We start from the raw sequence: 57,130 nt of genomic DNA, 5'->3' as shown, positions 1-57,130 counted from the left end.
GCCGCGGCGGCAACCGGCGCCAGACCCACCACCACGGCGAGGATCGTCAGTGTTGCCAAGAGAGAGCGAATCAGAGATGCAGAAAAGTTCACGCACTTAGACTAAACGGTGGTGCGCTAGAATACATCGCCATGGGTCTGTATTTTCGCAAACGACAAAAAATGGGCAAGAACAGCTGGATCAACCTCTCCGGTTCCGGAGCGTCCGGCTCCACCAAAATTGGTCCCGTGACCATCAACAGCCGCGGCGGCTACTACGTCAACCTGCCAGGTGGCCTCAATTTTCGGGGGCGGTGGCGCTAAAGCGCCACCGCCAGCCACAAGGGCGCCAGCTACAAGGATCACCGCGGCAGGCTGAAGCGCCCGTCGTCGTCCTGCTCCGCGAGGCCATCCTCGAGCAGGGAGTACAGCGCTCGGGAGCGCTGCGCGGCGTCGGGCCATATCGCGTCGATGTCGGCCTGGGCCACCGGTGCCTCCGCCGCGCGCAGCACCGCCATGATCTTGCCGCGCACCTGCCGGTCCGTGCCCTCGATTTTCTGCCCCCGCCGCTTCGCCTGCGCCGCCTCGTCCGCCGACGGTTGCGGACACCCCGCCCGCTGCCACGCGCAGGAAGCCTTTAGCGGGCAGACCCCGCAGTCTGGGTTCTTCGCCGTGCACACCAGCGCGCCCAGCTCCATCAACGCCGCGGATAAACGGGGGCCGCGAGCCCCGGCGGCGTCGAGAAGCGGCGCCACCTGCGCCAGCTCCTTGCGTGACGCCGCAGGCTGCAGGAACACGCCCGTCACCGCGCGGGCGTGGACCCGGCGCACGTTCGTATCCACCACCGGCACGTTGCGGCCGAAGGCGAAGCACGCCACCGCTCGCGCCGTGTAGTCGCCGATGCCCGGCAGCGCCAGGAGCTCATCGACGTCGTCGGGCACCACCCCGCCATGTTCGTCGCGGATGGCCTGCGCCGCCGCATGCAGACGCAGCGCGCGCCGCGGGTAGCCCAGCCGATCCCACGCCCGCAGCACGCTGGCCTTATCCGCCGCCGCGAAGTCCGCGGGCGTGGGCCAGCGCCGCATCCACTCCTCCCACTGCGGCGCCACGCGCGCCACTGGTGTCTGTTGGCTCATGACCTCCGAGAGGAGGACGCCCCACGCGGAGGTGCCGGGGCGTCGCCAGGGGAGATCGCGTTCGTTGGCATCGAACCAGGACAATATTGCGCGGATATCAGCGGTAGACAGTGGGGAATTCATAGTCGGGGCATAAGTATAGGTGCTTATACTAAAGCCCATGACTTCTATTGATTCCGCAACTACACCACAGCACGTTTGGGACGCGTTGAAGGAAGGCAACGCCCGCTTCGCCGCGGACAACCCGCAGCGCCCCAACACCGATACCCAGCGCCGCAGCCTGCTCGTCGAGGGCCAGGACCCGCGCGTGGTGGTGCTGTCGTGCTCGGATTCGCGGGTGCCGGCGGAGCTCGTGTTTGACCTCGGGCTTGGCGATGCCTTCGTGATCCGCACCGCCGGTCAGGTGCTGGACAATGCGGTGCTGGCGTCGGTGGAATTCGCGGTGGAGAACTTAGGCGCCAGCCTGCTCGTGGTCATGGGCCACGAGTCCTGCGGCGCGGTGAAGGCCACCGCTGGCGTGCTCGGCGGCGCGGACGTGCCGCAGGGCTACCAGCGCACCATCGTGGAGCAGGTGGCGCTGTCTACGAAGCTGGCGCAGCGCGCGGGAAGCGCGGAAAGCGCGGACGTCGAGCGCGAGCACGTGGTGCAGATCGTGGAGCTGTTGCGGGCCCGCTCGCCGAAGCTGCAGGAAAAGCTTGCCGACGGCTCGATGGGCATCGTCGGCCTGCGCTACCTGCTCGGCGACGGCAAAGTAGAAGAGATCGTCCTGGATGGCGTGGCCTAGTACAGGGCTACGCCTGCCGCTAGGTAGTTAAGACACGCGGGCGCCGCTTGCCAAGTTGGGGTGAGGGCGCCCTTTAACATAAGGATTGTGTCTAAACAGTCTCCTCGCCGCTTGCCCCGCGAGATCTACGTGCGCCGCCGCGTGGCCGCGCTGGTGATCTTGCTTGTTGTCATTGCCCTGCTCATCTGGGGTTTGACGGCGGCGTTCGGTGGCAAGGGCGGCGACCAGGCGGAAGGAACTAACGCTACCGACACCGCGGCCACCGCGGAGTTGACCACCCCTGCGTCTGACTCCCCGGCCACGGACGCTCCAGCTACTGAGTCCGCGCCTGCGACCGAGAATACCGAGAATACCGAGAACACTGAGTCCACGTCCGCCGCCAAGCCCTCGCCGTACGAAGACGCGGACAAAAAGAAGCACTCCAAGGACAAGAAGTCCTGCAAGCTCGAGGACCTGAAGATCACCGCATCCAGCGATGAGTCCACCTACAAGAAGGGTCAGCAGCCCACCTTTTACATGACGGTGGACAATCCCACGTCCTCTGATTGCGAGATTGACCTGGACAAGGACGAGCTGCGTTTCGAGGTCTACGACCTGTCCACCAATAAGCGCGTGTGGTCCGATACGGACTGCTACCCGTCGGTGCTCACGGGTGAGGAGAAGTTCGAAGCGGGCAAGAAACGCCACTTCGAGGCCGTGTGGTCCCGCATGGGCTCCGCCCCGGAGCAGTGCCGTGACCGCAAGCCTGCACCCGCGGGTGGCTACTTCCTGCACACGGTCATCGGCAACAACCCGTCGCCCGCGCTGACGTTTAACCTGCGCTAGGACCGAGCTTTCGTCAGTCCTCGAGCAGCGCGATGGCCTCGCTGAGAGTTGCGGCCTGGCGCACCCTGAGCCCCGGTATAGAGACCTTTTCTCCGGCCGGGGCGATGGCGTTTTTGTATCCCAGCCGCGCGGCTTCGCTGAGGCGGCGTTCCAGATTGGGCACGCGGCGCAGCTCGCCGGCCAGGCCGACCTCGCCGATGACCACGGTCTTCGGCGGCAACGAGTGCTCGTGCAGCGAGGACCAGGTAGCCAGCGCCACCGCCAGATCCGTGGCGGTCTCGTTGATGCGCATGCCGCCAACCGTGGCCACGTAGGCATCCTTGTCATTGGTGCGCTGGCCCGCACGCGCCTGCAGGACCGCGAGCACCATGGGCACGCGGTTGTGGTCTAAGCCTGTGACGACGCGGCGCGGGTTCTTGGCCACCGGATCTACCGTCAACGCCTGTACCTCCGCGACGATGGGGCGCACGCCGTCCATGGCCACCGTCACCGCGGAACCGTCCGGGGTATTCCCGCGGTGCGACAGGAACAGCCCCGACGGGTCCGGAACCTCCTTGATGCCCGCGGCGGTCTGCTCGAAGCAGCCCACCTCGTCCGTGGCGCCGAAGCGGTTTTTGATGCCGCGCAACATGCGCAGACTGGACTGCCTATCGCCTTCAAAATTCAAGACAACGTCCACGAGGTGCTCCAGTACCCGCGGGCCCGCCACATTGCCGTCCTTGGTCACGTGTCCCACGAGCAGGATGGGGATGCCGGTGGTCTTGGCCAGCGTGGTCAGCGCGGCGGTCACCGCCCGGGACTGGGCCACGCCGCCGGCCACGCCCTCCACGCCCGCGGCGTGCATGGTCTGCACAGAGTCCACGATGAGCAGCGAAGGCTTGAGCTGTTCCACGTGCCCGAACACCACGTCCAGGTTGGACTCGGCAGCCAGAAACAGCGTCTCATGCAGCGCGTCTGTGCGTTCGGCGCGGGCGCGCACCTGCCCCGCGGACTCCTCCGCAGTGACGTACAAGGCGCGCCGCGGCGCGCCTTGTACGTCCTTTTCCTGCGCCCACCGCGAGGCCACCTCCAGGAGCAGAGTGGACTTGCCCACGCCCGGCTCGCCCGCCATGAGCACCACGGAACCTGGCACGATGCCGCGTCCCAGCACCCGGTCCAGTTCCCCAATGCCGGAACGCAGCGCGGCGGACGCCGTGGCTTTCACCGCCGTGATCGGCTGCGCCGGGGCGGTGGGGGTGAGCCCCTTGACCAGCTGGCCGCCCACCGCGGCCGCGGCCACCCCGGCCCCGCCTTTGCCGTCGAAGGCGCTCGGCGCGGACTCCACGAGCGTGCCCCACGAGCCACACTCGGGGCAACGACCCAACCACTTGGGAGATACGTAGTCACACTCAGAACAGGTGTGCACGGGACGGGACTTTTTAGCCATACCCAGAACTCTACAACCCGCCCTAGACATCACTGCGTCGAACGCCGAACGCCCCCGCAACCGTGAGGCAGCGGGGGCGTCGGACAGCTATGAAAATCAGGGCGCTTTAGTGGTGCGCGGAAGGAGCCTTGGTGGTGTAGCCTTCGGTGGACTTGGCGTCGCGGTTCTCCTCGCCAGCAGTCAGCTGCGGCGCGATGATAGAGGCGTTGAGCTCCACCTTGCCGTTGTCGAAGGTGAAGCTCACCGGGCGGGAGCCGCCGTAGGCGAAGTCATCGTTCTGAAGGGTGGTGGTCACGTACTGGATGCAGCCGGAGCCCTCGCCTTCCTTAGCCTGCGGGTAGGACTCCAGGCCCTTCTTGGAATCGCCCACCACGCGGCAGTCGCGGCCGATCTCCTTGACGGAGCCCATCTGCACCGGCTTGCCGTCGACCTCAACGGAGGACAGCTTGTGCTTTTCCTCCTTATAAGCCTGGTTCACGGCGGTGAACTTCAGAGCCGCGTCATTGGTCTCCGGGTCCACGACGATGGTGACGTCCCGAACGGCCATGTTTCCGTCCTCGGTCACACCGCTCTCGCCGTCAACAGCCGCGACCTGGGACGAGGTCTGGGTGATCTGGCCACCGGAGCAGGATGCGAGGGTGAGTGCAGACATGGCAGCAACAGATACAATTCCGCCACGGCGGACAGCCGTAAACAGGGACTTCACTTCGAGCGTCCTCCATCAGATTTGGATATAAGCGTTATCAGCCCCTTACCTTAGTATCTTTTCGCCCCGAGTACACAGTTAATAGGGGAGGGCATTCGTCACATAGGGGCAATAAGCGGGGGTAGTCGCCGGTTGTTCAGGGGACGTCGACCGTCCAAGGTGGGGCTCTGGTAAAATCGTTGCCCTAAGTCTGCCTTGCGCGCGAGAGCGTCGCAGGAGCGCGGGGTGGGGACATCCCGCGCCGCCAGGTGGAAGCGACACGGGACACAATAGGGAGTGGCAATGGAATTTAAGGTCGGCGAAGTCGTGGTCTACCCGCACCACGGCGCGGCACGGATTGAGGCTATCGAAACCCGCGAGATGGGCGGCGAGACCCTGGAATACCTCGTCCTGGCTATCAACCAGTCCGACCTCGTGGTCCGCGTGCCCTCCAAGAACGCCGAACGCGTCGGCGTGCGTGACGTCGTGGGTAAGGAGGGCCTGGAGAAGGTCTTCTCCGTCTTGCGTGAGGAAGACGTCGAAGAGGCCGGCAACTGGTCCCGCCGCTACAAGGCCAATCAGGAGCGCCTGGCATCCGGTGACATCAACAAGGTGGCCGAGGTTGTCCGTGACCTCTGGCGCCGCGATCAGGACCGCGGCCTGTCCGCGGGCGAAAAGCGCATGCTTACCAAGGCGCGCAGCATCCTCGTCGGCGAGCTCGCCCTGGCGGGCCCGCTGGATGAGAAGAAGGCCGACACCATGCTCGAGGAAATCGACGCCACCATCGAGCGTCACCGCGCCGCCGGCCTGGTAGATGACAAGTCCGTGACCACCGACGTTGACGTGGACGTGGACCTGGACGACCTGAGCTTCGACGACGAAGACTAAACGGCCATGCCCGCTCCCGCCCGTCGCGTCATTGGCATCGTCGCCGCCGCAGGCCAAGGCACCCGCCTTGGCGCCGCGGTGCCGAAGGCCTACGTCCCCCTGCGTGAGCGCCCCCTCGTGGTCCGCTCCGTGCGCGCGATGCTCAACTCCGCCATCGTGGATGAGGTCATCGTGCTCATCTCCCCGGAGATGGAGTCCTACGCCCGCGAGCTGCTGACCAAGCACGGGCTTGTCGACGCCGAGATCCCCGTTCGCTTGGTCCATGGTGGCGGCGAACGCGCGGACTCGGTCTGGTGCGGGCTCCAAGCTATTGCCGACGACGACGCGGTGGTGCTCATCCACGACGCCGCCCGCGCGCTCACCCCGCCCGGCATGATTGCCCGCGTGACGCGACGCGTGCTTGAGGGTGCGGACGCAGTCATTCCCGTGCTGCCGGTCAGTGACACCATCAAGGTCGTGGCCGCTAGCAGCGACGATCGCGGGGAAGGGACACCGCTGACCGTTGCCTCCACCCCGGATCGCTCCCAGCTGCGCGCCGTGCAGACCCCGCAGGGCTTCGACCTGCGCCAGTTGCGCGCCGCCAACGAGAAGTACTTCGCCCTGCCCGACCCGGAGTTCGTGGCCACGGACGACGCCTCGCTCATGGAGTGGTTCGGCGTCACCGTCGAGTGCGTCACGGGCGACCCCATGGCGCTCAAAATCACCACCCCGCTAGATCTGAAGCTGGCACAATCAATCGTGGACGAAGCCGAACCAACAATTTTTGAGGTACCTAGTGACAACTCCCGCCCCCAGCCCCAATAACTTGCCCATCATCCCGCGCGTTGGGATTGCCACCGACGCCCACCAGATCGAGGCGGGCAAACCCTGCTGGATCGCGGGCATCTTGTTCGAGGGCCAGGATGGTTGCGAGGGACACTCGGACGGCGACCTCGTTGCCCACGCCATCGTGGACGCCCTGCTGTCCGCCTCCGGGCTGGGTGACCTGGGTTCCTTCGTGGGCGTCGATAAGCCCGAGTACAAAAACGTCAGCGGCGAGCGCCTGCTCGTGGACGTGTGCGCCCTCTTGGAAGACAATGGCTTTATCATCGGCAACGTTGCCGTCCAGCTCATCGGCCAGACCCCAAAGATGGGGCCGCGCCGCGAAGAAGCCCAGCGTGTACTTTCCGGCCACCTCGGCGCGCCCGTGTCTGTGTCCGCCACCACCACCGACCACATGGGTTTCACCGGCCGCGGCGAGGGCCGGGCGTCGGTAGCAACCGCCGTGGTGTGGAAGAACCAACAGTAGGATGAACAGCGTGACTCTAGCTATTTACGACACCGCCACCCGATCCGTCCGCGACTTCGAACCGCTGCGCCCCGGCCACGCCTCGGTGTACCTGTGCGGCGCGACCCCGCAGGCCAAGCCACACATCGGCCACCTGCGTTCCGGAGTGGCCTTTGACGTGCTGCGCCGCTGGCTCGCGGCCTCGGGCTTTGACGTGGCCTTCGTGCGGAACGTCACCGACATTGATGACAAGATCCTCACCAAGGCCGCCGAGAACAACCGTCCATGGTGGGAGTGGGTATCCACCTACGAGCGCGAGTTCACCAAGGCCTACAACCTCCTCGGCGTGCTGCCACCGTCCGTGGAACCCCGCGCCACCGGGCACGTCACCCAAATGGTGGAGTACATGCAGCGGCTTATCGACGCCGGCTTTGCCTACGCCGCCGAGGGCTCCGTCTACTTCGACGTGGCCGCCTGGTCCGCCGCCGCGGGCAGCGACTACGGCGCGCTGTCCGGCAACAAGGTGGAGGAGATGGAACAGGGCGAGGGTGCCATCAGTGGCAAGCGTGGCCCGCAGGACTTCGCGCTGTGGAAGGCCGCCAAGCCCGGCGAGCCCTCCTGGCCCACCCCGTGGGGCGCCGGCCGCCCCGGCTGGCACCTTGAGTGCTCCGCCATGAGTACCTTCTACCTGGGCGGCGAGTTCGACATTCACTGCGGCGGCCTGGACCTGCAGTTCCCGCACCACGAAAACGAGATGGCGCAGTCGCACGCGGCCGGCGACGGCTTCGCGCGCTACTGGATGCACAACCACTGGGTCACCATGGTCGGCGAGAAGATGTCCAAATCCTTGGGCAACGTGCTCGCCGTGGAAAACATGCTGGAACTGGTGCGGCCGGTGGAGCTGCGCTACTACCTGGGGTCCGCGCACTACCGCAGCGTGCTCGAGTACTCCGAGGACGCGCTCACCGAGGCCGCGGCGGGCTACCGCCGCATCGAGGACTTCGTGCAGCGCGCCACCAAGCACGGCGAGGTTCCAGTAGGGGAGTGGACGCCCGAGTTCGCGGCGGCGATGGATGACGACATCGCGGTGCCCAAGGCGCTCGCGGAAGTCCACAACACGGTCCGCGCGGGCAACAAGGCATTGGCCGCGGGCGAGGTGGATGCGGCGCTGGAGATAGCGGCGTCGATACGCGCGATGGCGGGCGTGCTGGGCGTGGATCCCCTGGACGAACAGTGGGCCACGGAATCGTCCGATTCGGCAATGGTGACCGCGCTGGATAAGCTGGTGCAGACAGAACTCGAGCTGCGTACCTCCGCGCGCGCTTCCAAGGACTTCGCCACCGCCGACGCGGTGCGCGACCGCCTGGCCGCGGCGGGCATCACCGTCACCGACACCGCTGACGGACCCACCTGGCAGCTCAACACCTAGGTTAGGACAATTCATATGGCACGCACTCACGGACGAGGCGGCGCTGGGCCGCGTAAGACAAACAAGAAGGGCCAGGTCAAGGGCTCTGGCGGCGTGCGCCGCCGCGGCCTGGAAGGCAAGGGTGCGACGCCGAAGGCCGAGGACCGCGTCTACCACAAGGCGCACAAGCGCAAGCTGGAACGCCAGCGTCGTGACTCCGGCCGCCATGAGCAGGACAAGGCGGAACTGGTCGTCGGCCGTAACCCGGTGGTGGAATGCCTTCACGCGAAGGTGCCGGCTACGTCGCTGTATCTCGTGCAGGGCACGCGTTCCGACGAGCGCCTCACCGAGGCCGTCGCCATCGCTAACGGGCGAAACATTCCGATTGTGGAGGTCCCGCGCCACGAGATGGACCTGATGACCGGCAACGGCATGCACCAGGGCATCGGCCTGCAGATCCCACCGTTCAAGTACGCGGACGTGGAAGACCTTGTGGGTGACGTTGCTGCCACGGGCGAGAACGGCATGTTTGTGGTGCTGGACAACATCACCGACCCGCGCAACCTGGGCGCGGTCATCCGTAGCGTGGCGGCTTTTGGTGGCCACGGCGTGGTCATCCCGGAGCGCCGTTCGGCCTCGGTGACCGCGGTGGCGTGGCGCACCTCGGCGGGCACGGCGGCGCGCCTGCCCGTGGCGCGCGCAACCAATCTGACCCGTACGCTGAAGATGTTCCAGCAGAATGGCTACCAGGTCGTTGGCCTGGACGCTGGTGGTGAGCACACACTGGATACCTACGACGGCGGCGCGGACAAGGTGGTCATCGTCATTGGTTCTGAGGGCAAGGGCATCTCGCGCTTGGTCCGCGAGACCTGCGACGTCATCATGTCCATCCCGATGACCGCATGGGTGGAGTCCCTGAACGCTTCCGTCGCGGCTGGCGCGGTGCTCAGCGAGTTTGCGCGCCAGCGCCGCCTGGCCGACTAATACCGCTTTGTGCTACTGATGGCGAGGTTTGCTTACAGTTTTTCTGTACACAAACCTCGCCATCAGTAGCTTTTCGGATCATTAAGCGCAGAGCACCTAGAAGCCGAAGAAACCACGCACCGCGTCCGCCGCCACAAAAGACGCAGTGTTCGCGCCCAGCCGCGGGCTCACCTCGTTGCCGCTCGGGATGACGTGGCCCATACCGTCTACGGACCACAGCTCCACCGGCTGTGCACCCTCCCAGCGCACGCGCTCCACGTCCGCATAAGGCCGCGACACCGCACCCGTGGCACAACCATTGGCCTGCGCGAACCACTCCGCCGACTCGCGCGCCGACAGCACACTGCCGCGCGACTTCGCCGCGGACAGCGCCGCCTCCCCGCCGCTGATCGGCGCAATCCGATCCCCAGTGCCGTGCAGGAACATCACGGGCGTTGGCTCGTAGACGTCAAGCGGATTCGTCGTGGCCAGGTTGTCCCGCGTGGGCATGGTCGCCGCAAACATGCAAGCCCCGTGCAACAGACCGGGGGCGTCGATAAGCAGGCGCATCACCATGTGACCGCCGTTAGAGTACCCGCACGCGAACACCGGGCCGCCGTAGCGCCCGACCAACTCGCGCGTGAAATCGACGTCGTCCACGCCCATCTCGCGGGTCTTCTCCGGTAGCCTGGCGCGCCCGTCGTTGAAGTGGTTGTGCACGCCGCTGGGGTAGATGACGCGCGTGCCCGGGAGTCCATCGAACGTGCCGGCGGTAAAGCGCCGAATCACATTGCCCGACTGCAGCGAGCCATGGAAAAACAACAACGTCCGCTCCACCGGGCCCTCGGGTTCCACCAGGACGTACTGGCGTTCGAGGCCGTCGTGGAGCAGACGCTCGCGGGTCACCGTTACACTCACGGCGACCAAGTCTAGTCGGCGGGGTGCGGGCAATCATGATGCCCCGCGCGCGCCCGCTTGGCGACGGCCGCCTCATCCCGCTGCGCCTTCTTCCCACGCGCGGAGCCCACCGCGCGGCACACCAAGTAGATGACAAAGGAGATGGTGGTGACAAACACCGACACCGGCAGCCCCGGTGCCAGCGATAGCACGAAGCCACCCACCGCCGCCACCAGTGCAAAAACGGTGGACCAGGCCACCGCGCGCAGCGGCGAGGAAGTAATCTGCACAGCGGCCGCGCCGGGCGTGATGAGCAGCGCCATGACCAACGGCGCGCCCACGATCTGCACCGACTGCGCGGCGGTCAGGCCGACGAGCACCGCGAAGCCCACGGACAGCGCGGACACCGGCACATCCGCGGCTTTGGCGAGCACCGGGTCGGCGGAGGCGAAGAGCAGCGGGCGCCAGAATAGCGCGACCAGCCCCACGACCACCGCGGTGGTCGCCGCCAACAGCCCCAGCGACGCCGTGGACACTCCCACAATCTGGCCGGTAAGCAGTGACATCGCGGTGGAGGAATTGCCGGGGTAGAGGTGGATGAACAGCACCGAGAGGCCCAGGCCGAAACTCATGACCACGCCGATGGCGGAGTCCTGCTGGCCGCGCAGGCCCAGCACCGCCAGTAGCACCGCCGCGACAATGGAGCCGACGATCGCGCCGAAGCCAATATTGAGACCGAAAAACAGCGCCGCGGCCGCGCCCATGAGCGCCAGCTCCGAGGTGGCGTGGACCGAAAAAGACATCTGGCGTAGCACAATGAGCGAGGTCATGACGCCGGACAAGAGCCCCAGGAGCACGCAGGCCAGCAGCGAATCCTGCACGAAATCCACCGCCAATAGATACTGGGTGTCTTCCAGAAATTGCGCGAAGGTCATACGACCACCAGCCTTCCGTTGACGCGCGCGACCTCGACGTGGGCGCCGTAGAGCTCCGACAGGACGTCGGAACGCATGACCTCGTCCACCGTGCCGATGGTGTGGCCGTTCGGCGCGAGGTAGACCACGCGGTCGACCACATCGAGCACCGGGTTGATGCCGTGGGTGACAAAAATGACGGACGTTCCCTGCGCTTTCCGACGCTCGTCTAAACGGTGCACCGTCTCCTGTTGCCGGGCCAGGTCCAGGCTGAGCAGCGGCTCGTCGGCGAGGATGAGATCGGGGTCGGCGGCGAAAGCCTGCGCCTGACGCACCAGCTGTTGCTGGCCGCCGGAGAGTTGGCCGACGCGGCGGTCGGCCAGGCCCTCCGCGCCGACTGCGGTGAGCGCGTCCAGCACCCGCTGACTGGATGCGCTGCGGCGGCGCAGCACGCCGTGGGCCAACGACAAAGAAACCAAGTCTCGTGCGCGCAGCGGCAAGTCCGCGGGGAACATGCGCTGCTGCGGGATGAAGCCCAGCCGGGCGTTGACGTCCACGGACCCGGAGGTGAGCTCGCGGGTGCCAAGGATCGTGCCCAGCAGCGTTGATTTGCCGACGCCGTTGGGGCCTAAGATAGCGATGAATTCGCCGCGGTCCACCCCGAGGTCCAGGTCGGACCAGAGGGGTGCTACCGCGGCGGAATGGAACTGGATGAGCACTGTGCTGATTATGCCAGGCCTTCCAGGCTGGTGACTACCTCGTCGAAGTAGTCCAGGAAGTTGGTGCCGTCCGGCGGGGTCTCGCCGATTTTCATGACCTTGACGTTGTTTTCTTCGGCAGCCTTGCGGATGCGCTCGGTGAGGTCGGTCTTGGTCTGCGGGTTGTAGATCAGCACGTCGACGTCGCCGTGCTTGATGGCCTCGAGGAAAGCGTTGAGGTCCGCCGCGGTGGGTTCGCCGTGGCTCAAGGTCGCGGAACGGTAGCCCTTCGGGGTTTTGTCCTCCATGTCGGAGTGCTCCAGGATGTAGTCCGCGATGGGTTCGGTCTGCGCATAAGTCTTCTTGGGCAGAGCGTGGGTGCGCTCGTGGAGGGCGTCCATCCTCTTGGTGAAGTCCTCGGCGTTGGCGTCGTCGCCCACCTTCTTTGCGATGTCCTCGGCCACCTGGCTCAGCGCGTCGGTGTCGTACCAGACGTGCTCGTTGCCGTCGATGGATTCCACTGCACCCTCGCCGCCGTGCTCGTGATCGTGGCCCTCATACTCGTGGTCGTGTGAATGAGTCGTCAGCGGCAGCGCGTGGATGACGTTGTCCTTGTTTTCCAAGGAGTCGTAAAGCCAAGCGTCGTATCCGCCTCCGCCGACCACCACGATGTCGGCTTCGGTGGCGCGGGCGATGTCCGCGGCCGAAGGCTCGAAGTGGTGTGGGTCGGCGTCGTTGCCCTCGACTACTGCGGTGATCTCCACCGTGTCTTCCGCTGGGGTGCCTGCCACCACGGCCTCCGCTACATTTCCCCAGATGGAGGTTGAGGCGACGATTTCGATAGTGTCCTCGCCGCTCTTCGTCTCGGCGTTGTCACTCGTGTCGCCAGTGCCACACGAGGTCAAGGCGAGGGAAGATGCGAGTAAAATAGTCGCCCCGCCAGTTCGGGCGGTGCGGCGCGGATTCATGAGTGAAGCGAAAGTCATAATGGAGAATCTAAGCCCTGTTGAAAACAATTGTCAACTGAAAATCTATTGAAAACGCAGCCCAGCCCGGGGTACGCGGCCCGGGCTCGCGGGCTGCTCTAGACTAAGCCGTATGGATACCTCCGGACGTCGGCGCAAAACCCTGGCCTCACTGGCCGCTGAGCTCGGCGTCTCCCGCACCACCGTCTCCAACGCGTACAACCGCCCGGACCAGCTCGCTCCCGCCACTCGCGAGCGCATCCTCGCCGCCGCCGCCAAGCGCGGCTACCCCGGCCCCGATCCCACCGCCCGCAGCCTGCGGACCCGCCGCGCCGGGGCCATCGGGGTGCTGCTGACTGAGCGGCTCACCTACGCCTTCGAGGACAAGGCCTCGGTGGACTTCCTCGCGGGCATGGCCGAGGCGTCCTATGGCACCAATGCCTCGCTCACGCTTATCCCGGCCGGGCCGGACACCGCGCATGAAGAACATCGCGCCGCGCAGCTTCTGGGTCGCGCCGCCGTGGACGGCTTCGTTGTCTACTCGGTGGCCAAGAACGATCCTTATCTCCTCGCTGCCCAGCAGCGCGGTGTGCCTGTGGTGGTGTGCGACCAGCCCACGGACACCGGGCTCCCCTTCGTAGGCATCGATGATTATGCGGCGATCGCCCCCGCCGCCCAGGCCTTGGTGGACGCCGGGCATCGTCGCATCGGCATCCTGGCCATCCGCCTGCTTCACGAGCGTGCCGACGGCGCGGTGGCGATCGCGGACATCGACAACGCGGCCATGCACGTCCAACGCGCCCGCATCACCGGCGCCCTCGACGTCTTCGCCCAGGCGGGCATTTCGCGCGAGGAGATTCCCGTACACACCCGGCACATCAACGATCGCTCCAATGGCCGTGACGCCGCCGAGCAGCTGCTGCGCGCGCACCCGGATCTCACCGCCGTGTTGTGCACCACGGACTCCATGGCACTCGCAGTATTGGATTACGCTGCAGAGCAGGGGATTTCCGTACCAGAACAGCTGTCAGTGACGGGGTTCGATGGCGTGGACACGGCGCTGGCGCGTGGGTTGAGCACCGTCGTCCAACCCAACAAGGCCAAAGGTGCCGCGGCCGGGCAGTTGCTCCAGGAGCTTATCGACGCCCCCGACACCGCCCGGCGCCACGAGGATCGCGGCAACCCGACGCGCAAGATTCTCAGCACCACGTTCCACGCGGGCGCGACTATCGCCCCAGCCGTGCCAACCGGGCAGTAGCCAAAGCGCCGAAGAAATCCGCCACGGCCTGCCGGTCCGTGATGCGCAGACGCGCAGCGGTGGCGCCGTCGCCCACTTTCACGCCGAGGTCCGCGTCGCCGGTCAGCACCCTGAAGCCGGTCTCGTCGGTGGTGTCGTCACCCAAGAAAACCACGGCGTCGGCGGCGAAGTCCGCGCGCTCTGCAGTGATCCACTTACCCTTGTTGACCTCCGCGGCGGAGTACTCCACAATGTTTTTGCCCACCACCACGTCGGGGAAACCCTCCGCATCCAGCGCCGCCGCCTGGCGCAGTGCCTCCGCCGCGAGCTCCGGGTCATGCTGCGCCAGCGCCACCGTGTGGAAGACCCGCTGGTAGGGCTTGACCTCGATGGCGGTGTGAGGATAGGTGCGATGCAGCGCCTCCAGCTGCGCGCCGATGGACTCCAGGTGCTCGCGCATGGTGGGGGTGAGTTCGATTCCACCCGCAGAGGATTCCGCGCCGTGCGAGCCGGCAAAGATGACGTTCTCGCTCATCGGGCAGACCTTCTTCAGCCCCTCCAGGTGGCGGCCGGACAGCACCGCGACGGCGGTGTCCGGCGCAGTGGCCAGCCGCTCGAGCGCAGTCACCGCGTCCGGGTGCGGGGCGACGGCGTAGATGTCCGTGGCGAAATCCGCGAGGGTGCCGTCGAAGTCGCTGACCACCAGCAGGCGAGGCGCGGCCGCCAAGCGCTCAATCGCGGCGGAAATCTCGGAAGGGGAAGCGTATGCCAGTTCAGTGCCGTCCATAATGTCCGAGTCTAACTGCTCTGCCGCTACTTGGCGGGGGCATCCCCGGCGTCCAAGGAGGTCAGGCGGAGCGCGGGGCTGTCCACGCGATCGTCGACAAGCGTGAGCGCCAGTTGCTCCGAGGTGCCGAAGGAGATCTCGAACTCGTGGCCCTCCGCCAACAACGCGCTGAGCTGGCCGTGTGCCCACGCCGACGCACCGGTGCAATCCTCGGAAGGTGAGTCCATGCGGACGTTGTCCAACCGCAGGCGGTTCGCCTCCCGGATGGAGGTCTGCTCGCCGTCTTCGCCTTCTTCTGCGTGGTGATAGCTCACCAAAGCCTGGAAGCGGGCGCAGCCGGTAGAACCAGTGGCAGAGCGCTCGCCAAAGGTGACCTCAGGGAGTTTGGTCACGGAGGCTGGCAGGGACGTGGGGGCCTCCGGATCTGTGAAGATGCCCGTGACCTGCCAATTGCGCTGCGCGATCCGCATGGGAGGCTCCGCCGAGTTCTTCGAGCATGCCGTGGTGAGGCCGCCGACCATCAGCAGTGCGGTGGCCGCGGCGCAGGCCTTAAGCGTGGTGCGCACGGGACTCCTCAAGGCAGTGTAGGAAAGCGTCAGCCCACAGGTTCACGTCGTGCTCGGTCACCTGCTGGTGCAGCTGGTGCATGCGCTCGGTCATCATCTCGGGGGAGGACTGGAGCGACTGGATGGTGTTGAGCAGCGAGCGCTTCACCGACTCCATATCAAAGGGGTTGCACAGGCTGGCCTGGGTCAACTCCGCCGCGGCGCCCGCAAACTCGGAGAGTACGAGCGCGCCGGTGCCGTCGTCGTGGCAGGCCACGTACTCTTTGGCCACCAGGTTCATGCCGTCTTTGAACGGGGTGACGGCCATGATGTCCGCCATGCGGAAGTAGTAGCGCAGCTCGTCTTTCGGCAGTGAGCGGTGCAGGTAGTGCACCACCGGGTGCGCGATGGTGCCAAAACGGCCGTTGATGCGGCCAACGGCTTCCTCTACCTTCGAGCGCGCCACACGGTACTGCTCGATGCGCTCGCGGGACGGGGTAGCAACCTGGACAAACGTGACGTCGGCAGGCTCCACCGCCCCGGTCTCCAGCAGCTCCTCAAACGCCAGCAGCCGCTGCAGGATGCCCTTGGTGTAGTCCAGGCGATCGATGCCCAAAATGATCGTGGACGGGTCCCCGAGCTCCCCGCGCATCTGCGCGATCTTCTCCGCGTCTGTGTCATCGAACGTCCCCATGGAGGCGACGTCGATGGAAATGGGGAACGCGCCCACGCCTACTTCGCGGCCGTCGTTGGTGGTGATCTTTGCGCCGATCTCGCGGGTGGCAGCGTTTCCTTCTACCTCGAGGCCCATGCTGCGGGCCAGGTCCAGGAAGTTGGTGGCGTTGGATTCCAAATGGAAGCCGATGAGATCCGCGCCCAACAGACCGCGCACTGTCTCATCACGCCACGGCAACTGGCGGAAGAGATCCGCGTTGGGGAAGGGGATATGCAAGAAAAAGCCGATGGTGAGATCCGGGCGCATCTGGCGCAAAATGCCCGGCAGCAGCTGCAGTTGGTAGTCCTGCACCCACACCGTGGCGCCCTCGGCGGCCACCTCCGCCACCTCCGCGGCGAATTTGAGGTTGACCTCGCGGTACGTATCCCACCAATCCCGGTTGTACACCGGTGTGACAATCAAATCGTGATAGAGCGGCCACAAAGTGGCGTTGGAAAAGCCTTCGTAGAACTCCTGGAAGTCCGTGGCGCCCAGCTTGACCGGGTGCAGAAGCACGCCCTTATCCGTGCGGAAAGCCTCCGGGGCCTCATCGATGATGCCGGGCCAGCCTACCCAGCACCCCTGGTGGCTCTCCAGCACCGGAGATAGCGCGGCTACGAGACCGCCGGGAGACGGCACCCACTCGCGCTGCCCGTCGGTGGTGGTGGTCAGGTCCACGGGCAGGCGGTTGGCCACCACCACAAAGCTGTTGGAACCGCTCGCCGTCATGGGTGTTTAAGCCTTCTTCGTGGTTTTCTTGGTCGACTTCTTGGCGGCCTTCTTAGTCGTCTTCTTGGTCGACTTCTTGGTGGTCTTCTTCGTCGTCTTCTTCGTTGACTTCTTGGTGGTCTTCTTCGTTGTCTTCTTCGTTGACTTCTTGGTGGTCTTCTTCGTCGGCTTCTCCGCAGGCTCAGCCTGCTCCTCCTGCTCGGCCAGCACCTTCTTGTGCACCAGGCCCTCGGGCTCCACACCCAGCATGGACATCAGCGTGACGCCATCCATGAAGTCCTCCGCGTACGTGGCAACGATGCGGCGGGCCGCCAGGGCGGTCTCCTCCTCAATAAAGTTGGGTTGCTCAGCGTTCGGGTGAGTATCGGTTACCTTTGGCGGCACGAAATCCTCCTGGGGATGTCACGGATAATAAAAAGCTTGGCGCTATACAACTGGCTCATTCTACGCTATCGATCTGTGCTTTTCTCTTCCGGGTTTGCCTCGGCCTCTCCTTGCAGGACGCTATAGCGTGTCGACGTCCGCGGTGGGCGTTGCGGTCGCATGGCGCGCGGTGCAAACGGTGACATGGGAACGCGCGGGATGCGTGTATGACGCGCCAGCTGCGCGGCCTTGGCAAAGGAATAACGTCCAGCGCGTTTGAAAGCGCTGTAGGGCCGGAAGTACTGCGGGCGGCGCAGCCGCCGGGCCACGCGTTCACCGAAGACCACGCCGGCCGCCAAGCCGCCGGAGATCGCAATCGCCATGGCCAGGTTGGTAAATCCTGTGATCATCTGCTCGTTGAGAGAGGCGTACATGCCGCGGTACAACGTTAGGCCGGGCAGCATTGGGGTGTAGCCTACGATGCCGGTAATCAGCGGCGGGATCATGTAGCGGCGCGACAGCAAACCACCGGCCAGGCCCACAGCCACTGCCGATAGTGCTGAGGCGGATACCGGACCCACGCCGAACGGGATCAGGATGAGGTAGTAAAACAGCATGCCGGCGCCGGCCGTGAGCGCGGAGACGAAGGTCTCGCGCCATCCGGCGTGGCAGGCGACCGCAAAGCCCGCGGAACCGATGGCGCCGCACAGCACCAATAGCGGGACCTCGTGGTACACCGGTGGAGCGATGATTTCCAGCGGCGGTAGCTCAATCCCCGCGAATTGGGCGAATTGGATGCCCAAGCCGACGCCGCCGATGATGCCGCCGGTCATCATCATGGCCTCGAAGAATTTGGCCACCGACGTTACCGGCGAGTGCGTGATGCCGTCCACGAGGCACTGCACCAGAGTGAGGCCGGCGACGAGGACGATGATTCCCATACCGATGACCTGACTGGGGGAGAAAGTAATGCCGTTCTGCGCGGCGAAGTGGTACAGACCCGCGACAGGGACCACAGCGAGGAAGCCACCGACGACGTTCTGATAAAACGGCGGTAGGCGCTTCGAGCCGAGCCAATCGTTGACGCCGATGATGAGCATGGATACGAAGAAGGAAATGACGCCCACCAGTAGGTCGCCGCCCAACATTACGGAGATGAAACCACCCATCACGCCCCAACCCAACAAGGTGACCCACCATGGATGCGGCGGCTTTTGCCGGGTGATGTCCTCCAAGATTCTCTCCGCCATCGCGGGTGGGGTGGCACCGGAGTGGATGGAGCGGATCAGCTGGTCCACGGCGGAGAGCTTGGCAAAGTCTACGGCCACTCCGGAGGCCACGTGGAAGACTGTGACGGGTCGTTTGTCCTCGCCGGTGCCGACGCTCGTGTGGATAGTGATGGTATTCATCACGATGTCCACGTGGCAGTAGTGCAAGCCGTAGGCGGACATCACCGCATGGACCTGGGCGCGCGTATCGGAGTTCGATTGCCCGGAGGACAGCAGTAGGTCTGCGACGCGTGCGGCGATGTCCATGACGCCGGCGACCTGAACAGGGTTGGTGAGGTCAATCGGTGCCAGCGGTGACGGCGGCGGCGCGGCCTTGACGGCATCAATCGTCGCAAAGTGGCCCTGCGCGCCCAGCAACGCCGAAAGCTTCCCCAACACTGAACTCACGGTATGCGTTTCCTCAATCCTCAATGCGTATTGTCCGCCGGGGTGCTTCCCGACGCCCCCTTAGCCTACTGGCAGGTTTCCTCCCTGTGCGACGGTCGGGTACTATGTGGTTTTCGTGGCGCAGCAAAACTGGCGTCACGCTGCTGGAGTGGCGCAATTGGTAGCGCAACGCACTTGTAATGCGTAGGTTGCGAGTTCAAGTCTCGTCTCCAGCTCTCTCGCCCCTGGTAGAAGTCGTAATTTCTGCCAGGGGCATTGCACTGTTTGCTACGTAACCCACGGCCGCCGACTTAGAGATGTTTTCGACCTCATCCGTTGTACTAATCCGGGAATGCTTGACTGGGTAAAAGGGATATCCCGAGTCTCTCGGTGGCCACAACCGTAGGGGGGGGGTATTGCTGCATGGCCGTTGAACGCCGTTGAACGCCGTTGAACGCAGTGGTGCGGTGGGTAGTTTCAGGAAAGACATCAGGATATGAGCTGACAACCGTGATGCTGCCCATGCTGTGGCTTACCGTGGCGGCCCGCTCGCCTGGTCTTATGGCGAAAACCGCACGAGGCGTGGACAATCGGATGTATGGCTATGAACTTTGCAGAACAGATCATTGAAACGTTAGAAAAGCAGGGCGTTAAGCGGATTTACGGCTTGGTGGGGGACTCGTTGAACCCCATCGTTGATGCCGTGCGTGATTCTTCCATCGAGTGGGTGCACGTGCGCAACGAGGAGGCGGCCGCGTTCGCGGCCGGCGCGGAGTCGTTGTTGACCGGCGAGTTGGCGGTATGCGCGGCGTCGTGTGGCCCGGGCAATACCCACCTTATTCAGGGCCTGTTTGATTCCCACCGCAACGGCGCGAAGGTGCTGGCGCTGGCCAGCCATATCCCCTCGCAGAAGATCGGCTCCAGCTTCTTCCAGGAGACACACCCGCAGGAGCTCTTTAAGGAGTGCTCCGGTTACTGCGAGATGGTCAATTCCGCTGACCAGGGCGGCACCATTTTGCACCACGCCATCCAGTCCACCATGGCCGGAAACGGTGTCTCAGTCCTGGCGCTGCCGGGCGATATTACCGAGCACGAGGCGGAAGATGACATCTTCGCCGGTTCCGTGATTTCCTCCGGCCGCCCGGTGGTATACCCGGACGCCCAGGAGGCGGCCGCGTTGGCGAAGGCCATCGACGACGCCGACACCGTCACTCTCTTCGTCGGCGGCGGTGCGCGTGACGCCCGCGACCAGGTGCTGGCGCTGGCAGAGAAGATTAAGGCCCCCGTCGGCCACGCGCTGGGCGGCAAGATGTACATCCAGTATGACAACCCTTACGACGTTGGCATGTCGGGATTGCTAGGTTACGGCGCGGCGCACGACGCCATGCAGGAGGCGGACTTGCTCATCCTGCTGGGCACGGACTTCCCGTACACAGAGTTCCTGCCCAAGAAGAACGTGGCGCAGGTGGACATCAACGGCGCACACTTGGGGCGTCGCACCCGCGTGACCTACCCGGTGGTGGGCGACGTCGGCGCGACGATCGACAACATCCTGCCGCACATCGCAGAGAAGCAGGATCGCTCCTTCCTAGACAAGATGCTCAAGGAGCATCACCGGAAGCTGGACCATGTGATCGAGGCGTACACCTCCGACGTGGGCAACCACACCCCAATCCACCCAGAGTACGTGGCCAATATCATCGACGAGGAAGCGGCCGAGGACGCGGTGTTTACCGTGGATACCGGCATGAACAACGTGTGGGGCGCGCGCTACATTACGCCGAACGGCAAGCGCGAGCAGATCGGTTCCTTCCGCCACGGCACGATGGCCAACGCTCTTCCACATGCCATCGGTGCGCAGTACGCGGACCGCAACCGCCAGGTGGTTTCCTTCATTGGCGACGGCGGCCTATCCATGCTGATGGGCGAGCTCATTACGGTGCGCCAGCACGAGTTGCCGCTGAAGATGTTCGTGTTTAATAACTCCTCGCTGGGTATGGTCAAGCTGGAGATGCTGGTCAAGGGGATGCCGGAGTATCAGACGGACCACGACCTCGTGGACTACGCGCACATCGCCGAGGGTGTGGGCATTAAGTCTGTGGTCGTCGAGGATCCACAGAACGCGCGCGAGGTCATCCAAGAGGTGATGGCCTACGACGGGCCGGTGCTGGTGGATATCCGCACGGATGCCAATGCGTTGTCCATCCCGCCGACCATCACGTGGGCGCAGATTATGGGCTTTTCCAAGGCCGCCACGCGCACCGTCTTTGGCGGCGGCGTGGGACACATGGTGGACATGGCCGCGTCCAACCTGCGCAATATTCCGCGTCCGTAAGGACCAGCAGGGCGTCCAGTAACCTTTCAGGAACCGTTCAGTGTGCTCGGAAACCGGCGTGGCATACTGCATCTATTGAAGGTCCATTGAATGTATTTTGAAGCTAGCTGGAAGTAGAAGTGATGGAAGACAACAACACTGGCCAACTCGTCAAAGTCCTCGTCGTCGATGACGAGCCCAACATCGTGGAATTGCTCACGGTGAGCTTGAAGTTCCAAGACTTCGACGTACGCACTGCCAACTCCGGCGCTGACGCACTGCGCATCGCCCGCGAGTTCCAGCCCGACGCCTACATCTTGGACGTCATGATGCCCGGAATGGACGGTTTCGAGCTGCTGGGCAAGCTCCGCGCAGAGGGCCTCGACGGCCCGGTGCTGTACCTGACCGCCAAGGACAGCGTGGATCAGCGCATCCACGGTCTGACCATCGGCGCAGATGATTACGTCACCAAGCCGTTTAGCCTGGAAGAAGTCATTACCCGACTGCGCGTTATCCTGCGCCGTGGCGCGATCGCGGATGAGTCCCCGCAGTCGGCTACCGTGACCTACCACGACCTCGAGCTCAACGACGACACCCACGAGGTGACCAAGGGCGGCGAGCTCATCGAGCTCTCGCCGACGGAGTTCAACCTCCTGCGCTACCTCATGCTCAACGCGGAGGTCGTGCTGTCCAAGTCGAAGATTCTGGACAACGTGTGGCACTACGACTTCGGCGGCGATGGCAACGTTGTGGAGTCCTACATTTCCTACCTGCGCCGCAAGGTGGATACCGGCGACACACCGCTCATTCACACCGTACGTGGTGTGGGTTACGTGCTGCGTAAGCCGCGTCAGTAAACCCGACCGTGACGGACATTATGTCCCTATTTTCGCGCTTCCGACGCCGCGGGGAGCAGTCTCCTCTCGGTGCTAGCGCCGCGTCGGTGCCGTCTGTTTCCGACGAGGAGACGCCGCTCCACTCTGGCGTAATAGAAGCTGGCGAGATGGATCCGGAGGGACCAACAATCGGTGCGGTGATCGCACCCGCCCACGCCGTGACTGGCGACGACGCCCACGACGATGGTGAAGAATCGTTTGCCGATGCAGCGTCGGTCGGCGGGGACGCCGCATCGGGCGCGCCTGACGGCGAGCGCCAAGGCAAACAGGCGCGGAGACGAACCCGGAGAAACGGCAACAGTCATCGATCTGGGGCACGGCGTTTCCAGGTCGACTTTCCGCTGCGCACGCTGCTGGTCATGCTTATCGTGACCGTCGCAGGCTTCGGCCTGATGGTCTCGTCGGTCGCGGTTTATTCGATTATGCGCGACGTGTCTTATGAGCGGGTCGACGACGATCTCCGCGGTGCCATGAGCGGCTGGGCGCAGAACTCGGACCTATTTAGCGCGAACGCCGCGGCCCGGCCGCCTTCGGATTTCTGCGTCATCAAGGTCTTTCCCGACGGCACCGTCCAAGTGTTCAATGACCGCGGCAGCACCCCGGAAGTCAAAGACCTCGTCATCGGCAGCCAACCGCAGAACGTCGGTTCCGTCGATGACGCGCTCAACAATTCCCAGTGGCGCGGCATGGCCACCGAGGGTGACGCCACCATCACGGTGGTGGCCAAAAACCTCGACCGGGAAAACAACGTCCTGCGCGGCCTGGCGTTTATCCAGGCGTTCATCTCTATCGTGGTGCTGGCGATAATTGCGGTGATGGCTACCACCCTGATCCGGCGCGCGCTGCGACCACTGAGTGTGGTGGAACGCACCGCGGCGCAGATTGCTAAGGGCGACGTCGATAAGCGCGTGCCCGAATGGCCGCTCAACACCGAGGTGGGGCAGTTGTCCGCGGCGCTGAACGTCATGCTCTCGCGCCTGCAGGAATCCATCGTGGAAGCCCAGTCCAAGGAGCAGCAGATGCGCCGCTTCGTCGGCGACGCGTCCCACGAACTCCGCACCCCTTTGACGAGCTTGCGAGGTTACACGGAGCTCTACCGCTCCGGCGCCACGAAGGACATTGACCTGGTTCTGAACAAGGTAGAAGACGAATCCCACCGCATGTCCTTGCTGGTGGAAGACCTTTTGGCGCTCACTCGCGCCGAGGGATCCCGGTTGGACATGCGGACTATCGACGTCCTGGAGGTCGCGCTCGCCGCCGCCTCAACCGCCCGCGCGGCGCACCCGGGCCGCACGGTGGAAGTGGTGAACAAGGTCAGCTCGTTGCCGGTCATTAAGGGCGACGCGGAGCGCCTGCACCAGGTGCTGCTCAACCTCATCGTCAACGCCCTGCGCCACGGCGGCGAGGAGGCCACCATCAAAGTACAGCTCCGGCGCGATTCCAAGGACGTGCTTATCGACGTCGCGGACAACGGCAAGGGCATGCCCCCGGACGTCGCCGCGCACATCTTCGAGCGCTTCTATCGCGAGGACACCTCGCGCACCCGCGGCACGGGCGGCTCAGGCCTCGGATTGGCCATCGTGAAGTCCATCGTGGAACAACACGACGGCTCGGTGACGGTCTCGTCCGCCGTAGGGGAGGGCTCCACCTTCACGGTGCGTATTCCGCGTTTCGAGGAATACGAGGAGCACCCCTCCACGGGTGAGCACAGCTAAGGTCTAGGAGAACTGCTCGGTGGTGCCCAGGGCGTCGCGAAGCTTGGCTGCGGCGTCGTCCATCGTGGCGTCGTCGGTGGCGTCCATGGCCATTGCCTTGCTGAAGTCGTACTCGCTCATTTTCTCCGTGGGGAAAACGTGAATGTGAGTGTGCGGGACGTCAAAACCGGCGATGATGTAGCCCGCGCGCGGCGTGCCGAAGGACTCGATGCAGGCCTGGCCCACCTTCTGCGCCACCTCGTTGAGGTGCGCCCAGGTAGCGGCGTCTAGGTCGGTCCACTTGTCCACCTCTTTGATGGGGACCACCAGCGTGTGTCCGTAGCGCAGCGGCTCGATGGTCAAAAACGCCACCACGGTCTCGTCGCGGTAAACAAAACGCCCGGGTAGCTCGCCGTTGATGATCTTGGTAAATACAGAAGCCATGGCACCCAGGCTACCGCTAGAATGACACCCATGCGCATCCTCGTTATCGGCTCGGGCGGCCGTGAACACGCCCTCGTCAAAGGCCTGGCCTCCGATCCCGCAGTCAAGGAGGTGCATGCCGCGCCGGGCAACCCGGGCATGGCGGCGCAAGCCACCTGCCACCCGGAAGCACGTGACGTCGCCAACGCGGACGCCATGGTGGCGCTCGCGCGCGAAATCTCGGCCGACCTCGTGGTCATCGGCCCGGAGATCCCATTGGTGGCCGGGGTGAGCGACGCTGTGCGCGAGGCAGGTTTTGCCGTGTTCGGCCCCAGCAAGGCCGCTGCCCAGATTGAGGGTTCCAAGGCGTTTGCCAAGGACGTCATGGCCGCCGCCGGGGTGGCTACCGCGCGGGCGGAGCAGGTGCTTCCGGATTCCACTGATGACGCCGTGGAGCGCGCACTGGACAACTTCGGGCCCATGTACGTGGTGAAAGACGACGGCCTGGCCGGCGGAAAGGGCGTTGTGGTCACCGCGGATCGCGCGGCGGCGCGCCAGCACGTCTTCGCCGTCCACGCCGCCGGCAACCCGGTGCTGCTGGAGTCCTTCCTGGATGGCCCGGAGGTGTCTCTGTTCTGCCTCGTCGACGGCGAGACCGTGGTCCCGCTCCTGCCGGCGCAGGATCACAAGCGCGCCTACGACAACGACGAGGGCCCCAATACCGGCGGCATGGGCGCCTACACGCCGTTGCCGTGGCTGCCCGAGGACGGCGTGCAGCGCATCGTGGACGAGGTCTGCGTGCCCGTGGCCAAGGAGATGGCCGCCCGCGGCGTGCCTTATTCCGGCCTTCTCTACGCCGGTCTGGCATGGGGCGCGGAAGGCCCCGCGGTGGTGGAGTTCAACTGCCGCTTCGGCGACCCGGAGACCCAGCCGGTGCTGTCCATGCTGAAGTCCCCGCTGGGCGAGGCCCTCAACGCAGTGGCCACCGGTAAGCTCGCTGAGCTCCCACCGCTGGAATGGGAAGACGGCTACGCGCTGACCGTGGTGCTCGCCGCCGAAGGCTACCCGGACAACCCCCAGAAGGGCGCGACCATCACCTCGCCGGACCTCGACGACCCGGCCAAGATTCTTCACGCGGGCTCAGCGCTCGCGGAAGCGAACACCGACGGCCAGTTCGTCGCCAACGGCGGCCGCGTGCTCAGCATCCTGGGCAAGGGCGCAACCCTCGAAGACGCCCGGGCGGCGGCCTACGAAGTCATCGAGGGCGTCGAGATGCCCGGCAGCTTCTACCGCAAGGACATCGGTCTGAAGGCAGCCAACGGCGGCATCAGCATCCCCTAAAGGGGCGAGGTTATCCGCCAGGAATGTCGTGCGTATCGAGCGGACGTGGAATAATAATCGGCGTGACCGAGAAGATGCAGATTCCCAACGTCCTGTCCGCCCGCTACGCCTCCCCGGAGTTGTCCAACCTCTGGAGCGCGGAGCACAAGATCATCCTGGAGCGTCAGCTCTGGATCGCCGTGATGAAGGCGCAGAAGGATCTGGGCATCGACATCCCCGCCGAGGCCATCGCCGCCTACGAAGCCGTGATCGGCCAGGTGGACCTGGAATCCATCGCCGCCCGCGAGCGAGTAACCCGCCACGACGTCAAGGCGCGCATCGAGGAATTCAACGCGCTCGCTGGCCACGAGCACATCCACAAGGGCATGACCAGCCGCGACCTCACCGAGAACGTAGAGCAGCTGCAGATCATGCGCTCCCTGCAGTTGCTGCGGGACAAGGCCATCGCCGTGGTCGCCCGCATCGGCGAGCACGCCGGCAACTACCAGTCTCTGGTCATGGCGGGCCGCTCCCACAACGTGGCCGCGCAGGCCACCACCTTAGGTAAGCGCTTTGCCTCCGCCGCGGATGAGATGCTGCTGGCCATCGAGCGCACTGAATCTCTGTTGGCTCGCTACCCGCTGCGCGGCATCAAGGGGCCAATGGGTACCGCGCAAGACATGCTGGATCTTCTCGGCGGCTCCCAGGACAAGCTGGCGTCGCTGGAAACCGGCATCGCGGATCACCTCGGATTCAGCCGCATCTTCAACTCCGTGGGTCAGGTATACCCGCGCTCCCTGGACTTCGACGCCGTGTCCGCGCTCGTGGAGCTGGGCTCCGCCCCGAGCTCCCTGGCCACCACCATCCGCCTCATGGCCGGCAATGAGACCGTGACCGAAGGCTTCAAGGAGGGACAGGTCGGCTCCTCGGCCATGCCACACAAGATGAACGCTCGCTCCTGCGAGCGCGTCGGCGGCCTGCAGGTCATCCTGCGTGGCTACCTCACCATGGTGGCGGACCTGGCCGGCCAGCAGTGGAACGAAGGCGACGTGTTCTGCTCCGTCGTGCGCCGCGTGGCCTTGCCGGACGCATTCTTCGCCCTGGACGGTCAGTTTGAGACCTTCCTCACCGTCCTCGACGAGTTCGGTGCCTTCCCCGCGATGATCGACCGCGAACTGGAGCGCTACCTGCCGTTCTTGGCCACCACCCGCATCCTCATGGCCGCCGTCCGCGCGGGCGTCGGCCGCGAGACCGCGCACGAGGTCATCAAGGAAAACGCGGTGGCCGTCGCGCTCAACATGCGCGAGAATGGTGCCGACCAGGATCTCATTGAGCGCCTCGCCGCTGACGAGCGCCTGCCGATGGACAAGGCGGCCCTCGATGCCGCCCTGGCGGACAAGCACGCGTTCATCGGCGCCGCTGAGGCCCAGGTCTCCCAGGTGCTCGCCCGCGTCAACCAGCTGGTCTCCGAGCACCCGCAGGCCGCCCGCTACACCCCGGGCGACATCCTCTAGTCCACCCGGCCTCTCATCCGCCCGGCCACACCACCCACCCGATAACCGCAAAGGAAACCCCACCATGCGCCCGCAGCTTAACGACTACAAGCACCTGGCCTCCGGCAAGGTCCGCGACATCTACGAGGTCGATGACGCCACCTTGCTCATGGTGGTCTCCGACCGCATCTCGGCGTACGACTTCGCGCTCGAACCGGCTATTCCGGACAAAGGCCGCGTGCTCACCGCGACGTCGATGTTCTTCTTCGACGCCATCGACTTCCCCAACCACCTCGCCGGGCCTATCGACGACCCGCGCATCCCCGAGGAGGTCTTGGGTCGCGCCATCATCGTCCACAAGCTTGAGATGTTGCCCTTCGAGTGCGTCGCCCGCGGCTTCCTCACCGGTTCGGGCCTCAAGGAATACCAGGCATCCGGCACCGTGTGCGGCATCGCGCTTCCCGACGGCCTGGGGGAGGCCTCGCGCCTGCCCGAGCCCATTTTCACCCCAGCCACCAAGGCGGAGCAGGGCGACCATGACGAGAACGTGAGCTTTGAAGTGGTTGTGGACAAGCTCGGCGCCGAGCGCGCCCAGCAGCTCAAGGACGCCACCCTGCAGATTTACTCTGCCGCCGCGCACCTTGCGGAGGACAAGGGCATCATCCTCGCGGACACCAAGTTCGAGTTCGGCCTCGATGCCGACGGCACCCTGGTACTCGCCGATGAGGTCCTCACCCCAGACTCCTCCCGCTACTGGCCGGCGGACGGCTTCGAGGAAGGCAGGGTCCAGCCCAGCTTTGACAAGCAGTACGTCCGCAACTGGCTGACCTCAGATGCCTCCGGCTGGGACCCCGCCAGCGAGACCCAGCCACCGCACCTGCCTGCCGACGTCGTGGCCGCCACCCGCGCCCGCTACATCGAGGCCTACGAGCGCCTCTCCGGGGCGTCGTTTAGCAACTGGCCCGGCGCTTAAGTCTCGCCGCGCGGCAGCGGGGTGCCGAGGGTAGCTACCATGGGACGGTATGAATAACAGCAATGTGACTACCTCCGGCACTGCCGTGCCATCGGACAAGACGCCACCGGTAGCGGCGACGAAACCCCACACGAGGACGTTCCACGGGCGCGAGTTCGTGGACAACTATGAGTGGCTGCGCGATAAGGAATCTTCGGAGGTGCGCGACCACCTCGAGGCCGAAAACGCCTACACCGAGGCGCAGACGGCGCACCTCAAAGAGCTGACGGACAACATCTTCGAAGAGATCAAGTCCCGAGTGAAGCAGACGGACATGTCCGTGCCCACCCGCGCGGGCGATTATTGGTATTACGGCCGCAGTGAGGAAGGTAAGAACTACGGCTATTCCTGCCGGATCCCAGTGGATGCCAGCCATGACCCGTGGGTGCCGCCACAGATCCCGGAAGAGGGCGTCCCCGAAGGAGAACAGGTTCTCCTCGACCTCAACGAGCTCGCGGACGGCCATGAGTTCTTCTCCCTCGGTGCCTCCTCCGTCACCAAGAGCGGCCGCCTGCTGGCGTACTCCGTGGACACCGCGGGTGACGAACGTTTCGAGCTGCGCATCAAGGACCTGGATACCGGCGACATGCTGGACGACAAGCTTGAGGGCATCTTCTACGGCGCGACCTGGGTGGGGGAGGAGTACCTGTTCTACCAGCGTGTGGACGACGCCTGGCGCCCCGATACCGTGTGGCGCCACAAAGTGGGCACCTCCCAGGACGAAGACGTTGTGGTGTTCAAAGAGGAAGACGCGCACTTCAACGTGGGCGTCGGTGCCACCCGCAGCGAGAAGTACCTCATTATCGAGGTGGCGTCGAAGATTACGTCGGAAACGTGGGTGCTTGATCAAGACAACCCTGAGGGTGAGTTTGAAGTCCTGTGGTCGCGCGAGCGTGGTGTGGAATACGAGGTGGACCATGCCGTCGTGGACGGCGAAGACTACTGGGTGGTCACCCACAACGCCACCGGTCGCAACTTTGAAGTCGGCGCGACTCCAGTGGGCGTCGACAAGCTCCCTGCGTTGCAGGACCTGCAGGTGCTCATGCCGCACCGCGAGGACGTACGCGTGGAAGGCGTGGACACCTACCGCGACCAGATCGTGGTGGCCTACCGTCGCGACGCCATCGGCCGATTGGGTATCATGCGCCTCGACGGAGGCTTCGGCAGCTTCCGCGAGATTACATTCGACGAAGAGCTCTACACCGTTTCTGCGTTGGGGAACCCAGAATGGGATGCACCCGTTATCCGCCTGGGCTACAGTTCATTTATCGAGCCTGCGAGCCTGTATGACTATCGCGTGGCCGACGGCAAATTTACGTTGCTCAAACAACAGGAGGTCCTGGGCGGCTACGACCCGGAGCAGTACACCGCCTACCGCTGGTGGACCACGGCGCCTGACGGTGTGGAAATCCCCGTGTCGATTATCCACCGCAAGGACCTGGACACCTCCAAACCGAACCCGATGCTGCTCTACGGCTACGGCTCGTACGAGTCCACGACGGACCCGGCGTTCTCTTACACCCGACTCTCCTTGCTAGACCGCGGGATGATCTTCGCCGTGGCGCACGTGCGTGGCGGCGGCGAAATGGGGCGCGGTTGGTACGAGGACGGCAAGCTGGATAAGAAGAAGAACACGTTCACGGACTTCATCGCGGTGGCCGACAACCTCATCGCCCGCGACTTGACGCGGCCAGACATGCTCGTGGCCGAAGGTGGCTCGGCAGGCGGAATGCTCATGGGCGCGGTGGCCAACATGGCCCCAGACCGCTTCGTGGGGATCCAGGCGGTGGTGCCTTTCGTGGATCCGCTGACTTCGATGCTCATGCCGGAGCTGCCGCTCACCGTCATCGAGTGGGACGAGTGGGGCGACCCGTACAACGAACCCGCGTTCTACGACTATATGGCGTCCTACGCGCCGTACGAGAACGTGGAAGCCAAGGACTACCCCGACATCCTGGCGGTGACCTCGCTGAATGACACCCGCGTTCTTTACGTGGAGCCGGCGAAGTGGATCGCTAAGCTGCGCGCCACCGCAACGGGCGGCACGTTCCTTCTCAAGACGGAGATGTCCGCCGGGCACGGCGGTGTCTCTGGACGCTACGACAGGTGGAAGCAAGGCGCGTACGAGTACGCGTGGATCATCAACAAGGCCACCGGCAAGCTGGCCTAGCGTTGACCTCACAGGTTTCAGCGCGCGCCCGCTGGAATCCTGTGGGATAATGGCCGTTATGCATGGCTACCTCCTGGTATCGATTTCCAGTATTTTCAACGACACCCGGAAGAATACGGCTAGCCTCATAAAATCCCTGGACAAAGCGGGGATTCCGGTGGCGCTGTTGGTGGCGCCGCATATCGACGGCAACTGGCACTTGGCCAAGGACCCCGGCACGCGCGAGTGGCTGCACGACCAGCGCGACGGCGGCCGGGAGCTCATGCTGAACGGCTTCGACCAGGCCGTGCAGGGCCGCCGCGCGGAGTTCGCCAACTTGGACACCCACGAGGCGAAGCTGCGTTTGGCGGGCGCCACCCGGCAGATGAGCTCGCTGGGCTTCGATTTCGATATCTTCGCTCCGCCGCGCTGGCGGATGTCCCCGGGCACGCTGGACGTGCTCCCGGAGTTCGACTTCGCCTTCGCGGCGTCGTCCAGCGGCGTCCACGAGCTGGCCTCCGGTGAGGTGCACGCGGCCCGAAACCTGTCTTTCGGTGAGGGCTTCGGCGCGGCCAAGTGGTGGCGTAAGAACATTATCCGCGCGGCTGAGCGCGGCGCCGGGCGCGGCAACACCGTCCGCCTCTCAGTGTCCGGTCGCAACCTTGACGACAAGAAGGTGGCCGCCGATTTCCTCCGCGCCGTGGAAAAGGCAGCCGCCGCCGGCGCTGAGCCCTCTACGTACTCCGGGGTTTTCGCGCGCTCCGTCAACGCCTAACTAGGCGCTTGTATGTAGCGCACTTGTACAAAACTGCGAGATCTCGAAATTTTCGCGCTGGAAAATCGAGATCTCGCAGTATCGTACAAGGCCCCCGCCCCTTGGTCGGCGAATAGCACAAGGGCGGTGAGACCCATCGTCTCACCGCCCTTAGCTGTGGGGTGTTACTTCAAGAACTTCCAGATGAGCTTCTGGACGTTACGAACCGGCGCGAAGACGCTGCGCGGCAGCGTGAAGCCGGACAGCGCGAAGCGATTGTTACCCGCGTAGTTGTCGTATGCCCATGCTGCGGCCGGGATAAGAGCCAGCAGCGGCAGCAGCCACAGGCCAGCGGAGGAACCGGTGGAAGAACCACTGGAGCCATTGCCGGATGGGGCCGGCTTGGTCTTGACGTCCTTGCCAATCTTCACGGTCTCGGTAGTGCCGTCGGTGTAAGTGACCTGGACGTCGCCGTTGTCGAGAACCTCAACAGCAGTGATGCCGCGGCCGTCCTTGCCATCCGTGCCATCGGTGCCGTCAATACCGTCAATGCCAGGCTCGCCCTGTGGGCCCTTCGCGTTGCCCACGATGGCGGCGGTGCCGTCGGTGTAGGTGACCTGAATGTCGCCGTTCTCCAGCACCTGGACGGCCTGCACGCCGCGGCCATCCTTACCGTCGGTGCCGTCCTGGCCATCTGTGCCGTCGGTGCCCGGCTCGCCTTGGTCACCCTTCTCGCCCTTGTCACCGGTAACCTTGCCCAGATCCTCGGTGGTGCCGTCGGTGTAGGTAATGATGAGGTGGCCGTCAGCGTTGATGGCGGTGGACTCGATGGAGCGCAGCTGCTCCTCCTCCAGCACGGTGATGGTGCCGTTGGTGGCCACCGCGTCGTCCTCGGTGCGTTTGACGGTGATTCCGGAAATCTCACCCGGGGTCGCGTCGGTCGGAGCCTTGACCTGGATAGCGCCGTTCTTGTATCCCAGAACTTCCCAACCTGCAGGCAGGCCGTCCACCGTCAGCGGAACCGGGAGGTCAGCCAAGGCGACCGGGGTGGCGTTCACACCGACTGCGAGGGGCTTGCCGTCGGCGTCGACCATGGCGTCGACAAGCTCCTGCGGCAGTGCCAGCGCGGCCTCACCCTCAGGGAGGACCTCAGCGGTGGCGTCGATTGAGGAGATGGCCGGGAGCTCCTCAGCAGACAGGGTGAAGCCCACCTTGACCGGGTCGTGGTCGGAGGAGCGGAACGGGGATGCGTCGTGGAAGTCCACGGTGTTGTAGCGGCGGCGGGAGTACTCGAACGCCACCGACTCGTCGGCGTTGATGTTCCACACCTGGGCGTCCTGCAGCTTGCCGGTGGCAATGTCGTTGGCCAGGATGTGGTCCAGGGATCCCAGCAGGCCGTCGAACTGGTAGGACGGATCCGCGCCGTAGGTCTCTGCAGGGACGGAGTAGCCGGCATTGCGGAAGACGCTGATGGCTTCCTCCATGGTGTAAGCGTTCAGGTCACCTATCACGAAGGTGGCCTTGTCCTGCCACTCCGGAACCTTGGCCAGGTGATCGAGGACTGCCTGGGCCTGCGCGTTGCGGACGTTAGGGTTGTTGCCCTGGCCGTCGCCCTGGTCGGCGTCGCCGCCTGTTACGGAGCCCTTGGACTTGAAGTGGTTGGCCACGGCCACGAAGGTTTCGGTGACCTTGGGGTCGGTGGACTTGAACTCCTGCGCCAGCGGTTCACGAGCGGTGCCGGTGAAGCGGTCATCGGAGAAGATCTTGGACTCGCCTTCCGGCGCGACCTTGTCCGGGTTGTAGATGAAGGCGGTGCGGATGACGTCGCCCTTCACCGGGATGTTGGACGGGGAGGGGACGTACTCCCAGTTGCCGCCGGCAGCGTTGAGGGCGGCGGTCAGCGCCTTGAGGGCATTGTCGCGGTCTGCCGCGTTGCCGGTGACGGCGTAGCCGTTTTCAATCTCGGACAGGGCGACGACGTCGGCATCGAGGCCGTTGATGGCGGCGACGATCTTTTCCTGCTGGTCGTTGAATGCTTCCTTGGTGTATGCGCCGCGGGTGGTGCCACGGTTGACGGTGACGGGGTTGCCGTGCATGTCGTTGTAGGAGGTGCCGCCGTACTGCTCGCCGAGGGAGGTGAAGTAGTTGAGAACGTTGAACGCGGCGATGGTGTAGTCGCCGGTCACGTCCAGAGCGTTGAGCTCAGCATCGCGGGAGTTCTCCCAGGTGATGGGGAGCTCAGCCGCGGTGTTGTTGCCGGTAATCGGCTGGGTGGGCTGGAAGCGCCAGAACTTGTGGGAGAAGCTGACCACGACCGGGTTTTGGAATTCCACCTGGTCGGTGGTGCGAATCGGCTTGATGGTGTTGCCGCCGTCCTGGGAGATATACGGCAGTGGAGTGGTCTTGTCCGACTGCATGTAGTTCTTGGTGCGGCCGTCGTCCAGGATGACGATGCGGTCCTGGTTGGACTTCTCCAGCTGCTTCAGAGGGGAGCTCGGATCGGTGTCAGGCTCGTGGACGTCGGAAGGCTGACGCAGTGCTTCCAGGCCGTCGGCCAGACCCAGCTCGCCGTAGGTGTTGAGCTGGTAGTTGTTGGTCACCGTGTGGGTGCCGGGCAGTACCAGCATGCTCTCGAAGGGCTCGCGGGCGGCGTTGCCGACAGGGAGCTTTTCAATCTCTACCGGTGTGACCTCGTCCAGCGGAGTATCCAGCTTGGAGATTGTCGAGGCGGTGAGCTGGGTATTGTCGTAGAACTCAGAGACCTTGCCCGCGACCTGTACGGAATCGCCCAGGGCCGGGTAGTCGGTGCGGGTGCCCATGTAGACGAAGATCGCGTCGGAGGCAGCGCCCTCGGCGGGTGCGGTTCCGCCAGTGCCGCCGGTCTGAATGGTGAAACCGTTGAGGCCGCCTTCCTTCCACACAGCGGTGACGACGCCTTCGGTGGTGACTTCGTTGTCCACCATGGGGGAAGCAGCGCCGGTGCCCTGGATGTCCGCGATAGGAGTGATCTCGCCGGTTGCTGGAGGGTCGGTCGGCTCGGTGGGGTCCGTGGGCTCGGTGGGGTCGGGCGGATCAGATGGGTTAGCGGCGGCGCCGGAGTTCTGCGGGGACGGGGTGCCGGTGGTGAAATCCGCGGAGTTGTTGTCCGTGTCCTTGCCGTCGGTGCGGGAGACGGAGGTGGAGTTCGAGGTGGCCGGGGCTGCGGTGCCTTCGTTGATGGAGGCGGAGCCGTAACCGACGACGTCAACCTCGGCGCCGGAGGCGTCGTAAAGTTTAACTGCACCGTTGGAGCCAGACATGGCCAGTCCGCCGTCAACGTCAGGGGTGGGCAAGGCCTCGGTGCCACCTGCGCCCGGTGCGCCCTGAATGAGGTAGTAGCCGCCTGGCTTGATGGTACCGGTCAGTGTCACCTTGCCGCCCGTGCTGCCCTTGGCAGAAAAGTACTCCACAGCCCATCCGTCGAGGGAAATGTCCTTGTCGGTGGGGTTGAACAGCTCAATGAAGTCGTGGGTGTAGGTGGCGCCGGAGTTGCCGCCACCGCCGTAGGCTTCGTTGATGACCGGTTGGGAGCCGTCCGGGGTCGCGAGAGCTTGCGGGATGTGGACGGCGGACAGGGCAGTGCAGGCGACAGTGGCCAGAGCTACTGCGCTGAGACGAGAACGTGACGAGCGCATGCTTCTAAGAACCTCTTAGTTTCAGGGAGATGGCAGGGAATTTTATGAAAAGGCGCGACCGACTGGGAATTAAGTCAACGCTTAACAAAAGTTGTATTACATGTGCGCAACGAACTCAGTCTGGGACTGTTGTCGCGCCTGCGGGTTTGTTCAGCGTAGGCTAAGAATTTTCGTTGTTGCCAACTTGTGTTTACGTCCGGTTAACTGAAAGAGGGGAATGCGGGGGTGAAGTGCTCACATAGGTGACATTTCATATATTGATAAACAAGTTGCACGTGATGCTATCGGGGGAAAGTGGGAGAAGGATAAGGATAATTATCATGCGCGGGGTCGCGTTCCATCTGGCGGCAATAGCTAGGAATCCACATGGGCCCAGTTAAAGCGCAGGGGCGGGGGCAATGTGTGATGGCCAAGGTGGGGAAATGTCGCCGCGACGTTTAAACTAAACGTCAAGTTGTCACCCACCAGCGAGTAAGGGAACCTTTCATGGCTAAAGTAGTTGTCAATGTAATGCCCAAGGCCGAAATCTTGGACCCGCAAGGACAGGCGGTTGTTCGCGCCCTGGGGCGAATCGGTGTTACCGGAGTTCAGGATGTGCGTCAGGGAAAGCGCTTTGAGCTAGAGGTGGATGAGACCGTCACCCGCGCCGATCTGGAGAAGATGGCGGAGACCTTGCTCGCCAACACCGTCATCGAAGACTTTGAGGTCGTCACCGAGCTCGCTGCTGACGACACGGAAGCGGGGGACAAGTAAGTGTCGGCAAAAATCGGAGTCATTACTTTCCCCGGCACCCTCGATGACGTCGATGCCGCGCGCGCCGTACGTCTGGCTGGCGCGGAAGCCTTAAGCCTCTGGCACGCCGATGAGGATCTGAAATCCGTGGACGCCGTAGTGGTCCCCGGGGGCTTCTCCTATGGTGACTACCTACGTTCTGGCGCCATCTCTGCGCTGGCGCCAGTCATGCAGCAGGTTGTTGAAGCTGCTGGCAAGGGCATGCCCGTGTTGGGCATTTGCAACGGTTTCCAGATCCTTACGGAGGCCGGGCTTCTCGACGGCGCGTTGACCCGCAATGAGGGGCTTCACTTCCACTGCACTGATACCTACCTCGAGGTAGCCAACAACACCACCGCCTGGACCACCGAGTACGAGCCGGGGCAGCGCATCTATGTTCCGGCGAAGCACGGCGAGGGCCGTTTCCAGGCGGACGCCGCCACCATCGAGCGTCTTGAGGGCGAAGGTCAAGTCGTCTTCCGCTACACCGAGAACTACAACGGCTCTATCAACGCCATCGCCGGCATTACCAACTCGACCGGCCGCGTGGTGGGCCTTATGCCGCACCCAGAGCACGCCGTGGATCCACTGACTGGTCCATCCACCGACGGACTGGGCCTTTTTGTTTCTGCCATCAACGCCGTCACGGCTGCCGTCTAGGAAGGGCATACGGAAAACAATGACTGTTCACAATGACACCGTTGACAACGCGAAGGCTACTGGCGATCAGACCCAGCCCTACGCCGAGCTTGGCTTGAAAGACGACGAGTACGCGCGCATTCGCGACATCCTGGGCCGTCGCCCCACCGACGCCGAGCTCACCATGTACTCGGTCATGTGGTCCGAGCACTGCTCTTACAAGTCCTCCAAGACCCACTTGCGCTACTTCGGCGAGACCATGACCGAGGAGATGGGGGAGAAGATCCTGGCCGGCATCGGCGAGAATGCCGGTGTGGTCGACATCGGTGACGGCAACGCAGTGACCTTCCGTGTGGAGTCCCACAACCACCCGTCCTACGTGGAGCCCTACCAGGGTGCCGCTACCGGCGTGGGCGGCATTGTCCGCGACATCATGGCCATGGGCGCGCGCCCCATCGCCGTGATGGACCAGCTGCGTTTCGGGCCTGCCGACGCCCCGGATACCTCCCGCGTCCTGCCAGGCGTGGTGGAGGGCATCGGCGGCTATGGCAACAGTCTGGGTCTTCCCAATATTGGTGGCGAAACCGTCTTTGACGAGTCCTACGCTGCGAATCCGCTGGTCAACGCCCTCTGTGTGGGCACACTCAAGGTCGAGGACCTCAAGCTGGCCTTCGCTTCCGGCACCGGCAACAAGGTGATGCTGTTCGGCTCCCGCACCGGTCTAGACGGCATCGGCGGCGTGTCCGTGTTGGCGTCCGAGTCCTTTGAGGACGGCGCCGAGCGCAAGCTCCCGGCCGTGCAGGTGGGCGACCCGTTCGCCGAGAAGGTCCTCATCGAGTGCTGCCTGGACCTCTACCACGCGGGCGTGGTCGTGGGCATCCAGGATCTCGGTGGCGCGGGCCTGGCCTGCGCCACCTCCGAGCTGGCCGCGGCCGGCGATGGCGGTATGGAGATCAACCTCGACGCCGTCCCGCTGCGTGCGGAGAACATGACCGCGGCAGAGATCCTCGCCTCCGAGTCGCAGGAGCGCATGTGTGCCGTGGTGGCCCCGGAGAACGTGGAGAAGTTCAAGGAAATCTGCGCCCACTGGGACGTCACCTGCGCGGAGATTGGTGAGGTCACCGACGGCGACCGCCTCATCATCCGCCACCAGGGCGACATCGTGGTGGACGCCCCGCCGGCGACCATCGCCGATGAGGCCCCGGTCTACGACCGCCCATACGCCCGCCCGCAGTGGCAGGATGAGCTGCAGAACTTCGGCGGCGTCGACAAGCCTGCCGACGCCGTGGCGCTCAAGCAGGCCTTCGTGGACATGGTGTCCTCCCCGGCGCTGTGCTCGCGCGAGTTCATCACCAACCAGTACGACCGCTACGTGCGCGGCAACACCGTCCAGGCGCACGGTGCCAACTCTGGTGTTCTGCGCATCGACGAAGACACCTCCCGCGGCGTCTCCGTCTCCGCGGACTGCTCCGGCCGCTACACCAAGTTGGAGCCGAACATGGGCGCCCGCCTGGCACTGGCCGAGGCTTACCGCAACGTCGCCGTGACCGGCGCGAAGCCGGTGGCTATCACCAACTGCCTCAACTTCGGTTCCCCGGAGAACCCGGACGTGATGTGGCAGTTCAAGGAGGCCGTCCACGGCCTCGCCGACGGCGCAGTGGAGCTGGGTATCCCGGTATCCGGCGGCAACGTGTCCTTCTACAACCAGACCGGCGATGAGCCGATTCTGCCCACCCCGGTAGTTGGCGTGCTGGGCGTGATGGATGACGTGCACAAGGCCATCGGTAACACGCTGGGCGTCAATGCCAAGGCCGGTGAAGAGGTGCTGATCCTCCTCGGTGAGACCAAGGACGAGTTCGGCGGCTCCATCTGGCAGCAGGTCTCCGGCAAGGGGCTCAACGGCTTGCCGCCGCAGGTGGATCTGGCCAATGAGGCCAAGCTGGCCGAGTTCTTCGTAGGAAATGAGCTGCTGACCGCGGCGCACGACCTGTCCGAGGGCGGTTTTGGCATCTCCGCGTTTGAGATGGCGAAGGGCTCCGGACGCAACGCAGGCGTGGGCATTGACCTCGACCTGGGCGTCGTGCACGACGATGCCTTCACTGCGTTGTTCTCTGAGTCCGCCTCCCGCGTCCTCGTGGCCACCACCGCCGCGAACCAGGACGCCGTGCTGGCGCGTGCGGCGGAACTGGGCATCCCGGCCGCCATCGTGGGTGCCACCAACGACACCGGCAACCTCACCGCCGGCGAGCTCGTGGTCTCCCTCGAGGAGCTCAAGCAGGCCTGGTCCGCCACCCTGCCCGAGCTGTATGGTCACGCCGTGGGTGCCAACTCCGTCGTGGAATAAGCCCTGACGCCTACAGGCCCGTACGACCACAAGGTACGTACGGGCCTGTTGCGTTTTTCAAGGGCCGAAACCTAGTAGAGCTAAAACAGTGCGGGGCGCAGCGTGGTCTCCCAGGACTTCTGCATGGCGTTCTCGAAGACGGGGAAGGTGTGTGCGCCGTCAGCACGGCGGAAGCGGTAAATGTCCACCCCGGCCTTGCGGGCGCGCTTGGTGTATTCCGTGGTCAACGCGTCCGAGGCGAACTCCGCCAGCATCGGATCCGCGTACGCCTTCAGGCCATAGCTTTTATCCAGTGGTCCGGGAACACCGCCGGCGGAAGAGACAAAGACCTTCGTGCCGTTGTGTGCCATCTTGTGCACGTTGCGCGCCGGGTCGTGCTTCTTCCACGCCGGGTTATCCAGGTATCCCCAGGCGTTCGCGGGGTTGGTCTTGCCCCATGTGAAGATGCCTACAGAAAAGAAGCGGCCCAGGGGCGAGGTGGTCACTGGGAAGCCGGAGTAGGACGCCGCGGCCACGAAGGTCTGCGGGTGGCGCGACGCGATATCCAGGGATGCCGAGCCGGACATGGATACACCACCTATCGCCATCTTGCCGTTGGCGTGGAACTCGTCCTTGAGCACCTGCGGGAGCTCCTTGGCGATGTAAGTCTCCCAGTTGGAGTGGCCTTCGATGTGGGGGTCGTCCTTCTTCCAGTCGGAGTAGAAGGAGTAGCCGCCAGCGAGCGTGGTCACCACATTGACTTCCTTGTTTTTGAAGAAGCCGGGGAGATCCGCGTTCTTGTCCCAGGTGCGCTGGGACTTCTTGCCGTGGGAACCCGGGAGCAAGATGAGCGATGGTCGCGGGGTGGTGCCCTTGGGGGTGATGATCCTGTTGGTCACCACCATGTCATTGGCCGCAGAGTACACCTTGAATTCCCACACGTCGTTGCGGGTGCCCTGGTTGGCTACGCGGAGTTTGCGCTTGGATACCAGGTGGGCGGCCTTGCCGGTGGTCGCGGGCTTATTGCCGCCGATTGTGGGCAAGTACTTCGACGAACCGTAGGGGACGTCCTGCGGAGCCGTGATCGAGGACTGCGCGGCGGCCGCGGCGACAAGGGGCGCCGGGGCGAATCCCGCGGCGTCGGCACACAGGGAGCCGGCGGTCAGTGCGGCGACGGCCAGCGGGCCGACGCAGCGGGCTGAGAGGACGCGGTTATGGGAGAAGTAGCTAATTTTCATTAGCTGGAGAGCTTAGCGCGTGCGCAGCGCAGGCGCCAATACTTTGTACCAGGCTTTGTGTAGAGAATGCTCAAAAATGCCATAGGTGTGCGAGCCGCGTGGGACGCGGTAATAGGTGAGATCCACGCCAGCGGCGCGGGCGCGGCGGGCGTAGCCATCTGTGAGGTGTCGAGACACTACCTCCGCACCGGCCATCCAAGTGTAGGCCTCCGTGCCGTAGTTCACGTCCAGGGGACCGGGGACCCCGGTGGCCGCGGAGACGAACACCTTGGTGTTGTGGCGGCGCAGGATGTGGACGTTGCGGGCGGGATCGTGGGCGGCCCACGCGGGATCGTCGAGGTAGCCCCAGGCCCGCATCGGGTTAGCGGTGGATTTGGCCATCACACCCAGAGCCACGACGCGGCCGAGAGGGGAACTGGTGGCAGGGAAGCCGGAGAAGGAGGCCGCGGCGTCGAAAGTCTGTGGATACTGCGCCGCCAGGTCGAGGGCTCCGGAACCGGACATGGACAGCCCGGCTACCGCCATGCGGTCGTTGGCGTGAAATTCGTCGCTGAGGACCTGGGGCAATTCCTTGCCCACGTACGTGCCCCAGTGAGACGTGCCTTCGATGGCGCCGTCGCGCTGCTTCCAATCCGAGTAGAACGAGAAACCGCCCGAGAGCGTGGTGAGAACTTGGACATGTTTGTTCCGGAAGAACCCAGGGAGGTCCGCGTGGGTTTCCAGGTGCGCTTGGACTTCTTGCCATCCGCGCCGGGCAGCAGGATAAGCGTGGGGCGCGGGGTGCTGCCCTTGGGGGCGATGAGTCGGTTGGTTACCACCATGTCATTGGACGGCGAGTAGATCTTCAGCTCCCACACGTCTTTGTGCGGACCTGCGTCCACGCCGTGTATCAGGCGTTTGGACACTAGCCGGGCGCGATCAGTGGAGTGGGGTTGGTTGCCGGTGCCGTCACCCACGGGCGGCAAATAGCGGCTGGAGCCGGGGCCCACCGCTGCTGGTTCATTGCCGGAGGAACCCTGCTCGGCGGCCGACACTGCAATGGGCGAGGCTGCGCCAATGGTCAGCGACAGAACGGCTGCGGCAAGGGCAGTAGCTTTCCGGTTCTGAAAGCGGGTCAGGATGGGGGAAGCGACTCGGCTGCCATCGGGATCGGCGAAAGGGGGTGGAAAGACGTACACATCTTGAATATAGACAGACCTATCGCCGGAATTGGAATTCTGTTACAGCGCGGTGAAAAGGGTGTAACCTTTCGGTGGACCTACGCAGCCGTAGGTTAACTTTTTGGAAGGGAAACCATGCAGAGCAGCGAATCCCCGCAGATGGTGCAGTACACGTTCTGGACCGTCAACCGCGGTCCCCGGCCGGTGACCCGCGGTTGGGTACACGTGGGCGGCGCCGCCGTGTCCATCTTCGCCTCCACCGCGCTTATCACCGTGGCGTGGATGGCGCTGGAGTGGTGGCACGCGCTCGGCGTGACGGTGTACGGGGTGGGGCTCACCGCGCTGTTTACCGTCTCCGCGCTTTATCACCGCTTCCCCTGGACCTCGGCGGACACCGTGCGCCTGTGGCGGCGCGCGGACCATGCGATGATCGCCGTATTCATCGCGGCGACGTACACCCCGCTGTGCTTGCTCGTCTTTCCACCTGATCAGGCGGCCTGGATACTGAGTATCGCCTGGATCGGGGCGCTGGGTGGGGTATTCCTCAACATGGTGTGGATCGAGCATCCCCGCTGGCTCGACGTGGTGGTGTACCTGGCGCTGGGCTGGCTCATCCTGCCTCTCATCCCGAGCCTGTGGAACAACGCCAGCCCCGCGGTGGTGTGGCTGTTGTTCGCCGGCGGAGTTATCTACACCCTGGGCGCTGTCATGTACGGCGCGAAGTGGCCGGGCCGCGAGGCCCGCTACTTTGGCTACCACGAATACTTCCACGCGGCCACGGTTATCGCGGGGATCGTGCACTTCATCGCCGTGTGCCTGGTGATCGCCGAGGCCTCGGCGCCCGCACGTGCGCTTCTCGACGGCTAGTCGTCCTCGGCGAACTGCGCCTCGTGCAGGCTGGCGTAGGCACCGCCCGCGGCGAGTAGCTCGGCGTGCGTGCCCTGCTCCACGATGCGGCCGGACTCCATGACGAGGATGAGGTCCGCGTCGCGGATCGTGGACAGGCGGTGCGCGATGACGAACGACGTGCGCTCGGCGCGCAGGGCATTCATGGCCTCCTGAACCAACACCTCGGTGCGGGTATCCACGGACGAGGTGGCCTCATCCAGAATGAGTAGCGCCGGCTGCGCCAGGAAGGCGCGCGCGATGGTGATGAGCTGGCGCTCACCGGCGGACAGCGAGCCGCCCTCGTTATCCACCTGGGTGTCGTAGCCGTCCGGCAGGGAGTGCACGAAGCGGTCCACGTACGTGGCCTTCGCCGCGGCGATGACTTCCTCGTCGGTGGCGTCCAGGCGGCCGTAGCGGATGTTGTCCATGATGGTGCCCTCAAACAGCACCGCGTCCTGCAGCACCATGCCCACCTGCGAGCGCAGGTCGTGGCGGGAGAGGTCGCGGATGTCCACGCCGTCGAGGCGGATGGCGCCGTCGTTGATTTCGTAGAAGCGCATGATGAGGTTGACCAGCGTGGTCTTACCCGCGCCGGTCGGGCCCACGATTGCCGCGGTCTGGCCCGGCTCCACCCGCAGGCTCAAGTCCTCGATGAGTGGTTTGTCCGGCGAGTAGGAGAAGTCAACGTCGTGAAATTCCACGAGGCCGCGGGAGCGGCCCGCGACCTCGGCTGCGGCGGAGTCCGGGGTCTGTTCCTCGGCGTCGAGAAGCTCGAACACGCGCTCCGCCGACGCCACGCCGGACTGCACCATCTGCATCATGCCGCCGAGCTCACCCAGGGGCTGGTTGAATTGGCGGGAGTACTGGATAAACGCCGTGGCGTCGCCCAGCGTCAGCGAGCCCGTGGCCACCTTGAGACCACCCAAGACCGCAATGGCCACATACGACAGGTAGGACACGAACTGCATGATTGGCATCATCATGCCGGAGAGGAACTGCGCCATGGATGAGGCCTCGAATAGCTCCTCGTTGCGCTCCGCGAAGGTCTCGCGGGCCTGGTCCGTGCGGCCGAAGATCTGCATGACCTCGTGGCCGGAGAAGGTTTCCTCCACGTGGCCGTTGAGTTCGCCCGTGGCCCGCCACTGCGTGGTGAACTGCTTCTGGGATCGCGCACCGATAATGCCGATGACCACACCGGTCAGCGGGATGGACAGCAGCGCCACGAGGGCCAGCTGCCAGGACACCCAGAACATCATGCCGGTGATGCCGATGATCATGAGCACGGAGTTGAAGGCCTGAGACAGCGCCTGTTGCAGTGCCTGTTGGACATTGTCCACGTCGTTGGTGGTGCGGGACAGGACGTCGCCGCGCTGGCGGGTATCAAAATAGGACAGTGGCAGGCGGTTAATCTTTGCCTCGACGTCCGCGCGCAACTGGTACACGGCCTTCATGACCAGGCGGTTGAGGATGAAGCCTTCCAACCACATGAACAGCGAGGACACCACGTACAGCCCGATGATGAGCGCGATGAGCTGGCCCAGGCGGTCGAAGTCGATGCCTTCGCCAGGCACGACCTCCATGCCGGATAACATGTCCGCGAAGGTGTTTTGGCCCTGGGCGCGCAGGCCCTCAATCACCTGTTCCTGGCTGACACCGGCGGGCAGGCGGGAGCCAATGGCGCCGGCGAAGATGACATCCATGGCGTAGCCGGTGACGCGCGGGGCGTAGACCGAGAGCACCACGGATAAGGTGACGAGAAGGAACACTAAGGCGATCTGTGCCTTGTAGGGGGACAGCAGCGAAAACAGACGGCCGGCCGCTGCACGGAAGTTCTTGGCCTTGCGCGGCGCCGAGCCCGACCACGGATCGGAGCCGACTTTTTCTTGCAATTCCAGGATGTCCTGATCGCTGAGCTCGCTGGTGGTGGAAGTATTGTTGGTCATGGCCTAGTTCTCCTGTGCTTCCAGCTGGGAATCGACCTGCGAACTGACAATGTCGCGGTAGGTGGGGGACGTGTGCAGTAGTTCCTCGTGAGTGCCGCGGGCGATGATCTCCCCGGCCTCCATGACCAGGATGTCGTCCGCGTCCATGATGGAACTCACGCGCTGGGCCACCACGATCATCGTGGCGTCAGCGACCACCGGCTTCAGTGCGGCCCGTAGCTTGGCGTCCGTGGACATGTCGAGTGCAGAGAAGGAATCATCAAACAGGTACACCTTGGGCCGCGCCACCAGCATGCGCGCGATGGACAGGCGCTGGCGCTGGCCGCCGGAGACGTTGGTGCCGCCTTGGGAGATGGGCATATCCAGGTCGGTGACAAAGCTCGCTTGCGCGGTGCGTAGCGCTGCCCACATGTCCTCCTCGGTGGCCTGGGGGTTGGCATAGGCCAGGTTGGAGCGCACGGTACCGCTGAACAGGTACGGTTTCTGCGGCACCAGGGAGACGCGCTTGACGACGTCGCGGTGCGCCATGTCCGTGACATCCACGCCGTCCAGGCGGACCGTGCCGGCGCTGGCGGTGTAGAGACGCGGGATGAGTCCCAGCAGCGTGGTTTTGCCCGCGCCGGTGGAGCCGATGATGGCGGTGGTGCGGCCCGGCTCCGCGGTGAAGGTGATGTCCTTGAGCACGGGTTCCTCCGCACCGGGGTAGGTGAAGGTGACGTGGTCGAATTCCACGACGCCCGCTTCGCGTTCCGGAATGATCGGGGTGGTTGGCTCCACGATGGCCGGTTCGCGCTGGAGGACCTCGGTGATGCGCTTAGCGCAGACCAGAGCACGCGGCAGCATCATGGCCATAAACGCACCCATCATGACCGCCGCGAGGATTTGGAGGAGGTACTGCAGGAAGGCGGTCAAGGCACCGACCTCCACGTCCCCGGCGTCCACGCGGTGGCCCCCGAACCACATGACGGCACCCGTGGCCAGGTTGAGGATGAGCATGATGACGGGGAACAGCAGCACGAAGAGGTTGCCGATTTTCACCGACAGCCGGGTGAGCTCCGCGTTCGCAGTCTCGAAGCGCGCGGTCTCGTGCTCCTCGCGGGTGAATGCACGGACCACTCGGATGCCCGCGAGTTGCTCGCGGAGGACGGAGTTGATGGCGTCAATATTGGACTGCTGGCCTTGGAACAGCGGCATTAGCATCGCGATGAGAACGCCCACTGCCGCTAAGAGCACGAGCACGCTGACGAGCACCAGCCAGGACATGCCTGGGTCTTCCTTGATCGCCATGATGACACCGCCCACCATCATGATGGGTGTCTGCACCATGAAGTTGAGCATCATCATGTAAGTCATCTGGACCTGCTGCACGTCATTGGTGCCGCGGGTGATGAGGGTGCCGGCGCCGAAGTGGCCGGTGTCCTCCGCGGAGAAGGACGTGACGCGGGCGAATACGTCGCGCCGAATGTCGCGGCCAGTGCCCATCGAGGTGCGGGCGCCGAACCACACCGCGATGCAGGCGGAGATGACCTGGACGAAGGCCACGGCCAGCATGATGCCGCCCATGCGCCAGATAAACGGGACGTCGCCACGTGACACACCCTCGTCGATGATGCGGGCGTTGAGCGAGGGGAGGTAGAGCGTGGCGATGGTGGAGATGGTCTGCAAGACTACGATCGCCACGAGCGCGCCCCGGTACTGGTGAGAGCGGCTAAAGATGAGCCGGAGGAAATCCATTGCTTCATCGTAGACCCGCGAGTGCACCCGCGACTACTTGTCGCGGACACGTCACATACTGGGCGAGGTGTGTCGAAAAGGGCTAGTCCAGGTGCTGGTTGCGTGGCGCCACGACCAGCGGCTTGGGTGAGTACTTGCCGCGCAGCTCGCGGAGTACCTGCGCGTGCTCGGCGAGCGTGATATCGCCCTCGAGCTTCGGGGTGAACTGCCGCGCCCCGACCGGCCGCCAGTCGCGGTCCATCGCCATGTACGACACGGTGGCGTGGATGGCGGTTTTCAGCGCGTCGCGGCCGCCGCGCGGATCACCAGAGCGCACGTGGATGGACATCTGCATCGAGCGCTCGTCGGTGCGCATCATGCGTGCATCCACCTCGATGAGATCGCCGATGTGGATGGGCTGGTAGAAGCGGATGCCGCCGGCATACACCGCGACGGTCTGCTCGCCGGACCACTCCATGGTGCAGGCGGTGCCGGCCTCGTCGATCCACTCCATGGCGGTGCCGCCGTGCACGTTGCCGCCCCAATTGACGTCCGTGGGCTTGGCCAGGAAGCGGTTGATGAGCCGCGGGGCCTCCGACGGGGCGTCGTAATCCTGCTTTTCCATTTCCGCCTCGATGGCCTTGCGCAGTTCAATGCGTGACTCCGCGGCCTCCGCCACGCGCGCGTGTTCGTCCGTCTCCGGAACGAAGGAAGGCACCGGGGTCGGCCGCCCTGTTTCCTGGTCTTTGGCCACGAAGATCACCAGGCAGTCACAGGCGCGGGTGAAGATGCCGTCGCGGGGGTCGGCCGAGAGGACCTCGTTGACGATGTGCATGGAGGAACGCCCCGTCATCGCGATGCGCGAGCGTACCTCCACCAGGTGGCCGGAAGGGATCGGGCGAGTGAAGTGAATATGCCCCACATAGGCGGTCACGCAGTACTTGCCGGACCACTGTACCGCGCAGGCGTACGCTGCCTTATCGATCCATTCCAAAACGCGTCCGCCGCCGATCCCCTGTGCGCCGGCCAGCAACTGATCGGTGGGCGTGGCCATGAAACGCAGGGTGATATTCGGTTTCTTGAGGTGCTCTTGCAACTGCGGGGTATTAGGCATGACCTTTAAGATAACAAGCTTTGTGGGCTAACGTGTCGGGGTATGAGAAAACAAGTTGACCCGGCGACAGCGCGCGCCGCCGTGCTCGCCGTGGCGGACTGGGTGCGCGACCCAGAGGGCGTCGACAAGCCTGGGCGCGCGGCACGTGCCGACGCCGTGCGGATGACGGCCCGGCTGCTGGAAAAGGATGCCCCAGGGCACTCAGTCGAGCTACGGGTGCCCCCATTTGTTGCCGTTCACCTCATCGATGGCCCCGCCCACACCCGCGGAACCCCTCCGAATGTGGTGGAAATGGATCCGCTGACCTGGCTGCGGCTGGCCACCGGTATCGATGACTTTGAGACGGCCACCAAGGACGGCCGGGTGGACGCCTCCGGAACCCGCGCCGCACTGGTCGCGGGCCTCCTGCCGGTGATTCCCCTGCACTAAGCGCCCCCACAGACGTTGGATACTAGGGGCAAACCGGCTAAGATCGACACCGTGCAAAAACATCAGCTGTCGAACCTTGACGATCACGGCGAGCAAGAACCACGCGAAGAATGTGGTGTATTCGGCGTCTGGGCGCCAGGGGAGGAAGTGGCGAAACTCAGCTACTTCGGCCTTTTTGCCCTCCAACACCGCGGTCAGGAGGCAGCGGGCATTGCAGTAGGCGATGACGACCGGCTGGTGGTTTTCAAAGACATGGGCCTAGTCTCCCAGATCTTTGACGAGTCCATTTTGGACTCCCTCCATGGCAACGTGGCGGTAGGCCACACCCGCTATTCCACCGCGGGCGGCAAAGAATGGTCCAACGTCCAACCGATGTTTGGCACCTCTCCTTCGGGCGTGGACATCGCGCTGTGCCACAACGGCAACTTGGTCAATTACCTCGAACTGCGCGATGAGGCGATGGAATGCGGCGTGATTAGCCCGGCAGAGCCACATGTCTCCGACACCATGGTGATGTCGACCTTGCTTTCCGACGGCGTGACGGACGAGGTCAGCGTGTTCGACTCGGCGCTCGACCTGCTGCCGCGTATCAAGGGCGCATTCTGTCTCACCTTCACCGACGGGCATACCCTGTACGCCGCGCGCGATTCCCACGGCGTCCGACCGTTAGTGCTGGGCCGACTGCCCCAGGGCTGGGTGGTGGCCTCCGAAACCTGCGCCTTGGACATCGTGGGTGCGTACTTCGTCCGCGAGGTCGAACCGGGTGAGCTGATCGCGATTGATGAGTCCGGCATTCGCTCCGCGCGTTTCGCAGAGACCACCCACCACGGCTGCGTCTTCGAGTACGTGTACCTGGCGCGCCCGGATTCCGATATCCGTGGCCGCAGCGTCAACGCCACTCGCGTGGACATCGGCCGTCGCCTGGCGCGCCATTTCCCGGCAGACGGCGCGGACCTGGTCATCCCGGTTCCGGAGTCAGGTAACCCCGCGGCCGTGGGCTACGCCCGCGAGTCCGGCATCACCTTCGCCCAAGGCCTGGTGAAGAATGCCTACGTGGGCCGGACCTTTATCCAGCCCACCCAGACGTTGCGCCAGCTGGGTATCCGCCTCAAGCTCAACCCGCTGCGCGAGGTCATCGCAGGCAAGAAGCTCGTGGTGGTGGACGATTCCATTGTCCGCGGCAACACCCAGCGCGCACTCATCCGCATGCTGCGCGAAGCCGGTGCCGCCGAGGTCCACGTGCGCATCGCCTCCCCACCGGTGAAGTGGCCGTGCTTCTACGGCATTGACTTCGCCAGCCCCGGCGAGCTCATCGCTAACGTCAATCCTTCTGACGATCCGGACGTGGTGTGCGAGACTATCCGTGAAGCCATCGGAGCGGACTCGTTGGGCTTCGTGTCCATAGAGGAGATGGTGGCAGCCACCGAGCAGCCCCGCGCGGAGCTATGCACCGCGTGCTTCGACGGCCACTACCCGCTGGGACTGCCCGCCGGTAACCCAAACGCCGAGGCCGCCCGCAAGCTCCTGGAAACACAAGACAAACCGCTGCCGAACCCCGCCTAGCTTTCCACCACACCGCAAAGGACACACCCCATGACTGAAAACGCTAAGCCCACCTACGCCGCAGCCGGCGTGGACATCGAAGCAGGCGACCGCGCCGTCGAACTCATCAAGTCTCACGCCAAGCGCGCCACCCGCCCCGAGGTGCGCGGCGGGCTCGGCGGGTTCGCTGGGCTGTTTGAACTGGGCAAGTACAATAACCCGATCTTGGCCGCCGGCTCTGATGGCGTGGGCACCAAGCTCGCGGTGGCACAGGCTATGGATAAACACGACACCATTGGCATCGACCTGGTGGCGATGTGCGTGGATGACCTCGTCGTGTGCGGTGCGGAGCCGCTGTTCCTGCAGGACTACATCGCCGTGGGCAAGGTGTACCCGGAGAAGGTGGCTGACATCGTGGGTGGCATCGCTGAGGGCTGCGTCCAGGCTGGTTGCGCCTTGCTGGGCGGCGAGACCGCGGAGCACCCCGGCGTGATGGAAGAGGGCGACTACGACGTCTCCGCCACCGCCGTCGGCGTGGTGGAAGCGGATGAGCTGTTGGGGCCGGACAAGGTCCGCGAGGGCGATGCCATCATCGCTATGGACTCGTCCGGTCTGCACTCAAACGGCTACTCACTGGCCCGCCACGTGCTCCTGGACACGCTGAAGCTGCCGCTGGACGGTTACATGGAAGAACTCGGGCGCACCCTCGGTGAGGAGCTGTTGGAACCGACCCGCATTTACGCGCAGGATTGCTTGGCGCTGGCCGCCGAGTGCGAGGTGTCTACGTTCTGCCACGTCACCGGCGGCGGGCTGGCCGGAAACCTCGAGCGCGTGATCCCGGAGGGCCTCGTGGCTGACGTGCAGCGTTCCACTTGGACGCCGGGGCAGATCTTCCGCACCATCGCCTCGCTGGGCAAGGTGGAGCTGGCCGAGATGGAGAAGACGTTCAACATGGGCGTCGGCATGATCGCCGTGGTGTCGCAGAAGGATAAGGATCGCGCCTTGGCTATGCTGACCGCCCGCCACCTGGAAGCGTGGGAACTCGGCGAGGTCCGCGCCGCCGAGGACTCGGACAACGCCCGCGTAGTCATGCACGGCGAGCACCCGAACTTCTAGTACGAGTGGCCGCGGCCAGTGAGAGCCGCATCCACGAGTAGTAGGAAAGACGACGAAGGCCGCGAGGAGAATTCCTCGCGGCCTTCGTTTGCTCTTGCCTAAGCCGCTAGACCCTAGCGGTCGTTGCCGGCTTTGCGGGAGCCATCTTCATCGACGTTGACGTCTTCCCAGTCGGCGTACTTGTCGTAATCCGCGTACTCGTCGTAGTCGGAGTAATCAGAGTAGTCGCCGTCCTCAGAAGCGTCCTCGCGCGAATCCGGTGCCCATCCCTCACCAGGACGCTTGGAAGCGAGCTCCCGCTGTAGGGACTCCAAATCCATTTCCGGCGTCTGGTACTTAAGCTGGCGTGCAATCTTGGTCTGTTTTGCCTTTGCGCGTCCGCGTCCCACGGGCATGACCCCCTTGAGGTGTGTAGAGCTATCCAGGGATGTTTTGGATGCCCCATCGACTTGTCTGTAAATGAAATGTTCCTGTTAGACACAATAGCCTGTTGGGCAAAAAAATTCCGCTCGGGGTCACACACCTGCTGTTTTGCCAGCTTAACTAGGCGCGGGAAATGAAAACGGTACCCCCTTTTAAGCTTGGCGACCGCGGAGTTTATCCACGGCCGCGCGGCCGGCCTTGGGGCCCTCGTCCCCGGGCAACGAGTCCGGGTCCACGCTGGCCGCAACATCGCCGATGAGCAATTCTCCCCGATCGAGGGCAGTGCGCTTCACCAGGGCGAGTGCGATCGGACCGTAGTCGCAGTCGTGGACGACGGTGCCGAGCCTGCCGACGCCCCGGCCGTTGAACGTGATCTCCGCGCCCGGACCGGGAAGCTCGGGCGCCGATCCGTCGAGGTGAAGCATGACCAGCAGGCGCGGGGACCGTCCGAGGTTCTCCACGCGGGCGACGGTCTCTTGGCCGCGGTAGCAGCCCTTTTCCAAGTGGACGGCCCCGGGGTTGTCGCCGCGCCCGATCCAGTGGGGGATTTCGTGGGGGATGGATTTACCGTCTAAGTCGGCGGCCTGCTCGGGCTCGAGCGCGCGGACGCGCTCTGCGGTGTACGCCATAAGGCCCGCCAGCGTGAACCCGGCGGCCTCGAGCGCGCTGACCGACGTTGCGAGCTTCGCGCGGTCAACCAGGACATCGACGCGGGGCCGACCCTTCCACGGAAAATCGCGCACCAGTGCGTGATCCGGGAGCGCCTCGCGCACGGCCGTGGCGGTGGTCTCGCCGAGCACCGTCGCCACGGCCAGGTCGGTCACAGAAATGCTGACCTCGGACCAGAACTTCATCTTCTTCAGGAACTCGGCCAACGAGGTGGCCAGATCAGCGGGGAGATCGAGGTAGAAGTCGGTAGCTCCAGCGTCGACGGCGCTCACCGCACCGGTGGGGACGGCGGTGACATCCATCGCGTGCAGAATATGACCCTGGATGTCCAAGTCCAAGGCCTGGCCGGTGAAGCCACTAGGGCCCGCGGTAGTCGCCGCAGAGTCCAGTTTCTGAGACAGGAGGTTGTTGAGGAAGCCGGGGGCGTCTGGCCCAGTGACTTTGATAACTCGGCGGTGCGAGCGATCCACCACGATGGGGTGGCTATCCGCGGCACGCTGCTCGTTCAGCGGGTTGCCGTAGTGCCACGCCACCCCCGCGGCGTCGACAAGCGTCTCTTCTTGATGCTCCGCGGCCCCAGGACGGGACAACAGTGGTGAAGTCATAGACGCCAGTGTAGTACTCGGGGTAGTACTCGGGCGCACGTGGCGTCGCCGGGCCCTGGCGGAGCGCAGAATGGGGGAGAAGAGCTCTAGCCCGCGATGCGCTTGAGCTGCGCGGACATATTCGGCTTGAGCTCGCCGTCGCCCATGCGCTCGTCTACCCACCCCAAGTCGTTGTTGGGCATGAGGCCATACATCCGGCGACCTGGGCCCAGCTTCTTCGGGCCGGTCTCCGTGACCATGGTGGAGGCGGATTCCAGCTGCCACGCGCGCTCGTTGTACGGCTCTCCGTAGAAGATCTCCACGATGCCGGTCGAGGACGTGTACGTCATCTCAATCTCGTCTTTCGGCGAAATACGCCAGAAGCCGGTCTCGCGGATAGTCGCGCCCTGCGAGTTGCCGTTTTCATCCAGGCGCCAGGTGCGCGAGGTGTAGGTCAGGTACTCGCCACCGTCGTGGGCGATGATGAGCTGTTGGCCGAAAGCGTACTGCTCGTCGTTTTCATCGAAGCCCTGGCCCTCGCCCTGCCATACGCCGACGAGGGGGAGGAGGCCAAGGAGGGCGTCGTTCAAGCTGGGTCCCTGGCGGAGGTTGGCGGTGTCGTCATCAATAGGGGTGGGGTCCAGGCCCACCGGCGGGATGTTGCGACTAGCGGCATCTTTCCACGCCTCGGCGGCCTGGTTCACGGCGTCGTTGCCGTTGATCTTTTCCCCGGAACCGGAATCCGGGGTGGGGTTTTGTGCGTTCTGTGGGGTCTGCGCGTTGCCGCCCGCGGCAGCGGCAGCGTCGGCGGGGGTGTCCTTCATCTGATCATCAGTCATGTCTCCACAGCCTAGTCGTGCACTCGTTTGCCGGTAAACTGTGCCCTCGTGCGAGTACTACTGATTGCGAACCCGAATTCTACGACCCAAGACGCGGGTCTGTTCCGGCAGATCATCCCTGTTTTGCGTTCCGTGCCGGGCCTGAAGATGCTGGTGAAGTACACCGCGTACCCGGGGCATGCGGAAATATTGTGCCGCGGTCTGACCCGCGCTGATTACGACGCGGTCATCGCTGTGGGCGGGGACGGGACGGTGAATGAGGTGGTGAACGGCCTGCTGGGACCGGCGGGCGACACCGAAGCTGCCGGCGGGGCAGCACGCACTGCCGACGTCCCGACGCTCGCGGTGATCCCCACCGGTTCGGCCAACGTCTTCGTCAGGGCCCTCGGGTTTCCCGCGACGCCGTTGGAGGCAACCCACGTGCTGGCGCACATCATGGAACGCGACCTGCGCCGCACTATCCGCCTGGGAACATGGGACTCTCGGTGGTTCGCTGTCAACGCTGGCTTCGGTATTGATGCCGATGTCCTTGCCCGCGTTGACCGTGCCCGGGAGAAGGGCTTCGCGGCCACGCCGCTGCGCTACCTCAATATTGCGGTCAAGGCTTACTTCCGTTCCCGGAATAATCCGCCGCAGATTGCCGTGACCGCTCACAACGCCGAAGGCGAATCGTTGAATGCCACAAACGTCCCGCTATTGTTTGCTTCCAACACCAACCCGTGGACGTTCCTCGGGCCGATGCCAGTGGTCACCAATCCACGCAATTCCTTTGACAAGGGACTTGGGCTGTTCGGCATCACCAGCTTGTCCGGTATGCCGGGCCTCGCCGGAATGCTCTATCTCGTGGGGTGGGCGAACAACGGCATCGTGGGCCGCTACGCGCAGGATCTGATCCTGCAGTTTGACGACGCCACCTCGGTGACGTTGGAATGTAAGGAGCCACAGCGCTTCCAGGCGGACGGGGAGTCTGAAGGCAAGCACAAGGCCGTGCGACTGCGTTCGGTTCCGGACGCACTCGAGGTCTTCGCGCCAAAGGATCCTCGCCCGCCGCACGAGCGCGGCGTCTCGGAAATGCTGCGGGACCTCTTCCGGCTGTAGGCCCCTACCGGTTCAGGTCCGCGGACCCTGCGGCGTCCTGCGCGGAGTTTTTCTCGTCGGGTTCTTCGCTGTTCTTATCCTTGTTCACCGAGGAAAACGGGTTCGGGTCTTGCTTGGGCTTGAATTGCTCGCCCAATTCCCCTTCTTCCTCCAGCGGCGACAGCGAAGACATTGCCAGTTTGACGTTGTGACGCTGGACATCGAAGGTGATTGCACCGTTGGTCATGCGCACCGATGTTGCCTGGTTTGGAAGCGGCAGGCGTCGGGTATCCATCGAATAGGAAAATGCCTCCTTGAGCTCCTCCTCGCTCAGCGGGGAGTCCGTTGGGGCGGACACGACCTTCACCGGGGTCATGTCAAAGCGCGGGCCGTGGAGGCGGAGAGTCACCAAGACTGTTGACTTTTCTTTCGTGCCCGGTGCTGTGCCGGTGAGCTCCGCTTCGGTGGTGATGCCGCCGCCGGGGGAGATGTCATCGGGGTTTGCGATGGACAGGTCCGTTATTCCGAGCACGCGGCCCAGAGACACTCCGTCGATGCTGATGCTGCGGGACAGCAAGGACACCGGCGCGTCGTCAAGATCGCCAGAGAGTGCCTGCTGCGGGGTGACGGTGACGTCACGCAGCACCGTCGAGGCGTTGACCATGCCAAACTCGGGCACCTCCACGTCCAGGGCATTGACTGCCATATGTGGAATTTCTTGAGAAATAAAGGCCTGGGCGTAGGGGAGCCCGCCGATAAAGACGTTGGGGGCCGTTTCCAAGCGGGAGTTGTCCTGCACGTGCTGCGCCACAACATGCTCTGCGTGGATGGCGATGCCTGAGTCGGCGGCGCCGAGCGCTGCCACGACGCCGCCAAAGATGAGTGCGGCTCGAAGGCGCCGGGCGGTTTTCGCAGGCAGATTAACGACAGTCACACCATCTATTCATACCGCATTATCCTGGGCGCTATGTCTATTGAGTCTCATGATGAGCAGTTTGATTCGCACCTGGACTTCCATCTGCTGAACCTGGCGTCACCGGACGCCCCCGACGCCGAGCGACTCCGGGCCGCGGCGCAGCTGGTAGTAGAAGCTGCGGAGTCCGCCGACGGAGTGCCGCCGCTGTCAGAACAATTCCTCCGCGGCCTCAGCGACGTGAGGATTGGCCATATGCATGTGGTTGCGTTGTGCGAGGGTCAATTGGTGGGATTTGCGGCATTGGCCCCGGCGCAGCAAGAAGAGACAGAGCAGGTGACTCCGGCGCAGGCAGAATTGGTGGTCGCGCCGATGTTCCGTCGCCGCGGAGTGGCGAAGGAGATGGTGGAGCATATTACGGCGGGCGCGCCGGGATTGCAGCTGTGGGCGCACGGCAACCTGGAGCCGGCACAGCGTTGTGCGGAGTCGTTGGGGCTGAGCAAGAAGCGATCCCTCGTCGTGCTGGGGCTCGGTGGGCAGGAGCTTATCGACGTCGCGGGGGAGGCGTCGGCCATCCAGATGCCCGGGGGCTTTGAATTGCTGAACTACACCGAGTCCGCGGAGCGTTGGGGGCAGGAGCTGGTGGACTCGGAGTGGCTGCGAGTGAATAACGAGGCGTTTTCTTGGCACCCCGAGCAAGGGGGCTGGGACGCAGCTCGTCTGGACCGCGCGCGAGAGACGGATTGGTATCGTCCAGAGGACGTCATGTTGCTATGGAACCTCCCCGATAGGGGGGAGCCAGGGCTAGCGGGGTTCCACTGGATGAAGCGCCACAACGCCGAAACCCCTGCGACCGCTGAGGTTTATGTGATCGGCGTTGGCGAGGGGTTTCGGGGGCAAAAATTGAGCAAACCGCTCCTCGTTTCGGGTCTACAACACCTCGTGAAAACAGGCTCTGAACTGGTTATATTGTATGTCGAATCAGATAACGAATCGGCTATGGGTTTGTATCGTGCCTACGGGTTCGAGGTGCGTGAGGAGCATGCGGTGTACGCGTGATGTGATAAGTGTCATGTCATATTCTGGATTGTTAACCTTTTGTTCACCGTAAATGCCCCTTGCGCTTAACCTGTGCCGGATAGCTTTGCCAGACGTGAGCAACAGGCGACTGTGCTTTGCCTCAAGAAGGCCTGGGGACCTAGGCGCTTGGGGTGAGGTGCGGACTCCGCTTTCTACATTTGTAGGACTCGGTGTTGCTCGGACTATGTACTGACTGACCTGCACCGGAAAGGTTTTCCCGTGATTCGCAACTTTAAGCGCACCGCCGCTATCTTCGGCGTCGTAGCTGTAAGCTCCTCCGCTCTCGTGGCTTGCTCCGACTCCTCCTCCTCCGACAAGGAAGCTAAGAAGGCTGAAATGCCAGGCGGCTACGCGCTGTCTGACGCTGAGGGCCAGCTCGTTGCTGAGGGTGCCTCCTCTCAGCAGAACGCCATGGACTACTTCGCAGCGAAGTTCCAGGAAATGACTGACGGCAAGCAGTCCCTCTCCTACACCCCGTCCGGCTCCGGCTCCGGCCAGACCCAGTTCCTGGGTGGCCAGGTTGCTTTCGCTGGTTCCGACTCCCCTCTGGACGAGGAGCAGGTCAAGGAAGCAGAAAAGCGCTGTGAGGGTTCCGAGGCTTGGCACCTGCCGTTCGTTATCGCTCCTGTGGCTATCGCCTACAACCTGGAGGGCGTTGACGAGCTGACCCTGTCCACCGAGAACGTTGCCAAGATCTTCAAGGGCGACATCAAGAAGTGGAACGACGACGCCATCAAGAAGGACAACGAGGGCGTTGAGCTTCCGGACAAGGACATCAAGGTTGTCTACCGTGCGGACGAGTCCGGCACCACCTCCAACTTCCAGAAGTTCCTCTCCGCTGCTGCGGACTGGAAGGGCGAGGGTAAGAACTTCCCGACCGGTGTTGGTGAGGGTGCTGACGGCTCCTCCGGCGTGACCACCCAGGTTTCCCAGATTGACGGTGGCGTCACCTACGTTGAGCACTCCCACGCTGTCCAGGCTGGCCTGGGCGTTGCCAAGATTGACTTCGGTGCCGGCGCAGCCGAGCTGAACGAAGAGTCCGTGGGTAAGGCTCTGGAGAACCTGAAGTTCAAGGGCGAGGGCAACAACATGGTTGTTGACTCCGAGGCTCTGTTCTCCTCCAAGGATGAGGGCGCATACCCGATGATCCTGACCACCTACGAGATCGTTTGCTCCAAGGGCTACGACGAGGCAACCGCTAACCAGGTGAAGGACTTCCTGATGACCGCTCTGGCTCACCAGGATGAGGGCCTGACCGAGGCTGGCCACATCCCAGTCACCGGCAAGCACTACGACCGCCTGGTTGAGGCAGTCAAGGCAATCGAGGCTAAGTAATTCAGCCTCCTAGGTTGTGATTGAATGTCCAGTGCCCCGCAATCGAGTGGCGCGCTGGACTAGATAACTGGCCCCCGCACGCGAGACCGCTGTGGGGGCATAGTTACGTTAAGCACACTTATTTGTTGTGCCACTTGCATTGTATATTCTCCGAAGTTGAAGGATCCTAGCCACATGGCAGATTACAACTCGACTAAAGGTGACCACGTCGAGATCGCGGACGACCGCGACATCAACGGCCACTCTGTAGTTCCGACCACCACGGCGACCAAGCCCGAAGAGCAACCCGAGCTCGTTGCTGAAGGCGGCGTAAAGCGCCCCGGTGACCGCATTTTCGAATTCCTGTCCACCGCATCGGCCAGCCTCATTACCATCTTCATCGCGGCGATTGGTGTCTTCCTGGTTATCCGAGCCGTCCCGGCGATGCAGAACAACGCCAATGGCATTGGCGGCTTCTTCACCTACTCTGGCGACTGGGACACCTCCGACGTGGCCAACATGTCCTTCGGTATCCCGAGTCTCTTCGCCGCGACTGTCACGATGTCTATTGTGGCGCTCGTCCTGGCCATGCCGATTGCACTCGGTGTTGCTATCTTCCTGGCTAATTACTGCCCGAAGAACCTGGTGAAGCCTCTGGGCTTCCTGGTTGACATGCTCGCTGCCGTTCCCTCGATCGTCTACGGCCTGTGGGGCTGGCTCGTTCTCGGCCCACTGCTGTCCAAGTTCTACGAGTGGTTGCA

53 protein-coding genes and 1 tRNA gene (2 of these 54 only partly in view) are annotated in these 57,130 nt (G+C 64.1%); 29 read left to right on the top strand and 25 right to left on the bottom strand.

Translation table 11 applies throughout. The features are described 5' to 3' along the window. A protein-coding gene (locus H0194_RS04005) for a lipase family protein (RefSeq protein ID WP_246389059.1) crosses the window boundary here: on the bottom strand, positions 1-92 show its 5' end (the start). The gene continues 1,171 nt to the left of window position 1, outside the view; the window shows 92 of its 1,263 coding nt (coding positions 1-92); the start codon lies at positions 90-92; its stop codon lies off the left edge, out of view. Between the two features lie 39 nt (positions 93-131). Here H0194_RS04005 and H0194_RS04000 point away from each other — a divergent pair, with 39 nt between their 5' ends. Beyond that, the gene (locus tag H0194_RS04000) at positions 132-302 is read left to right on the top strand and encodes a DUF4236 domain-containing protein (RefSeq protein WP_185176531.1); all 171 of its coding nucleotides are present in this window, start codon (positions 132-134) and stop codon (positions 300-302) included. A 38-nt stretch (positions 303-340) separates the two neighbouring features. On the opposite strand, the gene H0194_RS03995 is transcribed toward H0194_RS04000, so the two are convergent. Next, on the bottom strand, positions 341-1,237 hold the full coding sequence (locus H0194_RS03995) for an HhH-GPD family protein (protein WP_281382572.1): 897 nt from the start codon (positions 1,235-1,237) through the stop codon (positions 341-343). A gap of 37 nt (positions 1,238-1,274) precedes the next feature. Here H0194_RS03995 and H0194_RS03990 point away from each other — a divergent pair, with 37 nt between their 5' ends. Both H0194_RS03990 and H0194_RS03985 read left to right on the top strand, forming a co-directional pair. Next, positions 1,275-1,898 carry a carbonic anhydrase gene (locus H0194_RS03990; protein ID WP_185176530.1) on the top strand — a complete coding sequence of 208 codons (624 nt, stop codon included), beginning with the start codon at positions 1,275-1,277 and terminating at the stop codon, positions 1,896-1,898. 87 nt (positions 1,899-1,985) lie between these two features. Beyond that, a complete protein-coding gene (locus H0194_RS03985; RefSeq protein ID WP_185176529.1) occupies positions 1,986-2,723 on the top strand; it encodes a hypothetical protein in 738 nt (245 codons plus the stop codon). Positions 2,724-2,736: 13 nt separating this feature from the next. On the opposite strand, the gene radA is transcribed toward H0194_RS03985, so the two are convergent. Together radA and H0194_RS03975 are read right to left on the bottom strand one after the other, a co-directional pair. Then, positions 2,737-4,149, bottom strand: a complete 1,413-nt coding sequence (gene radA / locus H0194_RS03980; RefSeq protein ID WP_185176528.1) for a DNA repair protein RadA — start codon at positions 4,147-4,149, stop codon at positions 2,737-2,739. A 106-nt stretch (positions 4,150-4,255) separates the two neighbouring features. Next, positions 4,256-4,801: a hypothetical protein gene (locus H0194_RS03975; RefSeq protein WP_246389058.1), complete on the bottom strand. Its 546-nt coding sequence runs from the start codon at positions 4,799-4,801 to the stop codon at positions 4,256-4,258. A gap of 336 nt (positions 4,802-5,137) precedes the next feature. Between H0194_RS03975 and H0194_RS03970 the strand changes: the two genes are divergently transcribed. The 5 genes from H0194_RS03970 to rlmB are packed head-to-tail and all read left to right on the top strand — an operon-like array spanning position 5,138 to position 9,381. Next, positions 5,138-5,722: a CarD family transcriptional regulator gene (locus H0194_RS03970; RefSeq protein WP_185176526.1), complete on the top strand. Its 585-nt coding sequence runs from the start codon at positions 5,138-5,140 to the stop codon at positions 5,720-5,722. A gap of 6 nt (positions 5,723-5,728) precedes the next feature. Then, positions 5,729-6,526 carry a 2-C-methyl-D-erythritol 4-phosphate cytidylyltransferase gene (gene ispD, locus H0194_RS03965; protein ID WP_185176525.1) on the top strand — a complete coding sequence of 266 codons (798 nt, stop codon included), beginning with the start codon at positions 5,729-5,731 and terminating at the stop codon, positions 6,524-6,526. Then, positions 6,498-7,010: a 2-C-methyl-D-erythritol 2,4-cyclodiphosphate synthase gene (gene ispF / locus H0194_RS03960; RefSeq protein WP_425486446.1), complete on the top strand. Its 513-nt coding sequence runs from the start codon at positions 6,498-6,500 to the stop codon at positions 7,008-7,010. Before ispD ends, ispF begins: the two co-directional genes overlap by 29 nt. A 10-nt stretch (positions 7,011-7,020) precedes the next feature. After that, positions 7,021-8,418, top strand: a complete 1,398-nt coding sequence (gene cysS, locus H0194_RS03955; protein ID WP_185176524.1) for a cysteine--tRNA ligase — start codon at positions 7,021-7,023, stop codon at positions 8,416-8,418. A gap of 15 nt (positions 8,419-8,433) precedes the next feature. Continuing rightward, a complete protein-coding gene (gene rlmB / locus H0194_RS03950) occupies positions 8,434-9,381 on the top strand; it encodes a 23S rRNA (guanosine(2251)-2'-O)-methyltransferase RlmB (RefSeq protein ID WP_185176523.1) in 948 nt (315 codons plus the stop codon). A gap of 96 nt (positions 9,382-9,477) precedes the next feature. On the opposite strand, the gene H0194_RS03945 is transcribed toward rlmB, so the two are convergent. From H0194_RS03945 to H0194_RS03930, 4 genes are read right to left on the bottom strand one after another with little or no spacing between them, the layout of a single operon-like run. Next, positions 9,478-10,278 carry a CE1 family esterase gene (locus H0194_RS03945; RefSeq protein ID WP_246389057.1) on the bottom strand — a complete coding sequence of 267 codons (801 nt, stop codon included), beginning with the start codon at positions 10,276-10,278 and terminating at the stop codon, positions 9,478-9,480. Positions 10,279-10,289: 11 nt separating this feature from the next. Further along, positions 10,290-11,192 carry a metal ABC transporter permease gene (locus tag H0194_RS03940; protein ID WP_185176522.1) on the bottom strand — a complete coding sequence of 301 codons (903 nt, stop codon included), beginning with the start codon at positions 11,190-11,192 and terminating at the stop codon, positions 10,290-10,292. After that, positions 11,189-11,890: a metal ABC transporter ATP-binding protein gene (locus H0194_RS03935; RefSeq protein ID WP_185176521.1), complete on the bottom strand. Its 702-nt coding sequence runs from the start codon at positions 11,888-11,890 to the stop codon at positions 11,189-11,191. Before H0194_RS03935 ends, H0194_RS03940 begins: the two co-directional genes overlap by 4 nt. A gap of 8 nt (positions 11,891-11,898) precedes the next feature. Then, on the bottom strand, positions 11,899-12,855 hold the full coding sequence (locus H0194_RS03930) for a metal ABC transporter solute-binding protein, Zn/Mn family (protein ID WP_246389056.1): 957 nt from the start codon (positions 12,853-12,855) through the stop codon (positions 11,899-11,901). Positions 12,856-12,967: 112 nt separating this feature from the next. On the opposite strand from H0194_RS03930, the gene H0194_RS03925 reads away from it, so the two are divergent. Continuing rightward, positions 12,968-14,092: a LacI family DNA-binding transcriptional regulator gene (locus H0194_RS03925; RefSeq protein ID WP_185176520.1), complete on the top strand. Its 1,125-nt coding sequence runs from the start codon at positions 12,968-12,970 to the stop codon at positions 14,090-14,092. On the opposite strand, the gene otsB is transcribed toward H0194_RS03925, so the two are convergent. The 5 genes from otsB to thrE form a co-directional block, all read right to left on the bottom strand. Beyond that, on the bottom strand, positions 14,061-14,858 hold the full coding sequence (gene otsB / locus H0194_RS03920) for a trehalose-phosphatase (RefSeq protein WP_185176519.1): 798 nt from the start codon (positions 14,856-14,858) through the stop codon (positions 14,061-14,063). The two genes, H0194_RS03925 and otsB, sit on opposite strands and share 32 nt — an antisense overlap. 26 nt (positions 14,859-14,884) lie before the next feature. Continuing rightward, complete coding sequence (locus H0194_RS03915) at positions 14,885-15,424, bottom strand: hypothetical protein (RefSeq protein ID WP_185176518.1); 540 nt, start codon at positions 15,422-15,424, stop codon at positions 14,885-14,887. After that, a complete protein-coding gene (locus H0194_RS03910) occupies positions 15,408-16,847 on the bottom strand; it encodes an alpha,alpha-trehalose-phosphate synthase (UDP-forming) (protein ID WP_185176517.1) in 1,440 nt (479 codons plus the stop codon). The genes H0194_RS03915 and H0194_RS03910 overlap by 17 nt, the downstream gene beginning before the upstream one ends. Positions 16,848-16,853: 6 nt before the next feature. Next, on the bottom strand, positions 16,854-17,231 hold the full coding sequence (locus H0194_RS03905) for a hypothetical protein (protein ID WP_185176516.1): 378 nt from the start codon (positions 17,229-17,231) through the stop codon (positions 16,854-16,856). A 65-nt stretch (positions 17,232-17,296) separates the two neighbouring features. Next, entirely contained in the window at positions 17,297-18,886 is a 1,590-nt protein-coding gene (gene thrE / locus H0194_RS03900) for a threonine/serine exporter ThrE (protein WP_246389055.1), read from the bottom strand. A 142-nt stretch (positions 18,887-19,028) separates the two neighbouring features. Here thrE and H0194_RS03895 point away from each other — a divergent pair. The 4 genes from H0194_RS03895 to H0194_RS03880 all read left to right on the top strand — a co-directional run bounded on the left by H0194_RS03895 (position 19,029) and on the right by H0194_RS03880 (position 23,790). Continuing rightward, a tRNA-Thr gene (locus tag H0194_RS03895) sits at positions 19,029-19,101 on the top strand. 362 nt (positions 19,102-19,463) lie between these two features. After that, a complete protein-coding gene (locus tag H0194_RS03890; protein WP_185176515.1) occupies positions 19,464-21,200 on the top strand; it encodes a pyruvate dehydrogenase in 1,737 nt (578 codons plus the stop codon). 122 nt (positions 21,201-21,322) lie between these two features. Then, positions 21,323-22,036, top strand: coding sequence for a response regulator transcription factor (locus H0194_RS03885; RefSeq protein ID WP_185176514.1), 714 nt, complete (start codon positions 21,323-21,325; stop codon positions 22,034-22,036). A gap of 20 nt (positions 22,037-22,056) precedes the next feature. Further along, positions 22,057-23,790: a sensor histidine kinase gene (locus H0194_RS03880; RefSeq protein ID WP_343061339.1), complete on the top strand. Its 1,734-nt coding sequence runs from the start codon at positions 22,057-22,059 to the stop codon at positions 23,788-23,790. 3 nt (positions 23,791-23,793) lie between these two features. Here H0194_RS03880 and H0194_RS03875 read toward each other — a convergent pair whose 3' ends face one another. Further along, positions 23,794-24,213 (bottom strand): HIT family protein, encoded by a 420-nt coding sequence (locus tag H0194_RS03875; protein WP_185176513.1) that lies wholly within the window; start codon positions 24,211-24,213, stop codon positions 23,794-23,796. Positions 24,214-24,243: 30 nt separating this feature from the next. On the opposite strand from H0194_RS03875, the gene purD reads away from it, so the two are divergent. The 5 genes from purD to H0194_RS03850 all read left to right on the top strand — a co-directional run bounded on the left by purD (position 24,244) and on the right by H0194_RS03850 (position 30,941). Then, the gene (purD, locus tag H0194_RS03870) at positions 24,244-25,533 is read left to right on the top strand and encodes a phosphoribosylamine--glycine ligase (RefSeq protein ID WP_185176512.1); all 1,290 of its coding nucleotides are present in this window, start codon (positions 24,244-24,246) and stop codon (positions 25,531-25,533) included. 74 nt (positions 25,534-25,607) lie between these two features. After that, positions 25,608-27,026, top strand: coding sequence for an adenylosuccinate lyase (gene purB / locus H0194_RS03865; protein WP_425486458.1), 1,419 nt, complete (start codon positions 25,608-25,610; stop codon positions 27,024-27,026). A gap of 64 nt (positions 27,027-27,090) precedes the next feature. Then, positions 27,091-27,978, top strand: a complete 888-nt coding sequence (locus tag H0194_RS03860) for a phosphoribosylaminoimidazolesuccinocarboxamide synthase (RefSeq protein ID WP_185176510.1) — start codon at positions 27,091-27,093, stop codon at positions 27,976-27,978. Between the two features lie 49 nt (positions 27,979-28,027). Beyond that, entirely contained in the window at positions 28,028-30,187 is a 2,160-nt protein-coding gene (locus H0194_RS03855) for a S9 family peptidase (RefSeq protein ID WP_185176509.1), read from the top strand. 58 nt (positions 30,188-30,245) lie between these two features. Then, positions 30,246-30,941 carry a DUF2334 domain-containing protein gene (locus H0194_RS03850; RefSeq protein ID WP_185176869.1) on the top strand — a complete coding sequence of 232 codons (696 nt, stop codon included), beginning with the start codon at positions 30,246-30,248 and terminating at the stop codon, positions 30,939-30,941. Between the two features lie 164 nt (positions 30,942-31,105). Here H0194_RS03850 and H0194_RS03845 read toward each other — a convergent pair whose 3' ends face one another. Then, positions 31,106-34,594 carry an ExeM/NucH family extracellular endonuclease gene (locus tag H0194_RS03845; protein ID WP_211996075.1) on the bottom strand — a complete coding sequence of 1,163 codons (3,489 nt, stop codon included), beginning with the start codon at positions 34,592-34,594 and terminating at the stop codon, positions 31,106-31,108. Between the two features lie 486 nt (positions 34,595-35,080). On the opposite strand from H0194_RS03845, the gene purS reads away from it, so the two are divergent. From purS to purL, 3 genes are read left to right on the top strand one after another with little or no spacing between them, the layout of a single operon-like run. Further along, positions 35,081-35,347 carry a phosphoribosylformylglycinamidine synthase subunit PurS gene (gene purS, locus H0194_RS03840; RefSeq protein WP_185176508.1) on the top strand — a complete coding sequence of 89 codons (267 nt, stop codon included), beginning with the start codon at positions 35,081-35,083 and terminating at the stop codon, positions 35,345-35,347. Further along, positions 35,348-36,025, top strand: coding sequence for a phosphoribosylformylglycinamidine synthase subunit PurQ (gene purQ / locus H0194_RS03835; RefSeq protein WP_185176507.1), 678 nt, complete (start codon positions 35,348-35,350; stop codon positions 36,023-36,025). Between the two features lie 19 nt (positions 36,026-36,044). Next, the gene (gene purL, locus H0194_RS03830) at positions 36,045-38,348 is read left to right on the top strand and encodes a phosphoribosylformylglycinamidine synthase subunit PurL (RefSeq protein WP_185176506.1); all 2,304 of its coding nucleotides are present in this window, start codon (positions 36,045-36,047) and stop codon (positions 38,346-38,348) included. 80 nt (positions 38,349-38,428) lie between these two features. Here purL and H0194_RS03825 read toward each other — a convergent pair whose 3' ends face one another. Genes H0194_RS03825 through H0194_RS10965 form a run of 3 tightly spaced genes read right to left on the bottom strand, consistent with a single transcriptional unit; the run spans position 38,429 to position 40,743 of the window. Beyond that, a complete protein-coding gene (locus H0194_RS03825) occupies positions 38,429-39,565 on the bottom strand; it encodes an alpha/beta hydrolase (RefSeq protein WP_185176505.1) in 1,137 nt (378 codons plus the stop codon). 12 nt (positions 39,566-39,577) lie between these two features. Beyond that, positions 39,578-40,174, bottom strand: coding sequence for an alpha/beta hydrolase (locus tag H0194_RS03820; protein ID WP_246389136.1), 597 nt, complete (start codon positions 40,172-40,174; stop codon positions 39,578-39,580). Then, a complete protein-coding gene (locus H0194_RS10965) occupies positions 40,081-40,743 on the bottom strand; it encodes a hypothetical protein (RefSeq protein ID WP_246389053.1) in 663 nt (220 codons plus the stop codon). The genes H0194_RS03820 and H0194_RS10965 overlap by 94 nt, the downstream gene beginning before the upstream one ends. Positions 40,744-40,860: 117 nt before the next feature. Here H0194_RS10965 and trhA point away from each other — a divergent pair, with 117 nt between their 5' ends. After that, positions 40,861-41,592, top strand: coding sequence for a PAQR family membrane homeostasis protein TrhA (trhA, locus tag H0194_RS03815; protein ID WP_185176504.1), 732 nt, complete (start codon positions 40,861-40,863; stop codon positions 41,590-41,592). Here the strand turns inward: trhA and H0194_RS03810 are convergent. The 3 genes from H0194_RS03810 to H0194_RS03800 form a co-directional block, all read right to left on the bottom strand. Further along, on the bottom strand, positions 41,589-43,556 hold the full coding sequence (locus tag H0194_RS03810; protein WP_185176503.1) for an ABC transporter ATP-binding protein: 1,968 nt from the start codon (positions 43,554-43,556) through the stop codon (positions 41,589-41,591). The genes trhA and H0194_RS03810 overlap by 4 nt on opposite strands. Positions 43,557-43,559: 3 nt before the next feature. Further along, a complete protein-coding gene (locus H0194_RS03805; protein WP_185176502.1) occupies positions 43,560-45,290 on the bottom strand; it encodes an ABC transporter ATP-binding protein in 1,731 nt (576 codons plus the stop codon). An 82-nt stretch (positions 45,291-45,372) separates the two neighbouring features. Next, complete coding sequence (locus H0194_RS03800) at positions 45,373-46,383, bottom strand: acyl-CoA thioesterase (protein WP_185176501.1); 1,011 nt, start codon at positions 46,381-46,383, stop codon at positions 45,373-45,375. Between the two features lie 42 nt (positions 46,384-46,425). On the opposite strand from H0194_RS03800, the gene H0194_RS03795 reads away from it, so the two are divergent. The 3 genes from H0194_RS03795 to purM are packed head-to-tail and all read left to right on the top strand — an operon-like array spanning position 46,426 to position 49,470. Further along, a complete protein-coding gene (locus H0194_RS03795) occupies positions 46,426-46,812 on the top strand; it encodes a sterol carrier family protein (RefSeq protein ID WP_185176500.1) in 387 nt (128 codons plus the stop codon). 51 nt (positions 46,813-46,863) lie between these two features. Continuing rightward, positions 46,864-48,375, top strand: a complete 1,512-nt coding sequence (gene purF, locus H0194_RS03790; protein ID WP_246389052.1) for an amidophosphoribosyltransferase — start codon at positions 46,864-46,866, stop codon at positions 48,373-48,375. Between the two features lie 30 nt (positions 48,376-48,405). Continuing rightward, positions 48,406-49,470: a phosphoribosylformylglycinamidine cyclo-ligase gene (gene purM, locus H0194_RS03785; protein ID WP_185176499.1), complete on the top strand. Its 1,065-nt coding sequence runs from the start codon at positions 48,406-48,408 to the stop codon at positions 49,468-49,470. A 113-nt stretch (positions 49,471-49,583) separates the two neighbouring features. On the opposite strand, the gene H0194_RS03780 is transcribed toward purM, so the two are convergent. The 3 genes from H0194_RS03780 to H0194_RS03770 all read right to left on the bottom strand — a co-directional run bounded on the left by H0194_RS03780 (position 49,584) and on the right by H0194_RS03770 (position 51,985). Then, positions 49,584-49,859, bottom strand: coding sequence for a DUF3073 domain-containing protein (locus H0194_RS03780; RefSeq protein WP_185176498.1), 276 nt, complete (start codon positions 49,857-49,859; stop codon positions 49,584-49,586). Positions 49,860-50,045: 186 nt separating this feature from the next. Then, the gene (gene ygfZ / locus H0194_RS03775) at positions 50,046-51,167 is read right to left on the bottom strand and encodes a CAF17-like 4Fe-4S cluster assembly/insertion protein YgfZ (protein WP_185176497.1); all 1,122 of its coding nucleotides are present in this window, start codon (positions 51,165-51,167) and stop codon (positions 50,046-50,048) included. An 86-nt stretch (positions 51,168-51,253) separates the two neighbouring features. Then, positions 51,254-51,985, bottom strand: coding sequence for a heme-binding beta-barrel domain-containing protein (locus tag H0194_RS03770; RefSeq protein WP_246389051.1), 732 nt, complete (start codon positions 51,983-51,985; stop codon positions 51,254-51,256). Between the two features lie 48 nt (positions 51,986-52,033). Here H0194_RS03770 and H0194_RS03765 point away from each other — a divergent pair, with 48 nt between their 5' ends. Continuing rightward, entirely contained in the window at positions 52,034-53,083 is a 1,050-nt protein-coding gene (locus tag H0194_RS03765; protein WP_185176496.1) for a diacylglycerol/lipid kinase family protein, read from the top strand. A 4-nt stretch (positions 53,084-53,087) separates the two neighbouring features. On the opposite strand, the gene H0194_RS03760 is transcribed toward H0194_RS03765, so the two are convergent. Then, a complete protein-coding gene (locus H0194_RS03760; protein WP_246389050.1) occupies positions 53,088-53,996 on the bottom strand; it encodes an LmeA family phospholipid-binding protein in 909 nt (302 codons plus the stop codon). A 33-nt stretch (positions 53,997-54,029) separates the two neighbouring features. Here H0194_RS03760 and mshD point away from each other — a divergent pair, with 33 nt between their 5' ends. From mshD to pstC, 3 genes are all read left to right on the top strand, one after another. Further along, positions 54,030-55,034, top strand: coding sequence for a mycothiol synthase (mshD, locus tag H0194_RS03755; RefSeq protein ID WP_185176495.1), 1,005 nt, complete (start codon positions 54,030-54,032; stop codon positions 55,032-55,034). A 240-nt stretch (positions 55,035-55,274) separates the two neighbouring features. Next, positions 55,275-56,390 (top strand): phosphate ABC transporter substrate-binding protein PstS, encoded by a 1,116-nt coding sequence (gene pstS, locus H0194_RS03750; RefSeq protein ID WP_185176494.1) that lies wholly within the window; start codon positions 55,275-55,277, stop codon positions 56,388-56,390. Between the two features lie 174 nt (positions 56,391-56,564). Continuing rightward, positions 56,565-57,130: the 5' portion of a phosphate ABC transporter permease subunit PstC gene (pstC, locus tag H0194_RS03745; RefSeq protein ID WP_185176493.1), read on the top strand. The gene runs 499 nt beyond the window's last position; the window shows 566 of its 1,065 coding nt (coding positions 1-566); its start codon is at positions 56,565-56,567; its stop codon lies off the right edge, out of view.

The sequence above is a fragment of the Corynebacterium incognita genome (genome assembly GCF_014217255.1).
Classification (GTDB): Bacteria; Actinomycetota; Actinomycetes; order Mycobacteriales; family Mycobacteriaceae; genus Corynebacterium; species Corynebacterium incognitum.
This window is presented reverse-complemented; position numbering and strand designations above follow the sequence as displayed.

Coding starts and splice junctions, on each gene's coding strand:
- purS (WP_185176508.1), top strand. CDS start 35,081: ATGGCTAAAGTAGTTGTCAATGTAATGCCCAAGGCCGAAATCTTGGAC.
- H0194_RS03855 (WP_185176509.1), top strand. CDS start 28,028: ATGAATAACAGCAATGTGACTACCTCCGGCACTGCCGTGCCATCGGAC.
- H0194_RS03805 (WP_185176502.1), bottom strand. CDS start 45,290: ATGGATTTCCTCCGGCTCATCTTTAGCCGCTCTCACCAGTACCGGGGC.
- H0194_RS03975 (WP_246389058.1), bottom strand. CDS start 4,801: ATGTCTGCACTCACCCTCGCATCCTGCTCCGGTGGCCAGATCACCCAG.
- purL (WP_185176506.1), top strand. CDS start 36,045: ATGACTGTTCACAATGACACCGTTGACAACGCGAAGGCTACTGGCGAT.
- H0194_RS03910 (WP_185176517.1), bottom strand. CDS start 16,847: ATGACGGCGAGCGGTTCCAACAGCTTTGTGGTGGTGGCCAACCGCCTG.
- H0194_RS03930 (WP_246389056.1), bottom strand. CDS start 12,855: ATGACTTTCGCTTCACTCATGAATCCGCGCCGCACCGCCCGAACTGGC.
- H0194_RS03875 (WP_185176513.1), bottom strand. CDS start 24,213: ATGGCTTCTGTATTTACCAAGATCATCAACGGCGAGCTACCCGGGCGT.
- H0194_RS03860 (WP_185176510.1), top strand. CDS start 27,091: ATGCGCCCGCAGCTTAACGACTACAAGCACCTGGCCTCCGGCAAGGTC.
- H0194_RS03890 (WP_185176515.1), top strand. CDS start 19,464: ATGGCTATGAACTTTGCAGAACAGATCATTGAAACGTTAGAAAAGCAG.
- H0194_RS04000 (WP_185176531.1), top strand. CDS start 132: ATGGGTCTGTATTTTCGCAAACGACAAAAAATGGGCAAGAACAGCTGG.
- H0194_RS03940 (WP_185176522.1), bottom strand. CDS start 11,192: ATGACCTTCGCGCAATTTCTGGAAGACACCCAGTATCTATTGGCGGTG.
- H0194_RS03845 (WP_211996075.1), bottom strand. CDS start 34,594: ATGCGCTCGTCACGTTCTCGTCTCAGCGCAGTAGCTCTGGCCACTGTC.
- purM (WP_185176499.1), top strand. CDS start 48,406: ATGACTGAAAACGCTAAGCCCACCTACGCCGCAGCCGGCGTGGACATC.
- H0194_RS03825 (WP_185176505.1), bottom strand. CDS start 39,565: ATGAAAATTAGCTACTTCTCCCATAACCGCGTCCTCTCAGCCCGCTGC.
- H0194_RS03990 (WP_185176530.1), top strand. CDS start 1,275: ATGACTTCTATTGATTCCGCAACTACACCACAGCACGTTTGGGACGCG.
- radA (WP_185176528.1), bottom strand. CDS start 4,149: ATGGCTAAAAAGTCCCGTCCCGTGCACACCTGTTCTGAGTGTGACTAC.
- H0194_RS03800 (WP_185176501.1), bottom strand. CDS start 46,383: ATGCCTAATACCCCGCAGTTGCAAGAGCACCTCAAGAAACCGAATATC.
- ygfZ (WP_185176497.1), bottom strand. CDS start 51,167: ATGACTTCACCACTGTTGTCCCGTCCTGGGGCCGCGGAGCATCAAGAA.
- ispD (WP_185176525.1), top strand. CDS start 5,729: ATGCCCGCTCCCGCCCGTCGCGTCATTGGCATCGTCGCCGCCGCAGGC.
- H0194_RS03850 (WP_185176869.1), top strand. CDS start 30,246: ATGCATGGCTACCTCCTGGTATCGATTTCCAGTATTTTCAACGACACC.
- H0194_RS03885 (WP_185176514.1), top strand. CDS start 21,323: ATGGAAGACAACAACACTGGCCAACTCGTCAAAGTCCTCGTCGTCGAT.
- trhA (WP_185176504.1), top strand. CDS start 40,861: ATGCAGAGCAGCGAATCCCCGCAGATGGTGCAGTACACGTTCTGGACC.
- purB (WP_425486458.1), top strand. CDS start 25,608: ATGCAGATTCCCAACGTCCTGTCCGCCCGCTACGCCTCCCCGGAGTTG.
- rlmB (WP_185176523.1), top strand. CDS start 8,434: ATGGCACGCACTCACGGACGAGGCGGCGCTGGGCCGCGTAAGACAAAC.
- mshD (WP_185176495.1), top strand. CDS start 54,030: ATGTCTATTGAGTCTCATGATGAGCAGTTTGATTCGCACCTGGACTTC.
- H0194_RS03770 (WP_246389051.1), bottom strand. CDS start 51,985: ATGACTGATGATCAGATGAAGGACACCCCCGCCGACGCTGCCGCTGCC.
- H0194_RS03995 (WP_281382572.1), bottom strand. CDS start 1,237: ATGAATTCCCCACTGTCTACCGCTGATATCCGCGCAATATTGTCCTGG.
- H0194_RS03810 (WP_185176503.1), bottom strand. CDS start 43,556: ATGACCAACAATACTTCCACCACCAGCGAGCTCAGCGATCAGGACATC.
- H0194_RS03880 (WP_343061339.1), top strand. CDS start 22,057: ATGTCCCTATTTTCGCGCTTCCGACGCCGCGGGGAGCAGTCTCCTCTC.
- H0194_RS03795 (WP_185176500.1), top strand. CDS start 46,426: ATGAGAAAACAAGTTGACCCGGCGACAGCGCGCGCCGCCGTGCTCGCC.
- purD (WP_185176512.1), top strand. CDS start 24,244: ATGCGCATCCTCGTTATCGGCTCGGGCGGCCGTGAACACGCCCTCGTC.
- H0194_RS03970 (WP_185176526.1), top strand. CDS start 5,138: ATGGAATTTAAGGTCGGCGAAGTCGTGGTCTACCCGCACCACGGCGCG.
- otsB (WP_185176519.1), bottom strand. CDS start 14,858: ATGGACGGCACTGAACTGGCATACGCTTCCCCTTCCGAGATTTCCGCC.
- H0194_RS03925 (WP_185176520.1), top strand. CDS start 12,968: ATGGATACCTCCGGACGTCGGCGCAAAACCCTGGCCTCACTGGCCGCT.